55 protein-coding genes (1 of these 55 running past the window's edge) are annotated in these 55,260 nt (G+C 71.2%); 23 read left to right on the forward strand and 32 right to left on the reverse strand.

Going from position 1 to position 55,260, the window contains the following annotated elements; all coding sequences use genetic code 11:
* Window positions 1-244 precede the first annotated feature (244 nt).
* Window positions 245-517 carry a hypothetical protein gene (locus ACFU97_RS04135; RefSeq protein ID WP_384250574.1) on the forward strand — a complete coding sequence of 91 codons (273 nt, stop codon included), beginning with the start codon at window positions 245-247 and terminating at the stop codon, window positions 515-517.
* Between the two features lie 140 nt (window positions 518-657).
* Here ACFU97_RS04135 and ACFU97_RS04140 read toward each other — a convergent pair whose 3' ends face one another.
* Window positions 658-1,395, reverse strand: a complete 738-nt coding sequence (locus tag ACFU97_RS04140) for a ferritin-like fold-containing protein (RefSeq protein WP_384250577.1) — start codon at window positions 1,393-1,395, stop codon at window positions 658-660.
* A gap of 469 nt (window positions 1,396-1,864) precedes the next feature.
* Between ACFU97_RS04140 and ACFU97_RS04145 the strand changes: the two genes are divergently transcribed.
* Window positions 1,865-3,868 (forward strand): DEAD/DEAH box helicase, encoded by a 2,004-nt coding sequence (locus ACFU97_RS04145; RefSeq protein ID WP_384250579.1) that lies wholly within the window; start codon window positions 1,865-1,867, stop codon window positions 3,866-3,868.
* A gap of 124 nt (window positions 3,869-3,992) precedes the next feature.
* The gene (locus tag ACFU97_RS04150; RefSeq protein WP_384250581.1) at window positions 3,993-4,898 is read left to right on the forward strand and encodes an alpha/beta fold hydrolase; all 906 of its coding nucleotides are present in this window, start codon (window positions 3,993-3,995) and stop codon (window positions 4,896-4,898) included.
* Here the strand turns inward: ACFU97_RS04150 and ACFU97_RS04155 are convergent.
* Entirely contained in the window at window positions 4,895-5,788 is an 894-nt protein-coding gene (locus ACFU97_RS04155) for an NYN domain-containing protein (protein ID WP_384250583.1), read from the reverse strand. The two genes, ACFU97_RS04150 and ACFU97_RS04155, sit on opposite strands and share 4 nt — an antisense overlap.
* Window positions 5,789-5,960: 172 nt before the next feature.
* Here ACFU97_RS04155 and ACFU97_RS04160 point away from each other — a divergent pair, with 172 nt between their 5' ends.
* Window positions 5,961-6,113, forward strand: a complete 153-nt coding sequence (locus ACFU97_RS04160) for a hypothetical protein (RefSeq protein WP_384250585.1) — start codon at window positions 5,961-5,963, stop codon at window positions 6,111-6,113.
* A gap of 105 nt (window positions 6,114-6,218) precedes the next feature.
* On the opposite strand, the gene ACFU97_RS04165 is transcribed toward ACFU97_RS04160, so the two are convergent.
* The 3 genes from ACFU97_RS04165 to ACFU97_RS04175 all read right to left on the reverse strand — a co-directional run bounded on the left by ACFU97_RS04165 (window position 6,219) and on the right by ACFU97_RS04175 (window position 8,508).
* Window positions 6,219-6,824, reverse strand: coding sequence for a MarC family protein (locus ACFU97_RS04165; RefSeq protein ID WP_384250588.1), 606 nt, complete (start codon window positions 6,822-6,824; stop codon window positions 6,219-6,221).
* 58 nt (window positions 6,825-6,882) lie between these two features.
* Window positions 6,883-7,740, reverse strand: a complete 858-nt coding sequence (locus ACFU97_RS04170; protein WP_384251112.1) for a PHP domain-containing protein — start codon at window positions 7,738-7,740, stop codon at window positions 6,883-6,885.
* A 126-nt stretch (window positions 7,741-7,866) separates the two neighbouring features.
* Complete coding sequence (locus tag ACFU97_RS04175) at window positions 7,867-8,508, reverse strand: DUF6758 family protein (protein WP_384250589.1); 642 nt, start codon at window positions 8,506-8,508, stop codon at window positions 7,867-7,869.
* A gap of 171 nt (window positions 8,509-8,679) precedes the next feature.
* Here ACFU97_RS04175 and ACFU97_RS04180 point away from each other — a divergent pair, with 171 nt between their 5' ends.
* The gene (locus tag ACFU97_RS04180; protein ID WP_384250592.1) at window positions 8,680-9,906 is read left to right on the forward strand and encodes an MFS transporter; all 1,227 of its coding nucleotides are present in this window, start codon (window positions 8,680-8,682) and stop codon (window positions 9,904-9,906) included.
* 41 nt (window positions 9,907-9,947) lie between these two features.
* Here the strand turns inward: ACFU97_RS04180 and ACFU97_RS04185 are convergent, their stop codons facing one another.
* The gene (locus ACFU97_RS04185) at window positions 9,948-10,532 is read right to left on the reverse strand and encodes a suppressor of fused domain protein (RefSeq protein ID WP_384250594.1); all 585 of its coding nucleotides are present in this window, start codon (window positions 10,530-10,532) and stop codon (window positions 9,948-9,950) included.
* A 475-nt stretch (window positions 10,533-11,007) separates the two neighbouring features.
* Here ACFU97_RS04185 and ACFU97_RS04190 point away from each other — a divergent pair, with 475 nt between their 5' ends.
* Together ACFU97_RS04190 and ACFU97_RS04195 are read left to right on the forward strand one after the other, a co-directional pair.
* Window positions 11,008-12,126, forward strand: a complete 1,119-nt coding sequence (locus ACFU97_RS04190; protein WP_384250596.1) for a magnesium and cobalt transport protein CorA — start codon at window positions 11,008-11,010, stop codon at window positions 12,124-12,126.
* Window positions 12,127-12,149: 23 nt separating this feature from the next.
* A complete protein-coding gene (locus ACFU97_RS04195) occupies window positions 12,150-12,662 on the forward strand; it encodes a hypothetical protein (RefSeq protein ID WP_384250598.1) in 513 nt (170 codons plus the stop codon).
* 4 nt (window positions 12,663-12,666) lie between these two features.
* Here ACFU97_RS04195 and ACFU97_RS04200 read toward each other — a convergent pair whose 3' ends face one another.
* A complete protein-coding gene (locus ACFU97_RS04200) occupies window positions 12,667-13,410 on the reverse strand; it encodes a hypothetical protein (protein ID WP_384250600.1) in 744 nt (247 codons plus the stop codon).
* A gap of 216 nt (window positions 13,411-13,626) precedes the next feature.
* Here ACFU97_RS04200 and ACFU97_RS04205 point away from each other — a divergent pair, with 216 nt between their 5' ends.
* The 3 genes from ACFU97_RS04205 to ACFU97_RS04215 are packed head-to-tail and all read left to right on the forward strand — an operon-like array spanning window position 13,627 to window position 16,676.
* Window positions 13,627-14,916 carry a magnesium transporter MgtE N-terminal domain-containing protein gene (locus tag ACFU97_RS04205; RefSeq protein WP_384250602.1) on the forward strand — a complete coding sequence of 430 codons (1,290 nt, stop codon included), beginning with the start codon at window positions 13,627-13,629 and terminating at the stop codon, window positions 14,914-14,916.
* The gene (locus tag ACFU97_RS04210) at window positions 14,906-15,499 is read left to right on the forward strand and encodes a DUF1003 domain-containing protein (protein WP_384250604.1); all 594 of its coding nucleotides are present in this window, start codon (window positions 14,906-14,908) and stop codon (window positions 15,497-15,499) included. The genes ACFU97_RS04205 and ACFU97_RS04210 overlap by 11 nt, the downstream gene beginning before the upstream one ends.
* A gap of 43 nt (window positions 15,500-15,542) precedes the next feature.
* The gene (locus tag ACFU97_RS04215) at window positions 15,543-16,676 is read left to right on the forward strand and encodes an Mrp/NBP35 family ATP-binding protein (RefSeq protein ID WP_384250607.1); all 1,134 of its coding nucleotides are present in this window, start codon (window positions 15,543-15,545) and stop codon (window positions 16,674-16,676) included.
* Window positions 16,677-16,730: 54 nt separating this feature from the next.
* Here the strand turns inward: ACFU97_RS04215 and ACFU97_RS04220 are convergent, their stop codons facing one another.
* The 5 genes from ACFU97_RS04220 to sigE form a co-directional block, all read right to left on the reverse strand.
* The gene (locus ACFU97_RS04220) at window positions 16,731-17,402 is read right to left on the reverse strand and encodes a hypothetical protein (RefSeq protein WP_384250609.1); all 672 of its coding nucleotides are present in this window, start codon (window positions 17,400-17,402) and stop codon (window positions 16,731-16,733) included.
* A gap of 258 nt (window positions 17,403-17,660) precedes the next feature.
* Entirely contained in the window at window positions 17,661-18,101 is a 441-nt protein-coding gene (locus ACFU97_RS04225; RefSeq protein ID WP_384250611.1) for a sec-independent translocase, read from the reverse strand.
* 183 nt (window positions 18,102-18,284) lie between these two features.
* The gene (locus ACFU97_RS04230; protein ID WP_384251115.1) at window positions 18,285-20,168 is read right to left on the reverse strand and encodes a trypsin-like peptidase domain-containing protein; all 1,884 of its coding nucleotides are present in this window, start codon (window positions 20,166-20,168) and stop codon (window positions 18,285-18,287) included.
* A 138-nt stretch (window positions 20,169-20,306) separates the two neighbouring features.
* Window positions 20,307-21,296 carry an anti-sigma factor family protein gene (locus tag ACFU97_RS04235; RefSeq protein WP_384250613.1) on the reverse strand — a complete coding sequence of 330 codons (990 nt, stop codon included), beginning with the start codon at window positions 21,294-21,296 and terminating at the stop codon, window positions 20,307-20,309.
* Window positions 21,293-21,994 carry an RNA polymerase sigma factor SigE gene (gene sigE / locus ACFU97_RS04240; RefSeq protein ID WP_384250616.1) on the reverse strand — a complete coding sequence of 234 codons (702 nt, stop codon included), beginning with the start codon at window positions 21,992-21,994 and terminating at the stop codon, window positions 21,293-21,295. The genes ACFU97_RS04235 and sigE overlap by 4 nt, the downstream gene beginning before the upstream one ends.
* A gap of 301 nt (window positions 21,995-22,295) precedes the next feature.
* On the opposite strand from sigE, the gene ACFU97_RS04245 reads away from it, so the two are divergent.
* Window positions 22,296-22,943, forward strand: a complete 648-nt coding sequence (locus ACFU97_RS04245) for an O-methyltransferase (RefSeq protein ID WP_384251117.1) — start codon at window positions 22,296-22,298, stop codon at window positions 22,941-22,943.
* 93 nt (window positions 22,944-23,036) lie between these two features.
* Here ACFU97_RS04245 and ACFU97_RS04250 read toward each other — a convergent pair whose 3' ends face one another.
* Window positions 23,037-23,204, reverse strand: coding sequence for a DUF3117 domain-containing protein (locus ACFU97_RS04250; RefSeq protein ID WP_003966491.1), 168 nt, complete (start codon window positions 23,202-23,204; stop codon window positions 23,037-23,039).
* A 373-nt stretch (window positions 23,205-23,577) separates the two neighbouring features.
* On the opposite strand from ACFU97_RS04250, the gene ACFU97_RS04255 reads away from it, so the two are divergent.
* Window positions 23,578-24,381: an enoyl-CoA hydratase/isomerase family protein gene (locus ACFU97_RS04255; protein WP_384250618.1), complete on the forward strand. Its 804-nt coding sequence runs from the start codon at window positions 23,578-23,580 to the stop codon at window positions 24,379-24,381.
* A 15-nt stretch (window positions 24,382-24,396) separates the two neighbouring features.
* Here ACFU97_RS04255 and ACFU97_RS04260 read toward each other — a convergent pair whose 3' ends face one another.
* Window positions 24,397-24,978, reverse strand: a complete 582-nt coding sequence (locus ACFU97_RS04260; protein ID WP_384250621.1) for a DNA-3-methyladenine glycosylase I — start codon at window positions 24,976-24,978, stop codon at window positions 24,397-24,399.
* Window positions 24,975-25,331, reverse strand: coding sequence for a DivIVA domain-containing protein (locus tag ACFU97_RS04265; RefSeq protein ID WP_384251120.1), 357 nt, complete (start codon window positions 25,329-25,331; stop codon window positions 24,975-24,977). Before ACFU97_RS04265 ends, ACFU97_RS04260 begins: the two co-directional genes overlap by 4 nt.
* Window positions 25,332-25,473: 142 nt before the next feature.
* Between ACFU97_RS04265 and folP the strand changes: the two genes are divergently transcribed.
* A complete protein-coding gene (folP, locus tag ACFU97_RS04270; RefSeq protein WP_384250623.1) occupies window positions 25,474-26,334 on the forward strand; it encodes a dihydropteroate synthase in 861 nt (286 codons plus the stop codon).
* Window positions 26,335-26,341: 7 nt separating this feature from the next.
* Here folP and ACFU97_RS04275 read toward each other — a convergent pair whose 3' ends face one another.
* Both ACFU97_RS04275 and dapE read right to left on the reverse strand, forming a co-directional pair.
* On the reverse strand, window positions 26,342-27,100 hold the full coding sequence (locus tag ACFU97_RS04275) for a TIGR00730 family Rossman fold protein (RefSeq protein WP_384250625.1): 759 nt from the start codon (window positions 27,098-27,100) through the stop codon (window positions 26,342-26,344).
* Window positions 27,101-27,214: 114 nt separating this feature from the next.
* A complete protein-coding gene (gene dapE, locus ACFU97_RS04280; protein WP_384250627.1) occupies window positions 27,215-28,294 on the reverse strand; it encodes a succinyl-diaminopimelate desuccinylase in 1,080 nt (359 codons plus the stop codon).
* A gap of 85 nt (window positions 28,295-28,379) precedes the next feature.
* On the opposite strand from dapE, the gene ACFU97_RS04285 reads away from it, so the two are divergent.
* Together ACFU97_RS04285 and ACFU97_RS04290 are read left to right on the forward strand one after the other, a co-directional pair.
* The gene (locus tag ACFU97_RS04285) at window positions 28,380-29,348 is read left to right on the forward strand and encodes a heavy metal transporter (RefSeq protein ID WP_384250629.1); all 969 of its coding nucleotides are present in this window, start codon (window positions 28,380-28,382) and stop codon (window positions 29,346-29,348) included.
* Between the two features lie 279 nt (window positions 29,349-29,627).
* Window positions 29,628-30,092, forward strand: a complete 465-nt coding sequence (locus ACFU97_RS04290; protein WP_384250631.1) for an ATP-binding protein — start codon at window positions 29,628-29,630, stop codon at window positions 30,090-30,092.
* A gap of 78 nt (window positions 30,093-30,170) precedes the next feature.
* Here ACFU97_RS04290 and ACFU97_RS04295 read toward each other — a convergent pair whose 3' ends face one another.
* The gene (locus ACFU97_RS04295) at window positions 30,171-31,262 is read right to left on the reverse strand and encodes a bifunctional succinyldiaminopimelate transaminase/glutamate-prephenate aminotransferase (RefSeq protein ID WP_384250632.1); all 1,092 of its coding nucleotides are present in this window, start codon (window positions 31,260-31,262) and stop codon (window positions 30,171-30,173) included.
* 126 nt (window positions 31,263-31,388) lie between these two features.
* A complete protein-coding gene (gene fdxA, locus ACFU97_RS04300) occupies window positions 31,389-31,709 on the reverse strand; it encodes a ferredoxin (protein ID WP_030929316.1) in 321 nt (106 codons plus the stop codon).
* Window positions 31,710-31,849: 140 nt separating this feature from the next.
* Here fdxA and ACFU97_RS04305 point away from each other — a divergent pair, with 140 nt between their 5' ends.
* Together ACFU97_RS04305 and ACFU97_RS04310 are read left to right on the forward strand one after the other, a co-directional pair.
* A complete protein-coding gene (locus ACFU97_RS04305) occupies window positions 31,850-32,857 on the forward strand; it encodes a GNAT family N-acetyltransferase (RefSeq protein WP_384250634.1) in 1,008 nt (335 codons plus the stop codon).
* Window positions 32,858-32,889: 32 nt separating this feature from the next.
* Window positions 32,890-33,741 carry a transglutaminase-like domain-containing protein gene (locus ACFU97_RS04310; RefSeq protein ID WP_384250637.1) on the forward strand — a complete coding sequence of 284 codons (852 nt, stop codon included), beginning with the start codon at window positions 32,890-32,892 and terminating at the stop codon, window positions 33,739-33,741.
* A gap of 190 nt (window positions 33,742-33,931) precedes the next feature.
* Here the strand turns inward: ACFU97_RS04310 and ACFU97_RS04315 are convergent, their stop codons facing one another.
* The 8 genes from ACFU97_RS04315 to ACFU97_RS04350 form a co-directional block, all read right to left on the reverse strand.
* A complete protein-coding gene (locus ACFU97_RS04315) occupies window positions 33,932-34,546 on the reverse strand; it encodes a response regulator (protein ID WP_384250640.1) in 615 nt (204 codons plus the stop codon).
* Window positions 34,543-35,733: a sensor histidine kinase gene (locus ACFU97_RS04320; RefSeq protein WP_384251123.1), complete on the reverse strand. Its 1,191-nt coding sequence runs from the start codon at window positions 35,731-35,733 to the stop codon at window positions 34,543-34,545. Before ACFU97_RS04320 ends, ACFU97_RS04315 begins: the two co-directional genes overlap by 4 nt.
* Before the next feature lie 5 nt (window positions 35,734-35,738).
* Window positions 35,739-36,470: an ABC transporter permease gene (locus tag ACFU97_RS04325; protein WP_384250642.1), complete on the reverse strand. Its 732-nt coding sequence runs from the start codon at window positions 36,468-36,470 to the stop codon at window positions 35,739-35,741.
* A complete protein-coding gene (locus ACFU97_RS04330) occupies window positions 36,467-37,393 on the reverse strand; it encodes an ABC transporter ATP-binding protein (protein WP_384250644.1) in 927 nt (308 codons plus the stop codon). The genes ACFU97_RS04325 and ACFU97_RS04330 overlap by 4 nt, the downstream gene beginning before the upstream one ends.
* Before the next feature lie 151 nt (window positions 37,394-37,544).
* Window positions 37,545-39,719, reverse strand: a complete 2,175-nt coding sequence (locus ACFU97_RS04335) for a hypothetical protein (RefSeq protein ID WP_384250647.1) — start codon at window positions 39,717-39,719, stop codon at window positions 37,545-37,547.
* 154 nt (window positions 39,720-39,873) lie between these two features.
* Window positions 39,874-40,284: a DUF6113 family protein gene (locus ACFU97_RS04340; RefSeq protein WP_384250650.1), complete on the reverse strand. Its 411-nt coding sequence runs from the start codon at window positions 40,282-40,284 to the stop codon at window positions 39,874-39,876.
* Entirely contained in the window at window positions 40,281-41,156 is an 876-nt protein-coding gene (mshB, locus tag ACFU97_RS04345) for an N-acetyl-1-D-myo-inositol-2-amino-2-deoxy-alpha-D-glucopyranoside deacetylase (protein WP_384250652.1), read from the reverse strand. The genes ACFU97_RS04340 and mshB overlap by 4 nt, the downstream gene beginning before the upstream one ends.
* A gap of 64 nt (window positions 41,157-41,220) precedes the next feature.
* The gene (locus tag ACFU97_RS04350) at window positions 41,221-41,415 is read right to left on the reverse strand and encodes a hypothetical protein (protein WP_384250654.1); all 195 of its coding nucleotides are present in this window, start codon (window positions 41,413-41,415) and stop codon (window positions 41,221-41,223) included.
* 175 nt (window positions 41,416-41,590) lie between these two features.
* Between ACFU97_RS04350 and ACFU97_RS04355 the strand changes: the two genes are divergently transcribed.
* The gene (locus ACFU97_RS04355; RefSeq protein ID WP_384250656.1) at window positions 41,591-43,711 is read left to right on the forward strand and encodes a prolyl oligopeptidase family serine peptidase; all 2,121 of its coding nucleotides are present in this window, start codon (window positions 41,591-41,593) and stop codon (window positions 43,709-43,711) included.
* Between the two features lie 121 nt (window positions 43,712-43,832).
* Here the strand turns inward: ACFU97_RS04355 and ACFU97_RS04360 are convergent, their stop codons facing one another.
* From ACFU97_RS04360 to ACFU97_RS04380, 5 genes are read right to left on the reverse strand one after another with little or no spacing between them, the layout of a single operon-like run.
* Window positions 43,833-44,903, reverse strand: a complete 1,071-nt coding sequence (locus ACFU97_RS04360) for an ABC transporter ATP-binding protein (RefSeq protein WP_384250659.1) — start codon at window positions 44,901-44,903, stop codon at window positions 43,833-43,835.
* Window positions 44,896-45,870, reverse strand: coding sequence for an ABC transporter ATP-binding protein (locus ACFU97_RS04365; RefSeq protein WP_384251126.1), 975 nt, complete (start codon window positions 45,868-45,870; stop codon window positions 44,896-44,898). Before ACFU97_RS04365 ends, ACFU97_RS04360 begins: the two co-directional genes overlap by 8 nt.
* Before the next feature lie 5 nt (window positions 45,871-45,875).
* Window positions 45,876-46,853, reverse strand: a complete 978-nt coding sequence (locus tag ACFU97_RS04370; protein ID WP_384250661.1) for an ABC transporter permease — start codon at window positions 46,851-46,853, stop codon at window positions 45,876-45,878.
* Complete coding sequence (locus tag ACFU97_RS04375) at window positions 46,846-47,769, reverse strand: ABC transporter permease (protein ID WP_384250663.1); 924 nt, start codon at window positions 47,767-47,769, stop codon at window positions 46,846-46,848. The genes ACFU97_RS04370 and ACFU97_RS04375 overlap by 8 nt, the downstream gene beginning before the upstream one ends.
* A 6-nt stretch (window positions 47,770-47,775) precedes the next feature.
* Window positions 47,776-49,413 carry an ABC transporter substrate-binding protein gene (locus ACFU97_RS04380; protein ID WP_384250665.1) on the reverse strand — a complete coding sequence of 546 codons (1,638 nt, stop codon included), beginning with the start codon at window positions 49,411-49,413 and terminating at the stop codon, window positions 47,776-47,778.
* Between the two features lie 472 nt (window positions 49,414-49,885).
* Between ACFU97_RS04380 and ACFU97_RS04385 the strand changes: the two genes are divergently transcribed.
* From ACFU97_RS04385 to ACFU97_RS04405, 5 genes are all read left to right on the forward strand, one after another.
* Window positions 49,886-50,914 (forward strand): ABC transporter permease, encoded by a 1,029-nt coding sequence (locus ACFU97_RS04385; protein WP_384250667.1) that lies wholly within the window; start codon window positions 49,886-49,888, stop codon window positions 50,912-50,914.
* A 78-nt stretch (window positions 50,915-50,992) separates the two neighbouring features.
* On the forward strand, window positions 50,993-52,753 hold the full coding sequence (locus ACFU97_RS04390) for an ABC transporter substrate-binding protein (RefSeq protein ID WP_384250670.1): 1,761 nt from the start codon (window positions 50,993-50,995) through the stop codon (window positions 52,751-52,753).
* A gap of 102 nt (window positions 52,754-52,855) precedes the next feature.
* Window positions 52,856-53,836 (forward strand): ABC transporter permease, encoded by a 981-nt coding sequence (locus tag ACFU97_RS04395; protein ID WP_384250672.1) that lies wholly within the window; start codon window positions 52,856-52,858, stop codon window positions 53,834-53,836.
* 49 nt (window positions 53,837-53,885) lie between these two features.
* The gene (locus tag ACFU97_RS04400) at window positions 53,886-54,923 is read left to right on the forward strand and encodes an ABC transporter ATP-binding protein (RefSeq protein WP_384250675.1); all 1,038 of its coding nucleotides are present in this window, start codon (window positions 53,886-53,888) and stop codon (window positions 54,921-54,923) included.
* A 26-nt stretch (window positions 54,924-54,949) separates the two neighbouring features.
* On the forward strand, window positions 54,950-55,260 hold the start of the coding sequence (locus ACFU97_RS04405; RefSeq protein WP_384250677.1) for an ABC transporter ATP-binding protein. Its footprint extends 733 nt past the window's final position; the window shows 311 of its 1,044 coding nt (coding positions 1-311); its start codon is at window positions 54,950-54,952; the stop codon falls past the right edge of the window.

A 55,260-nucleotide genomic window follows, 5' to 3' on the forward strand; every position in this document is an offset into this window, starting at 1 on the left:
AGGCGCGCCCGGTAGATGGGGAGCGGGGAAAACCACCCCCGAGGAGGGGGGGTTGGGGGGGGTGGGAGGGATGGGACAGGGAGAAGGGCCCGGGGGTCAACACCCCCTGGGCCCTGCTCGTTCCGCGAAGATTCTTCTCTTCACATATGGAGCACAAGGGGCGCACAGAGGAGGATTGCATTCCGCAGGTCACGGGTATGACGGGCTACGACCGTGACGCGCAGTCTGGCCGTGGGAGGGCCCCATGTTGTTGATCGAAGCGCTCGGCTCCGCGCTGCTCGGTCTGGTGCTGGGGTGGGCTGCGAACCACCGGCTGGCCCACCGGCTGCCCGCCCGCTCCCTGGTGCTGGCCACGGGCGCCGCGGGAGGCCTGTTCGGCGCCTTCATCACGCACAGCGCCTTCGACCCCGGCAACGTCCTGCTGAATCTCCTCGGCGCGGCGATCGTGTCCGCCGCCTCGCTGTCCCTGCTGGTGCGCCCGGCAGGGAGACTCCGCCGGCGCTCCGCGCCGGCGTGATCCCGACGGGGACCGGCAGGACGGCCGGCCTGGTCACCACGACCGGCCGGATCGCGACGGCCGGCCCGATCATGACGATCGAACCGGCCGTGACGACCGCGGAAGTGACGGCCGCGGAAGTGACAGCTAGCCGTTAGCCGCTAGGCGGCGAGCCCGAGCGCCGCCATCCGCTTCGTGTGCGCCTCGGTGATCCGGGAGAACATCCGGCCGACCTCGGCGAGGTCGAACCCGTCCGCCACGCCGCCCACGAGCATCGTGGAGAGCGCGTCCCGGTCCGCGACCACCCGCTGCGACTGCGACAGCGCCTCGCCCATGAGACGCCGCGCCCACAGAGCGAGACGGCCGCCCACGCGGGGGTCGGCGTCGATCGCGGCGCGCACCTTCTCCACCGCGAAGCCGGCGTGCCCGGTGTCGTCGAGCACCGCGAGCACCAGCTCACGCGAGTCCGCGTCGAGCCGCGCGGCCACCTCGCGGTAGAAGTCGCTGGCGATAGAGTCGCCGACGTACGCCTTGACGAGCCCCTCCAGCCAGTCCGAGGGCGCCGTCTGCCGGTGGAAGCCGTCCAGCGCGGCGACGAAGGGCTCCATCGCGTGCGTGGGCTCCTCGCCGATCTCCGTGAGCCGGTCGCGCAGCCTCTCGAAATGGTGGAACTCCGCCGACGCCATCTTCGCCAGCTCCGCCTTGTCGGCCAGCGTCGGGGCCAGCTTGGCGTCCTCCGCGAGCCGCTCGAACGCCGCGAGCTCGCCGTACGCGAGCGCACCGAGGAGATCGACGACCGCGGCCCGGTACTGCGGGTCGGCGGAGGCCTTCGCCCAGTCCTGGGCGGCGACTCCGGTGTGCTCGGAGGGTGCGTCAGAGGTGTTGTCAGACGTCGTCATGAAGCGCACAATAGTCCGCTTGCCGGGCGGCGGAAGTCCCTGGTCAATCAGTGTGATGACGGCTACGTGACCAAATCGGCCATCGTGTGTGCGGGATTCCGGGGTATGGTGGTAATGCGCCTGCCGAGTAGTCGACGGGCCGCACGTATGAGGATGCCCGGTCGGTGGCCCGATCGGCTCCGACCCGACAGCCCTCCCAGGCCGTACGGCACATTGCGTACGACGGCCGGAGGGACACCTCAGCGGTACGAGCGCTAGAGCGTCGGCAGAGGTCCCGTGCCCTACGGCAACATCGTAAGGCAGCCGACGTCCCCGGCACGGTCCGTCTTCGACCCCCGCGCTCGCCTCGCACCGCGTACACAGAAGAGGCAGCACCCTGACTACCACGTTCAGAGATCTCGGCATCCTTCCCGAGACCGCCGAGGCCCTCGAGGCCGTCGGCATCATCACCCCCTTCCCCATCCAGGAGATGACCCTCCCCGTCGCCCTCTCGGGCACGGACGTCATCGGCCAGGCCAAGACCGGCACCGGCAAGACGCTGGGCTTCGGCCTCCCGCTCCTCGAGCGCGTCACCGTCCCCGCGGACGTGGAGGCGGGCCGCGCGAAGCCCGAGGACCTCACCGACACCCCGCAGGCGCTCGTCGTCGTCCCCACGCGCGAGCTGTGCCAGCAGGTCACCAACGACCTCCTGACCGCCGGCAAGGTGCGCAACGTCCGCGTCACCGCGATCTACGGCGGCCGTGCCTACGAGCCCCAGGTCGAGGCCCTGAAGAAGGGCGTCGACGTGGTCGTCGGCACCCCGGGCCGGCTCCTGGACCTCGCGGGCCAGAAGAAGCTCAACCTCAAGCACGTCAAGGCCCTCGTCCTGGACGAGGCCGACGAGATGCTCGACCTGGGCTTCCTGCCCGACGTCGAGAAGATCATCAACATGCTGCCGGTCCGGCGCCAGACGATGCTGTTCTCGGCGACCATGCCGGGCGCGGTCATCGGTCTCGCCCGCCGCTACATGTCGCAGCCCACGCACATCCGGGCCTCCGCGCCGGACGACCAGGGCGTGACGGTCGCGAACATCTCGCAGCACGTCTACCGCGCGCACAACATGGACAAGGCCGAGATGGTCGCGCGCATCCTGCAGGCCGAGGGCCGCGGGCTGGCGATGATCTTCTGCCGTACGAAGCGCACGGCGGCCGATCTCGCCGACCAGCTCAAGCAGCGCGGCTTCGCCTCCGGCGCGGTCCACGGCGACCTCGGCCAGGGCGCCCGTGAGCAGGCGCTGCGCGCGTTCCGCAACGGCAAGGTGGACGTCCTCGTCTGCACCGACGTCGCCGCGCGCGGCATCGACGTCGAGGGCGTGACGCACGTCATCAACTACCAGTCGCCCGAGGACGAGAAGACCTACCTGCACCGCATCGGCCGTACCGGCCGCGCGGGCAACAAGGGCATCGCGATCACGCTGGTCGACTGGGACGACATCCCGCGCTGGCAGCTGATCAACAAGGCGCTGGAGCTGACCTTCAACGACCCGCCGGAGACGTACTCCACCTCCCCGCACCTCTTCGAGGAGCTGAGGATCCCCGCGGGCACCAAGGGTGTCCTGCCGCGTGCCGAGCGCACGCGCGCGGGTCTCGACGCGGAGGAGCTGGAGGACCTCGGTGAGACCGGCGGCCGCGGTCGCGGCGGCCGGAACGGCCGTGGCGGGCGGGGCGACCGGTCCGAGTCCCGGCCCGCCGAGCGTGAGCGCCCGGAGCGTACGCCGCGCCGCCGTCGCCGCACCCGCGGCGGTACGCCGCTGGACGCGGCCGCCGCCCCCGAGGCCGTGGCGGAGACCGCCTCGTCCGAGGAGGGCGGTCCCCGCAGCCTGCGCCGCCGTCGCCGCACTCGCGGTGGTGCCGCGTCCGAGCCGGTGCCGGCCACGGCCACCGCGCCCGAGGCTGCGGAAGCCGCCGTCACGACGGCGGAGGGTCCCGCTCTGGACGCCCCTGAGGCTCCGGAGAAGCCGCGCCGTCGCCGCACCCGTAAGGCCGCGGAGGCCGCGCCGGCCGTGGAGACGGTCGCCGAGCAGGCTCCGGTGGTCGTGGAGACCCCCGCCGTCGCGGAGGCCCCGGAGGACGAGGCACCGGCCGCCAGGCCGCGCCGCCGCACCCGCAAGTCGGCGGCTGCCGCCGAGACGGCGGTCGACACCGCCGAGGCCGCGGAGGCCAAGCCCCGTACGCGGACCCGCAAGGCCGCCGCCCCGGCGGAGACCGCGGTCGACACGGCCGAGGCCGCCGAGGCCAAGCCGCGCCGCACCCGCAAGAAGGCTGTCGCCGCCGAGATCCCGGCCCAGGCGGCCGACGAGCCCGAGGCCAAGCCCCGTACGCGGACCCGCAAGGCCACGGCTGCCGCCGAGGTCGCCGCCGAAGCGGCCGAGGCGAAGCCCAGGACGCGCCGCCCGCGCAAGGCCACGGCCGCCGCGGAGCCCGCGGAGAGCTGATCGCTCACCCGACCGGCGGCCCGGCCCACCTCGTGTGGGCCGGGCCGTCGGCGTTCGGGCCCCTGGCCCGCGCCCGTCCCCGCCCGTTCGCCGGCCCGGCACCCACGCCGGTTAACCTCACTCCATGAGCAGGCCTCCGACCTTCACCCCGCCTCCGGGCGCCCGGGCGTACTCGCTGCGCACCGCGCGCGGGGAGTTCGCCGCCGTCGACTCGCCCGTGGCGGACGGTGCCGCGCCCCGGGGGACCGCGCTGCTGCTGCCGGGGTTCACCGGCAGCAAGGAGGACTTCAACCCGCTGCACGAGGTGCTCGGCGCACGCGGCTACCGGACCGTCGCCGTGGACGGGCGGGGGCAGTACGAGTCCCAGGGCCCCGAGCACGACGAATCGGCTTACGCCCAGGCCGAGTTGGCGCAGGACGTGCTCGCCCAGGCAGCTGCCCTAGGCACCCCCGTGCACCTCGTCGGGCACTCGCTCGGCGGGCAGATCGCGCGCGCCGCGGTCCTGCTCGACCACGCCCCCTTCCGGTCGCTCACGCTCATGGCCTCCGGACCGGCCCAGATCTCCGTCTCCCAGCAGCAGCGCGTGAAGCTGCTGCGGGACGCGCTCACCGTGATGGACATGGCCGAGGTGTGGGAGGCGATCCAGGCCCTGGAGCCGCCCGAGGAGACCGACACCGGCTCTCTCGACGCCGGGCTCGGCGACCGGGAGGACCTGCGCCGCCGCTGGATGGGCAACAAGCCGGCCCAACTCCTCGCCACGGGGCGCCAGTTGTGCACTGAACCGGACCGCGTGGCCGAGCTGGCCGCCCTGCCGCTGCCGTTCCACGTGCTGTCGGGCTCCAGCGACGACACCTGGCCGGTGCCCCTGCTCGACGACATGGCGCTACGGCTGCGCGCGCACCGCACGGTCGTCCAGGGCGCCGAGCACTCCCCCAACACGGACCAGCCCCTGGAGACGGCCCGCGCCTTCGCCGACTTCTGGGACCGCAGCGCCCCCGCCGAACAGCCCCCGCAGGCCGGCCGGCGCTAGTACTGCGCCTGCAGGTGCTCCCAGAACCCGTCCCGCAGCGCCCGCCGCAGATCGGCCTGTCCGCGCAGGGAGTACTGGAGCAGGCCCTCCGCCTCCACCAGCAGGTCCTGGTCGACCGAGCCCGGCAGATAGGGGTGGCCGGGCAGCAGCTCGACCAGCGACTCCCGGCCCCGGGCCGCCAGCCACTTCGCCGCGATCTGCGCGCCGACGAAGCGGACGTCCTCACGGGTGGGCCGGGAGGCGGTGGCCTCGTAGGCGGCCGCGGTGCGCCGGGCCACGTACGGCTTGAAGAAGTCGAGGTCGAGGGTGCGCTGGCTGTCGACCTCCCAGAGCAGGGGCTCCGCCTGGTTGCGGCCCTCGGGGGCCTCGATGCCCCACAGGTGCACCCGCGCGCCGTACCCCTGTGCCGCCTCCACCGCCGACACCAGGTCCTCGTCGCCGCCCAGCAGGGCCGCGTCGCTGATGGCGCGGTGCCGGGCCAGTGACTCCAGGTCCGTCCGGATCAGCGAGTCGACCCCCTTCTGCTGGTTGTTGGCGTTGAGATTGCCCAACCGGACCTTCACGTCCGGGAGTTCGGCGATCGACTGCTGCTCGGCGGTGTGGATACGGCGCCGCGCGCCGTCGTACCAGTAGACCCGCAGCAGCCGGCTGTCCGCGAAGATCGTGCGGGCCTTGTCGATGAGCGCCTCGATCAGCCCCTCCGCGTCGAGGTCGAACGCCCGGCGGTCCTCCGTGCCTGCGACGAGGCGCCCCGCGGCCGCGTAGAGGTATCCCGCGTCGACGAAGATCGCATGGGTCGAGGGCGTCTTCGCCACCTCGGCGAGCATGCGCTGCAGCAGCTCGTTCGTGCGGTCGATGCGGGCGTTGAGGGCCTCGAGGTCGTCGTTCATCGCCTCCATTGTCCCGGCGGTCACGCTGCGAACACAACCGGTCCCGGTCGGTCTCGTGACTTGTCGCTACCGGTCAGTAGTTAGACGTTCGAAAAATTTATTTAGCGTAGGGAATGTTTGTAACGCGGTAACCGTTGACTGAATCAGATGGCAGCGCGACGAAGGGAGAGGCATGCGCTTCGAAATCATGCGACTCGACGAGGTCAACGGCACGACCGTGGACAGCACCGTTGTGGACGCCGCCTCCGTCGACCGGATCGTCCAGCAGGCCGCCGCCATAGGACAGCGACTCTGGATCCGGCCCGCCGAGAGTGCGGCCGTATAACCACCTGACCGACGCGGATCACCGCGCACACTTCGAAACCCCCGCCCGGCACCGACGCCGCGCGGGGGTTTCGCGTCTCAGGGGGCGCCGGCGCCCCGGCGCCGCTCAGGCGCCGTTGATCACCTGGGTGACGCCGTTGATGATCTGCTGCACGGCGATCGCGGAGAGCATCATGCCCGCGAGCCGCGTCACCAGGACCACGCCGCCGTCCTTGATGACCCGGATGATCAGCAGCGAGTACCGCATCACCAGCCACAGCACGACATGGATGGCGAGGATCGCTGCCCACACCGACGCCTGCATGGCGAAGCTGTCGGCCTTCTGCACGGCGAGGATCACGGAGACGATCGCGCCGGGGCCCGCCAGCAGCGGCATGCCCAGCGGCACGAGCGCCACGTTGACGTCCTTGGTCTGCTTCGGCTCCTCGTTCTTGCCGGTCAGCAGGTCGAGCGCGATGAGCAGGAGCAGCAGCCCGCCCGCGATCATCAGGGCGGGCACGGAGACGTGCAGATAGTCGAGGATCTGGTGTCCGAGCAGCCCGAAGACGGTGATCACGCCGCCGGCGACGCAGACGGCCTGGAAGGCCATCCGCTTCTGCACCTTGCCGGGGCGTCCGGCGGTCAGCGCGAGGAAGATCGGGGTGATCCCGGGGGGATCCATGATGACGAACAGGGTCAGGAACAGGGAGCCGAAGACGGCGACGTCGAACATGGGTGAGCAACTGGCCTTGCGGTGAGGGGAAGAACGGACGTGAGGAGCGAGGGCGGACTCAGGCCCCGCCGGTCCCCGGCACGGGGAACGCCCCGGTCGCCCGCCGCACGATCTCGCCGTAGACCTCGGGATCCGTCGTGTACTCGCCGAGCACACACGTCTTGCGGCTGCCGTGGTAGTCGCTGGAGCCGGTGGTCAGCAGCCCCAGCTCCTTCGCCAGCCCGCGCAGCCGCGCCCGCGTCTCCTCGTCGTGGTCCATGTGGTCGACCTCGATGCCGTCGAGCCCCGCGGCGGCCATCTCGGCGATCGCGGACTCCGGCACCGTACGGCCGCGCTTGCTGGCGGCCGGGTGCGCGAAGACGGTGACCCCGCCCGCCGCCTTGACCAGCCGGATCGCCTCGAAGGGGTCCGTCTCGTGCTTCTCGACGAAGGCGCGGCCCCCGTCGGCGAGCCAGTCCTGGGTGAACGCGTCGCTCACGGTCGGCACGACGCCGAGTTCGACGAGCGCGGTCGCGACGTGCGGCCGCCCGACCGAGCCGTCCCCGGCGATCCGCCGCACCTGGTCCCAAGTGACCGGCACGCCCAGCGAGTTCAGCCTGGCGACCATGCCCTGGGCCCGCGGCACCCGGTCGTCCCGCACCAGCTCGCGCTCGGCGAGCAGCGCCGGCTCCTCGGGGTCGAAGAGATAGGCCAGCATGTGCATGGAGACGCCGTCGACACGGCAGGACAGCTCGGCGCCGGTGACGAGCGTGAGCCCCTCGGGCAGCGCGGCGATCGCCTCGGCGTACCCGCGCGTGGAGTCGTGATCGGTGAGCGCGACGACGTCCAGCCCGGCGGCCGCGGCGTTGCGCACCAGCTCGGCGGGCGTGTCCGTACCGTCGGAAGCGGTGGAGTGGGCGTGCAGATCGATACGCACCACGCGGACTCCAGGCGACGACGGGACGGATGAGGACGCTCAAGGATAACCGGATTTTCCCGGTCCCCTGTCACACCCGCACCGGACGAGCACCCCCTACAGCACCCCTCCGGGCAGGGGCAAGCGCTACGGCTCGAGCAAGCGCGGCGACAACGCCCCGCACGGCACGAGATCGACCTCCGCCCCCGCGTCCCGCAGATCCGTCAGCACCAGCTCGTCGTACATCAGCAGCCCCGACTGCTCGGGCCACACGACCGCCCACAGCCACAGCCCGCGCGCCTCGCCGGCGAAAACGGCGCGGTCGTCGGGGCTGTCGGTGACGTGCCAGAGCGGGGTGGGGCGGCCGCCGGCCAGCACCTTGGCCTGGGGCGGCTTCTCCACGTTCATGTACGGCCCCGGGTCGGGGCCGTCGATGCCCGCGTACCGCGCGCCGAGTCCGACGCCGAGCTCCTCGGCGACCAGGATCAGTTCCCCTATGCCGCCGAGCGGCCCCGGTCCGGAACACGCCACCGCGGTGGCCCGGCCGCCGTGCCGGTCGTCGCCGGCGCACGCCACTCCCGTGAAGAGCCAGCCCACCGGCAGGGGCCACGGCATCCACACCGGTACCTGCGTGCGGTGCACCACCACACTGAGGGCCTCGACGCTGGGCGGGATCACGGGCTGCAGCGGATGCACGGTGCCGTGCACATCGCACTGCCAGGAATCGGCGAAGAGTCCGGGAGCCCTGACCCGGCCACCACACTTCGGGCAACTGGGTTCGCCCCTCATAGGGCCCCACGGTCCTACCCGCGCCCCGTCACGTCAAGGACGATCACCCGTCCGGACGGAACCCTTCACCGGCCACCGCACCGCACAGAACTAGATGTAGCTTGCATTATTTAGCCGCTCTAACTTACTATGTGCATATACCAACTAATCCTGAACGGGAGTGGAGGAAGCATGGACGACCCCTTCGACGCGGGAGCGGGCGGCATCCTGCGGCAGCCGAAGGCCGTGTGGGCGACGGCCGGCGCGTCCGTCGTCGCCTTCATGGGCATCGGACTCGTCGACCCGATCCTGCCGTCCATCGCCAAGGGCCTGGACGCGACGGCCGGCCAGGTCTCCCTGCTCTTCACCTCGTACTTCCTGATCACCGCCGTCGCGATGCTGATCACCGGCTTCGTCTCCAGCCGCATCGGCGGCCGCAAGACCCTGCTGCTCGGGCTCGCCTTCGTGGTGGTCTTCGCGGGTCTCGCGGGCACCTCGGACTCGGTCGCCCAACTCGTCGGCTTCCGCGCGGGCTGGGGCCTCGGCAACGCGCTCTTCGTCTCGACCGCCCTCGCGGTCATCGTCGGCGCGGCGGCGGGCGGCAGCGCCGCCGCGATCCTGCTGTACGAGTCCGCCCTCGGCCTGGGCATGGCGTGCGGCCCGCTGCTGGGCGCGCTGCTCGGCAACCAGAGCTGGCGCTACCCCTTCTTCGGAACCGCCTTCCTGATGGCGGTCGGCTTCCTGTGCATCACGGCGTTCCTGAAGGAGCAGCCGAGGCCGGCCCGCAAGACCTCGCTGCTCGACCCGCTGAAGGCCCTCGGCCACGGCGGTCTCGCCTCGGCGGCGGTCTCCTCGTTCTTCTACAACTACACGTTCTTCACCGTGCTGGCCTTCACGCCGTTCGTGCTGAACATGACGCCGTACCGGTCGGGTGCCGTGTTCTTCGCCTGGGGCGTGCTGCTCGCCGTCTTCTCGGTGCTCGTGGCCCCGCGCCTGCAAAGGCGCTTCGGCTCGCTGCGGGTGCTCGGCGGCTCGCTGGTGCTGCTCGCGGCGGACGTCCTCGTCCTCGGCTACGGCAGCCACACCACGGCCGTCGTCTGCACGATCCTGTCGGGCGCCTTCATCGGCGTGAACAACACCGTCTACACGGAGCTGGCGCTCGGCGTCTCGGACGCACCGCGGCCGGTGGCGAGCGCCGGCTACAACTTCGTGCGCTGGTTCGCGGCGGCGGCCGCGCCGTACTTCGCCCCGAAGATCGAGGAGTGGACCGACCTCCACGTCCCGTTCGTGGTCGCGGCGGTCACCGCCGTCCTGGGCGCGGTCGTGGTGTTCGTACGGCGGAACGCGCTCACCCACGACGCCGAGGAGCTGGAGCCGCGGCACGCCGCCGAGGACAGCGTCACCGTCTTTGCCAACTGACGCCTTCCGGCCACCGGTTGGTGAGCTTGCTCACCCTGCCGTCAGTCCAGCGGGACGGATCTGCGGGACGGATCCCGCAGGTCCGTCCCGTTCGTCAGCCAGCGCTCCTGGAGGGCCTGGGCGCCGTGCACCCGCTTCCAGGCGGCCTCGTTCGACGTCATCGGGAGCAGCGGCAGGAAGCGCACCGGCTCGAGCGGCTCGTCGAGGGCGAGGTCCTCGACCAGGCCGCCCGGCTCGGCGACCAGCACGGAGCTGAACGGCGCGCCGGGCCACAGGGGTTCACCGGTGTCGAGCGAGGCGCCCGGCGCCACGACCACGCCCTCGACCTGCGGGGAAGCGGCGAGCACGGCGAGCGGGCGCAGCGCCTTGTCGGTGTCGGCGAGGCCGCCGCGCACCGACAGGACCAGCTCGGCGCGCGGGCCCTTGAGGGGGTCGGCGAGCACCGCCGTGGGGTCGCTCATCGGCTGCGCGGACATGCCGAGGGTGGCGTAGCGGACGATGTCGCCCTCCCGGAACCGGAGCACCTCGATGCGATCGGTGCCGAGGAACGTGACGGCCGCGCGGGCGTCCGGTTCGCCCAACGCGCTGCGCAACCGGGCCTCGACCAGAGGAAGAACATCAACCATGCCGCGAGCATAGAACTCGTCAGTACAGGGCAAAGCGGCGCCTTGACACAGAGGGCTGCTGATAGTCTTGCCCGCGTCGTTCGGGGCAGCACGCAGAAGCGTCGCATCAAGTCCCGACGCCTGTGAGACTCCCTTACGGGAATGGAACGTCCCTTACGAGGGACCGGCCGGAGGAGGTGGGGCTGTCATGGATCGAAGTCACCCGTGCAGTACCACTCGCTCTTCCCGCCGCTGATACAGCTGATCCGGCTCTGGCTGACCGCCGCCTTTCACGCTCACGTCTTCCCGCGGAAGAGCACTTCGTTTCGTTTTGCCTGATCTGTCTGATCTGAATCAGCAGCGAAGTCCGCCACCGCGACGGTGCGGTGCTCCCCGCTTTGTGGACGTGCCAAACACCTGACGCCAGGACGTCCCCATTCCGGGTAGTTCCAGCCGTCGTCGGCGCCCGTCGTCGCCTGACACGAAGGAGCCAGCCATGTCGATGATCCGCGACCTGCGCGCAGCGGTCCGGCCGTCCCGCGTCCCGGTGCGGGGGGACGCCGGCGCGTACGACACGACCCGCGACCCCTCCACCCCCTCCGCCGTCGTCGACTGTGCCGTCTACCGGGACGGTGCCCGCGTCGACACCGGCAGGTCCCTGTCCCCGCACGAGGCGATGCGCCTGGTGCGCCGCGACGGCGGCTTCGTCTGGATCGGCCTGCACGAGCCGACCGAGGCCGAATTCTCCGGGATCGCCGGTGAGTTCGGGCTGCACCCGCTGGCCGTGGAGGACGCCGTCCAGGCCCACCAGCGGCCCAAGCTGGAGCGCTACGACGACACCCTGTTCACCGTCTTCAAGACCATCCACTACGTCGAGCACGACCAGCTCACGGCGAACAGCGAGGTCGTGGAGACCGGTGAGGTCATGTGCTTCACCGGACAGGACTTCTTCATCACCGTCCGGCACGGCGGCCAGGGCTCGCTGCGCGCCCTGCGCCACCGGCTGCAGGACGACCCCGAGCTGCTCGCCAAGGGCCCCTCGGCGGTGCTGCACGCGATCGCCGACCACGTCGTCGACGGCTACATCGCGGTCGCCGACGCCGTCCAGGACGACATCGACGAGGTCGAGACCGAGGTGTTCTCGCCGGGCCGGCGCGGCGGTGTCTCGCGCGGTGTGGACTCGGCGCGGATCTACCAGCTCAAGCGCGAGGTGCTGGAGTTCAAGCGCGCCGTCTCGCCGCTGCTGCGCCCCATGCAGCTGCTGAGCGAGCGGCCGATGCGGCTGATCGACCCCGACATCCAGAAGTACTTCCGGGACGTCGCCGACCACCTCGTCCGCGTCCAGGAGCAGGTCGTCGGCTTCGACGAGCTGCTCAACTCGATCCTCCAGGCCAACCTCGCGCAGGCGTCCGTGGCGCAGAACGAGGACATGCGCAAGATCACGTCCTGGGCCGCCATCATCGCCGTACCGACCATGGTGTGCGGGGTCTACGGCATGAACTTCAAGTACATGCCGGAACTGCACGCGAAGTACGGCTACCCGGTGATCATGAGCATCACCGTCTGCATCTGCCTGGGCATCCACCGCACGCTGAAGCGCAACGGCTGGCTGTGAGCGTGCCTGGATAGGCTGGGCCCATGACAAGCGAGCTGCTCGACCAGGCCCTCGTCGAGGAGGCCACCAAGAAGTCCGGCCTCATCTGGGTGGCCGGTCCCGGTGTGCCGGCCCGGGCCCTGTGGCACGTGTGGCACGAGGGTGCCGCGTGCCTGGTCGGCGACGGGCCGGGCGAGCAGCCGCTGCCGGGGCTGACCGACGGGGGCGGGGCCGAGGTGACCGTCCGCAGCAAGGACAAGGGCGGCCGGCTGGTGACCTGGCCGGCGAAGGTGGTCGAGCTGACGCCCGGGTCCGAGGAGTGGTCGGCCGCGGTCGCCGAGCTGAAGGGCAAGCGGCTCAACGCCCCCGACGGCGAGGCGATGACCGAGCGCTGGTCCCGCGAATGCCGCGTCCTGCGCCTGGAACCCGCCGGGGCGACAACGGAGTTGCCCGACGGCGATCTGGCCGAGGCGCCGCTGCCGACGCCCGCCACCACGCGCCGGCCGATCCCCGCGGGGCTGCCGAGGCTGCTGCTGAGGAAGCGGAAACGGCGGTAGGACGTCAGGACGTCGGCAGCTGCTTGCCGTAGTCCACGGTCTCGGTCTTCTTCGGCTCGTTCAGGGCGAAGTCCTCGCCCCAGGACGAGAAGGAGATCGTGCCCGCGCCGCCCGCACGCTCCAGCCGGAGCGGATAGGGCTTGCCCTGGAGGGAGACGTCGAGGGTGCCGCCGGAGCCCTTGTCGCCGGTGATGCGGATGGTGCGGGTACCCGACTGCTCGTGATGCCCGTCCGTCGCCAGCGAGCCGTGCAGCGTGAGCAGACCCCCGAGGAGGACGTCCATGTCCGTGAAACCGCTGAACTTCTTGTACGCGGGATCGCGCTGCGGCACCTTCACGTACTTGCCGTCGAGCTTGCTGGCGGACGCCTTGCCCGTGTCGCCGTCCGCGTGGTTCCAGAAGCCGGAGCCGGCCTTCAGGTACAGCTGCTCGCCGATCCGCAGCAGCCCGAAGGCCAGCCCGTCGGAGGTGACCGAGCCGGTGGCGCCCTCCGACTTCAGGCGCATGTCGAGCTTGTACGTGTGGCCGTTGGTGACCACGTCGCCGGACAGGTGCACGGACTCGGCCGCCGCCGCGGCCGCCCGGGTCTTCGACTGGATCGTGGCGGCCGGCAGCTTGCCGACCCCGTTGGTGCCCGCGTCGGGGTCGTCGCTGCACCCCGCCAGCACGCCCGTCCCCGCCACGACCAGCGCGCAGATCGCTCCCAGCAGCGTGGTCCGGCGCCTACGGCCGAGGGCAATCGCAGTCACAGAAGGGGCTGCCTTTCGGTGGTGGGGCGTGAGCGGCGTACCGCAGCGTACCCGGGGTCCCGACGACCCCGCGGAAGCAGTCCGTCCGGACGTCCCACCAGGGCGGACCCGATCGGTACGGGCTAGCCTGAAGCCCACCTGAGCGGGCAATTCGGAAAGAAATCACCGCAGGAAACAAGCACTGCGAAACACCCCGCAAGCAAAGGAGCGCAGCCCATGGCAGCGGGCGCCCCCAGGATCTTCGTCTCGCACCTCGCCGGCGTCGCCGTCTTCGACCCCAACGGCGACCAGGTGGGCCGCGTGCGCGATCTGGTCGTCGTGCTGCGCGTCGGCCGGCGGCCGCCGCGCGTGCTCGGGCTGGTCGTCGAACTGCCCACCAGGCGCCGCATCTTCCTGCAGATGACCAGGGTGACCAGCATCGAGTCGGGCCAGGTCATCGCCACCGGCGTGCTCAACGTCCGGCGCTTCGAGCAGCGGCCCACCGAGCGTCTCGTCTTCGGCGAGCTGCTGGACCGCCGGGTCACGCTCGTCGAGACCGGCGAGGAGGTCACCGTCCTCGACGTGTCGGTGCAGCAGCTGCCGGCCCGCCGGGACTGGGAGGTCGACCGCGTCTTCGTCCGCAAGGGCCGGCGCGGCAGCGCCTTCCGGCGTGCCAAGGGCGAGCAGCTGACCGTCGAGTGGTCCGCCGTCACCGGCTTCTCCCTGGAGGAGCACGGACAGGGCGCCGAGAGCCTGCTCGCCACCTTCGAGCAGCTGCGCCCGGCGGACCTCGCCAACGTGCTGCACCACCTGTCGTCCAAGCGCCGCGCCGAGGTGGCCGCCGCCCTCGACGACGACCGGCTGGCCGACGTGCTGGAGGAGCTCCCGGAGGACGACCAGATCGAGATCCTCGGCAAGCTGAAGGAGGAGCGCGCCGCCGACGTCCTGGAGGCCATGGACCCGGACGACGCGGCCGACCTGCTCGCCGAGCTCCCCGAGGAGGACAAGGAGCGGCTGCTGAGCCTGATGCAGCCCTCCGACGCGGCGGACATGCGGCGCCTGATGGCCTACGAGGAGCACACCGCGGGCGGCCTCATGACGACCGAGCCGATCGTGCTGCGGCCGGACGCCACGGTCGCCGACGCGCTCGCCCGCGTCCGCAACCGCGACCTCTCCCCCGCCCTCGCCGCCCAGGTCTACGTCTGCCGCCCGCCCGACGAGACGCCGACCGGCAAGTACCTCGGCACGGTGCACTTCCAGCGCCTGCTGCGCGACCCGCCGTACACGCTGGTCAGCTCGATCATCGACGACGAACTGCAGACCCTCGACCCGGACGCCACGCTGCCCGTGGTCGCCGGGTACTTCGCCACGTACGACATGGTGGCGGCGCCGGTGGTCGACGAGGCCGGGGCGCTGCTGGGCGCGGTGACGGTGGACGACGTACTGGACCACATGCTGCCCGACGACTGGCGGGAGACGGAGTTCCATCTGGACGAGGGCGAGGGGGTGGGCGCTCATGACGCCTGAGCGGGAGAGCACACGCGAGCGCACGCCGTCCGGGGCGACGGCCGCCACCCGGCCGCGCGCCCGGCTGGACCAGCCGCGGGCGCCGCGCCGCCGGATCATCCCCGAGTGGGACCCGGAGGCCTTCGGGCGGCTGTCGGAGCGCATCGCGCGCTTCCTCGGCACGGGACGGTTCATCGTCTGGATGACCGTCGTCATCATCCTGTGGGTGGCGTGGAACGTCTTCGCGCCGAGCGCCCTGCGCTTCGACAACTACCCGTTCATCTTCCTGACCCTGATGCTGTCCCTGCAGGCCTCCTACGCGGCCCCGCTGATCCTGCTCGCGCAGAACCGGCAGGACGACCGCGACCGGGTCAACCTCGAACAGGACCGCAAGCAGAACGAGCGCTCCATCGCGGACACCGAGTACCTGACCCGCGAGATCGCCGCCCTGCGCATCGGGCTGGGCGAGGTCGCCACCCGCGACTGGATCCGCTCGGAGCTCCAGGACATGGTCAAGGAGCTGGAGGAGCGGCAGAACGGCCACCACGAGCACGCCGTATTCCCGGCAGAACGGTCGCGTGGACGTGACGTAGACGACCGGTGACAGGCATCCCGGGGCCCCTGTGCGGCGCCGTACCATCGTCCTTATGGCTAGCGAAGACGCGGTGCGCGAGGCACTGGCGACGGTGAACGACCCCGAGATCAACCGGCCCATCACCGAGCTCGGGATGGTGAAGTCGGTCCGGATCGGCGCGGACGGGACGGTCGCGGTCACCGTGTACCTGACGGTCTCCGGCTGCCCGATGCGCGAGACGATCACACAGCGCGTGACGGAGGCGGTCTCGCGGGTCGAGGGCGTCACCCGCGTCGACGTCACGCTGGACGTCATGAGCGACGAGCAGCGCAAGGAGCTGGCGAGCGCCCTGCGCGGCGGCACCGCCGAGCGCGAGGTCCCCTTCGCCAAGCCGGGCTCGCTCACGCGTGTCTACGCGGTCGCGTCCGGCAAGGGCGGCGTCGGCAAGTCCTCGGTGACGGTGAACCTGGCGGCGGCGATGGCGGCCGACGGGCTGAAGGTCGGTGTCGTGGACGCCGACATCTACGGCCACAGCGTGCCGCGCATGCTCGGCGCGGACGGCCGCCCCACCCAGGTCGAGAACATGATCATGCCGCCTTCGGCCAACGGCGTGAAGGTCATCTCCATCGGCATGTTCACCCCGGGCAACGCCCCGGTGGTCTGGCGCGGCCCGATGCTGCACCGCGCGCTCCAGCAGTTCCTGGCGGACGTGTACTGGGGCGACCTGGACGTCCTGCTGCTCGACCTGCCGCCCGGCACCGGCGACATCGCCATCTCCGTCGCCCAGCTGGTCCCGAACGCCGAGATCCTGGTCGTCACCACGCCCCAGCAGGCGGCGGCCGAGGTCGCCGAGCGGGCCGGCTCCATCGCCGTGCAGACGCACCAGAAGATCGTGGGCGTCGTCGAGAACATGTCCGGCCTGCCCTGCCCGCACTGCGGTGAGATGGTCGACGTCTTCGGCACGGGCGGCGGCCAGACGGTGGCGGACGGCCTCACGCGGACGACGGGTGCGACGGTCCCCGTCCTCGGCGCCATCCCGATCGACGTCCGCCTCCGCGAGGGCGGCGACGAGGGCAGGCCCGTGGTCCTGAGCGACCCGGACTCCCCGGCGGGCGCGGCCCTGCGGGGCATCGCGGGCAAGCTGGGCGGGCGTCAGCGCGGCCTGTCGGGCATGTCCCTGGGGATCACGCCGAAGAACAAGTTCTGAGCCGGGACACAGCACTGAAGCGAAGGGGCGCCGCATCCGCACGGCGCCCCTTCGTCATGCGTACGCCTTGATGTCCTTGATCACGGCGAAGGCGAGGCCGTACGCGCTCATGCCTCTTCCGTACGCCCCCAGGTGCACCCCTTCCGGCGTGGAGCCGGCCAGGACCCAGCCGAACTCGGACTCCCGGTAGTGGAACGGCGTGGGAACGCCGTCCACGGGCAGGGAGAGCGTCGACCACTCGGGGCCCGACAGGTCGTCGGCCAGCGCCCAGGCGGTCTCCGTCTGCTGCTCCAGCCAGTCGTCGCGCAGGGAGTGGTCCATCTGGCCGGGCCAGGTGAAGGACAGCAGCCCCACACCGGCCAGCCAGGCCGCCGAGGAGACCGACGTGGCCTCCAGCAGCCCCGTGCCGTCGGCGCTGCGCCGCACGGGGCTCGCCGCGACGGTCACCACCACCGCGAACTTCTCCCGCGGCTCGTCGCCGGAGCCGACCGCGAACTCGTTCTTCACGGAGGGCTCGTCGCCGTGCCCGATCGAACCGTGCTCGACGGCGCCGTCGGCCGCCGTCCCCACCTGCATCAGCCAGCGCGGCCCCGTGAAGGCCTCATCGAGGCCGTACCACGGGAAGGGCGCCAGCAGGTAGCCGTCGACCGTGCGCCGGGCCACGGGGAACGGTTGTCCGCCCTCCGTCCCCGGCGCCTGCGCGACTGCCTGACTCGTCGTCTCCATGTGCCCGGACGCCTCCTCGTTCTCGTCGGACCGGAGCGGCCCGCCCCCCTTCGGGCGGCTTTACTCCTCGAAGTACGGTCCGCACAACAACTCGGCAGCATAGCCACCCCACTCCGGACAGCACGGAAATCGCCCGGCGCGTGGGTCGCACCGAGGGGTGGGTTCAGGCCGTGCGCAGGCTCCGCGGGGTATGAAACGCATCACGTACGGCGCGCGTGAGCAGCACGAGGGCGCAGCTCGGCGCCGTGCGGGCCCGGCTCAGGTGGCGTCCGCGTCGAACGGCGGGCGCTCGTCCTCGTCGGGCTTCTTCGCCATGTCGACGCGACCGCCGGAGGACGAGGAGCCGCCGGCGGACGGGGAGGAGGGCGCGTCGGTCTCGCGGCTGTGCACCGCGTCCGTGACCTCGGCCATCTCCTTCTTCAGGTCGAAGCCGTTGCGGATCTCCTTGAGCCCCAGGTCGTCGTTGTCCATCTGCTTGCGGATGAACGTCTTGGGGTTGAGGTCCTCGAACTCGAAGTCCTTGAACTCCGGGCCGAGCTCCGACCGGATGTCCTGCTTGGCGCTCTCCGAGAACTCCCGGATCTTCCGGATCGTCCGCGTCACGTCCTGGATGACCTTCGGGAGCTTGTCCGGACCGAAGACGAGCACGGCAAGGACAACGAGCGTCACCAGCTCGAGCGGTCCTATGTCATTGAACACCTGAAGCTCCTTGCGAGTCCCTCGGTCCTCGGCCCTCGGTGGTCTGTGCGGGTCTTCCGTGGTCCGGGCCGGATCCACGGTACCCGGCGTTCCCGTACGACCGGTACTGTCCCGGGGGTTCCGAGTGCGGTCGCGTGGGCGGTTTGGGGCGTTGTTTGCCTTGTGAGGGCCCGGGTGGGGCCCTCACCTGCCCTCGGAGGAACCAAGGACCAGCGAGATCTTCCTCTCCTTGCCGTCGCGCCGCACGGTCAGCACCAGGCGGTCGCCGGGACGGTGCGCGCGGGTCTTGACGATCAGTTCCTCGCCGGAGTGCACGCGCTGGCCGTCCACCGCCGTGATGACGTCGCCCGCCTTGATGCCGGCCGTGTCGCCCGGGCCGCCGCGCGTGACGGCGGGACCGCCGCTCTCGGCCTTCGCCCCGACCCGGGCGCCGTCGCCGGTGTAGTCCATGTCGAGGGTGACGCCGATGACCGGGTGGGTCGCCTTGCCGGTGTTGATCAGCTCCTCGGCGACGCGCTTGGCCTGGTTGACCGGGATGGCGAAGCCGAGCCCGATGGACCCGGCCTGCCCGCCGCCCGAGTCCGAGCCGTCGTCGGCGGAGCGGATGGCGGAGTTGATGCCGATGACCCGGGCCCGGGTGTCGAGCAGGGGCCCGCCGGAGTTGCCGGGGTTGATCGGCGCGTCGGTCTGGAGCGCGTCGACGTACGACACGTCGCTGCCGTCGGAGCTGTTGCCGCCCGCCGTGATCGGCCGCTCCTTGGCGCTGATGATGCCGGAGGTGACGGTGCCCTCCAGGTCGAAGGGGGCGCCGATGGCGACGACGGGGTCGCCGACCTGGACGTTGTCGGAGTTGCCGAGCGGCATGGGCTTGAGCCCCCGCACGTTGCTGACCTTGACGACGGCGAGGTCGTAGCCGCTGTCCCGGCCGACGACGGTCGCCTTCGCCGTGTCCCCGCTGTTGAAGGTCACCGATATCTGGCCCGAGGAGCCGGCGGCCGGTTCGACGACGTGGTTGTTGGTGAGGATGTGGCCCTGGGCGTCGAGCACGAAGCCGGTCCCGGTGCCGGACTCCGCGGCGCCGGACACATGCAGGGTGACCACGCTGGGCAGCGCCCGCGCGGCGATCCCGGCGACGCTGTCCGGAGCCCGGCCCGCGGGCTCCTTGCCCGCCTGCGGCAGCTCCACGGCCCCTACGCCGCCGTTGCGCTCCAGGTAGGCCCCGAGGACACCGCCGACGCCTCCGGACACCAGCGCGAGGGCGACGGCGCCGGTGACGAGGGCCCGCCGGACCCGCCTGCGCCGCGTGTCCTTGTCCTCCACGGCCGCGCCGTGCAGCTGGAGGGGGGTGGACGACCAGGGGTCGTAGGTGTGCCAGGGGGTGGCGGGGTGGGCGGCGGCCGGGCTCGCGGGGGCGGGGGCCTCGGGGGCGGGCAGCGTGTGGGTCTGCGGGGGCACGGGAGCGGGTGCCGGGATGGGAGCCGGAGCCGGGGCCGGGGCGCCATGGGACTGCGGCGGTACGGGTACGGGCGTCGGGAGCACGGAGGCCGGTGGTGGCGCCGGTGTCGCGGTGCCCTGCGCGGGTGTGCCCGCCGCCGGGTGCTGCACGGGCGGAGCGGGCGCCCAGGGGCCCGGCTCGCCGTACGGCGGGGTGCTGTAGGGGTCCGGGTCGTGCAGGGGGCCGGGGCGCTCGACGGCGGGCGCCGTCACGGGGGCTTCGCTCACGTCCGCCACGTCCGTCACGTCGGCCGCGTCCGTCGCCTCGGCCGCGTCCTCGGGGCGCCTCAGCTCGAAGTCACCGTCGGGCAGGGCCGCGACGGCCGCACCGCCGGACGGGGCTTCGCCGGCCGGCACTGCTTCGGCGCCGGACACGGCTTCGCCGCCCGCACCCGCCGGACGGGCCAGTTCGAAGTCGCCGTCGGGCAGGGGAACACGCCCGCTGCCGGCTGCCTCCGGCCCGCTCAGCTCGTAGTCACCGCCGGCGGACGGGACCCCCTCCGCCTCCCCCACGGAGTCCTGCCGGCGCGGCAGGCTCCACCACTTCGGCTTCGCGGGCTTCCCCTCGTTCATGTTCTCCCCACAGCCGGCCACGGCACGGCACGGCTCGTCGGCCATGGCCTCGGTTGTCGACTCCGCGCGCGGCTTGCTGCCGCGGACGCGGTCCACCCTGGATTCAACCAGGTTCGCAGGCCGTGACGCAGAGACCGGTCAGTGTGAGGTGCGGGGGGAGGAAGAAGCGGAAGTCGAGTCGGGGACGGGTGCGGCGAGCAGGCCGGGGGACGCGACCTCGGGGGTCTTGGACCACGAGGTCAGGGTGAAGGGCGGGTTCGCCTCGAGCGGCCGTATCAGCGGGGACATCACGGCGGCGCCGGCCATCACGGGCGTGGTCAGCGTGTGCACGGTCTGCTGCCGTGCCTGCACCGCGTCCGTCTGGTTCGCGGCGCCCGGCAGCAGCGGTGCGGAGACCGCGGTCGGGGCCACCGGCACGTCGTTCAGCGACTGCCGGCCCTGTGCGAGCAGCGGGGTGGTGCCGCGGCGGCGCTGGTTCTCGGGGGCCGTCGCGGCACCCGTGCCCTGTGTGCGCGCCGGGGTGACGTTGCTGCCCGCGCCGGTGCCGCGGGCGTCCGCGGTGTCGGTGGGCGTGCCCGCCGTGACACCGCCGAGCGCGATCGCGGCGAGCGAGACGGCGCCCGCGGCGACGAACGCGAACCGCATCCCGCGCGAGGCGGAGCGCTCGGACTCGTGCCGGCTGACGTCGTGGATACGGAAGCCGCGGTCCGCGGACGGCGGCAGTACCGGGGCGTGCGCGGGCGAGGCGGGGACGTAGCCGAACTCGAAGCGCTCGCTCCGCTTCATGCCGAAGACCCCGGTGACGCCAGGCCGTCCGGGGAGTCCGCCGGGGATTCCTCCCCCGCCGAACGGCGAGCCACCGCCGTCCGGGTCACCTCCCCCGGGGAGCCCCTGGAGGCGGGCCAGGAAACTCTCGGAGGGCGGCGGCGGGGCCGCCTCGGCGAAGACGTTCTTCAGCTGCCGCTGCGCCTCCGCCTCCGCCTTGCACCTGCCGCAGGTGGCCAGGTGGGCCAGGACGCGCTCACGCGTCTCATGACCGAGCTCTCCGTCCACCAGGGCGGAGAGTCGGTCTCCCAGATGCTGTTCGGCCAGCCGCCTCTCGGCGGGGCTTGGTCGTGATTCGCTCACGCGGTCGCGCCCCCTCCTCCCAGTGCGGGCACACGGGCGAAGGAGCGCCGCTCCTTGGTCCGGGCCTGGGGCGCACGGTGCGCGAGGGCCTTGCGCAGCTGCGAACGGCCGCGGTGGATACGGGAGCGGACCGTGCCGAGCTTGACGCCGAGGGTCGCGGCGATCTCCTCGTACGACAGTCCTTCGATGTCGCAGAGCACGACCGCGGCGCGGAACTCGGGCGCGAGGGTGTCGAGGGCCTGCTGGACGTCCGCGTCGAAGTGCGCGTCGTTGAAGACCTGCTGCGGCGACGGCTCGCGGCTGGGCAGCCGCTCCGCGGCGTCCTCGCCCAGCGCGTCGAAGCGGATGCGCTGCTTGCGGCGGACCATGTCCAGGAAGAGGTTGGTGGTGATGCGGTGCAGCCAGCCCTCGAAGGTGCCCGGCGTGTACGTCGACAGGGAGCGGAAGACACGGACGAAGACCTCCTGCGTGAGGTCCTCGGCGTCGTGCTGGTTACCGGTCAGGCGGTAGGCCAGCCGGTAGACGCGGCCGCTGTGGGTGCTGACGATCTCCTCCCAGGTGGGCGGAGTCCACGCCTGCCCGTCCGCGTCGGTGGAGAAAGTCGCGGTCTGGGCCTGGTCAGCGGCGTGGCTGTGGTCAGCAGCGGTGTCGTTCACGGATTTCGGCCTGCCTGCTGATCCGAGGAAGCGCCGCAGCACCCCTGCCCGGTCCCCAGGCGCGGCCGCACCTCCCCTGTCGGCTCTGGTGGTGTCCAGTGGAGCCCCTACCATAGCCACCTCGCCCGTTAGCTCCGGATAAGCGGTTTTACGAGAATTTGATAGGGGTCGCCACCCCTCGGACCCCTGCGTCTGCAGTTGCTCCGGGGCCTGCCCCTCATCGTGATCCAACTGTGTCCCCCCGGCGTCGTCCGTACCCCTATTAACGCCCGGTCCCATCTGCGGGTTCCCGGGCCCAACGGATACAGTCACGCCGAGGCAACCACGGGGACAGGAGAGGGTCATTACCGGCAACCGGCAGACGAGCTGGGCGTTCGCCGACGCCTACGTCGCCGAGGACGAGGTGCTGCTCTGGGCCCGCGACCGGGCCCGTGAGGCAGGGCTGCGCTCGGTGGCGCCCGGCACGGGCTTCGCGCTGCGGTTGCTGGCGGCCTCCGTCGACGCCAAGGCGGTCGCCGAGATCGGCACCGGCACCGGCGTCTCCGGCATCCATCTGCTGCACGGCATGCGCCCGGACGGGGTACTGACCACGGTGGACCCCGAGCCCGAGCACCAGCAGTTCGCCCGCCAGGCCTTCCGCGCCTCCGGTTTCGCCAGCAACCGCGCCCGTTTCATCCCGGGGCGCGCCCTGGACGTCCTGCCCCGGCTGGCGGACGCCGGCTACGACCTCGTCTTCTGCGACGGCGACCGGCAGGAGGTCATGGACTACCTCGCTGAATCGTTGCGCCTGCTGCGCCCGGGGGGCCTCGTCGTCTTCGAGGGGGTCTTCGCGAACGGCCGCACGGTGGACTCCGGACCGCAGCCGTCCGAGGTGCTGCGGCTGCGGGAACTGCTGCGCGCGGTGCGCGAGAGTCAGGAGCTGCTGCCGTCGCTGCTGCCGGTGGGCGACGGGCTGCTGTGCGCGGTCAAGCGGCCGGTGCAGGACCACTGAGCCGCCCGGCGACCGGGCGCAAGGCCCGGTGAAACAGCGGCCCCGGCACCATGTGGGTGCCGGGGCGGCTGAAGGGGTATGGTCGCTTCCGCGTCAGCCGACGACCTTCTTGAGGGCGTCGCCGAGCGCGTCGGCCTCGTCAGGGGTCAGCTCGACGACGAGCCGACCGCCGCCTTCGAGCGGAACGCGCATGACGATGCCCCGCCCCTCCTTGGTCACCTCGAGCGGGCCATCGCCCGTCCGCGGCTTCATGGCCGCCATGCTCGTTCCCCTTCCTGAAACCAGCTCATCGTCAAAGCCGACGGCCCGGGAGGGCACGCGCGGGCCACAGCGTGGGACTGGGACACGCGACACCGGCATCGAACACATTGCTTCCAAGCCATTATCCCGCATCTCAGGACCCGATGACCAACATCAGTCGGCATCGCTTGGGCAACGCGCGCGAGCAAAACCACTCAATTCGGCGATGTGACTGCGATACTGCGCCACCCCGTCGACGTTGGCCGACCGGAAATCGTCGATAATTCTTTGACGCAGGTCACACGTCCGCTCCGGTGTCTCTCCGCCATGCTGTCCTACGGACAGGGGCGTACCGGCCGGTACGCCTGAACCGCGACAGCGGAGGGGACACACCATGGCCGACACCGTGCTCTACGAGGTGAGCGACGGGCTCGCGACGATCACGCTCAACCGCCCCGAGGCGATGAACGCGCTGAACATCGCGACCAAGGTCGCCCTGCGGGAGGCGGTCGGCGCCGCGGCCGGGGACGACGCGGTGCGCGCGGTGCTGCTGACCGCCGCCGGCGACCGGGCGTTCTGCGTCGGCCAGGACCTCAAGGAGCACATCGGGCTGCTGGTGCAGGACCGGGAGACGGGCTCCGGGCAGACGATGAGCACGGTGAAGGAGCACTACAACCCGATCGTGCGGGCGATCGCCGGGATGCCGAAGCCCGTGGTGGCCGGGGTGAACGGGGTCGCGGCGGGCGCCGGCTTCGGCTTCGCGCTGGCCGCGGACTACCGGGTCGTGGCGGACACCGCCGCCTTCAACACGTCGTTCGCCGGGGTGGCCCTGACGGCCGACTCGGGCATCTCGTGGACGCTGCCGCGGGTGGTGGGCCCCGGCCGCGCCGCCGACCTGCTGCTCTTCCCGCGCAGCATCAAGGCCCAGGAGGCGTACGAACTCGGCGTGGCGAACCGGCTGGTGCCGGCCGCCGAGCTGCGGGCCGAGGCGGAGAAGGTGGCGCGGGCGCTCGCCGAGGGGCCGACGGTCGCCTACGGGGCGATCAAGGAGGCGGTGGCCTACGGGCTGTCGCACTCCCTGTCCGAGACGCTGGACAAGGAGGACGAGCTGCAGACGCGCGCGGGGTCGTCGGAGGACCACGCGATCGCGGTGCAGGCCTTCGTCAACAAGGAGAAGCCGAAGTATCTGGGGCGCTGACCCGCACCGCCCCGCTCACGGCCGGCGTGCGACGCAGCTTTCCAGGTGGTCGTTCACCAGTCCGCACGCCTGCATGAGGGCGTAAGCGGTCGTCGGCCCCACGAACCGCAGGCCCTTCTTCTTCAGGGCCTTGGACAGGGCCGTCGACTCGGGGGTGACCGCGGGGACGTCGGCGAGGGTCTTGGGGGCGGGGCGGCCGGGCGCCGGGGCGTGGGACCAGATCAGCTCGTCCAGCTCGCCCGGCGCCCAGCCGGCGAGCGCGCGGGCGTTGGCGAGCGTCGCGTCGATCTTGGCGCGGTTGCGGATGATGCCCGCGTCCGCGAGCAGGCGCTCGCGGTCCTCGTCCGTGAAGGTGGCGACCTTCTCGATCCTGAACTCGGCGAAGGCGGCGCGGAAGCCGGGCCGGCGGCGCAGGATCGTGATCCAGGACAGGCCGGACTGGAAGGCCTCCAGGCTCAGGCGCTCGTAGAGGGCGTCGTCGCCGTGGACCGGGCGGCCCCACTCCTCGTCGTGGTACGCCACGTAGTCCTCGGTGGACAGGGCCCAGGGGCAGCGCAGGGCGCCGTCCGGTCCGGCGATCGCGGTGCCGTCGCTCACTGCTGCTCCCCCTGGCCGGGGGCCGGCTTGTGCATGGAGACATGGTGGGCGGCGGCCCGGGCGCCCGCCAGCGCGGACTCCAGGTCGGAGATGCGGGCGTCGCGCTCGGCGAGCTCGGCGCCGAGGCGGCTGAGGGCGTCGTCGACGTCCGACATGCGGTAGCCGCGGGCGGCGAGCGGGAAGCGCAGCGCGTCGACGTCGGCGCGCCCGACCGGTCGGTCCGGCGGCAGCGGGTCCTGCAGCCGCTCGGGGGCCACCTCGGGCAGCGGGCCCTGGCCTTCGCCGCCACCCACCACCGCGAGGGTCACCGCGGCGACCACGACGGCGAGAGCGACGACCAGGAACAAGAACATAACCATCGCTGTGGTCCCCACGCTCGATGCTCGGAAAGCGGAAAGTGTCAGGGTCCGATCGTGCCATGCGCCTGCGACAGTTAGGGTCGCAGGCGGCCGAAAGGCCACAGGACCCAGGACGTTCTAGGAGAGGTCACAGGGGATGCTCAGGCTGGGCAGGCGTGAATTCGGGCCCCACGAGCCGGTGATCATGGCGATCGTGAACCGGACCCCGGACTCCTTCTACGACCAGGGGGCGACCTTCCGCGACGAACCCGCCCTCGCGCGCGTGGAGCAGGCGGTGGCCGAGGGCGCCGCCATCATCGACATCGGCGGGGTCAAGGCCGGCCCGGGCGAGGAGGTGACCGCCGAGGAGGAGGCGCGGCGGACGGTGGGCTTCGTCGCCGAGGTGCGCAGGCGCTTCCCCGACGTCGTCATCAGCGTGGACACCTGGCGGGCCGAGGTCGGCGAGGCCGTGTGCGAGGCCGGCGCGGATCTGCTCAACGACGCGTGGGGCGGCGTCGACCCCGGGCTGGCGGAGGTCGCCGCGCGGTACGAGGCGGGGCTGGTGTGCACGCACGCGGGCCGCGCCGAGCCGCGGACCAGACCGCACCGGGTGACGTACGACGACGTCGTGGCGGACATCCTGGAGGTGACGCTGGGGCTGGCCGAGCGGGCCGTGGCGCTGGGCGTGCCCCGGGAGTCCGTGCTGATCGACCCCGGGCACGACTTCGGGAAGAACACGCGGCACAGCCTGGAGGCGACGAGGCGGCTGGGCGAGATGGTCGCGACGGGCTGGCCGGTGCTGGTGTCCCTGTCCAACAAGGACTTCGTGGGCGAGACCCTGGACAAGCCCGTCAAGGAGCGGGTGGTGGGGACGCTCGCGACCACCGCCGTCTCGGCGTGGCTCGGGGCGCAGGTCTACCGCGTGCACGAGGTGGCGGAGACCCGGCAGGTGCTGGACATGGTGGCGGCGATCGCGGGCCACCGGCCCCCGGCGGTCGCCCGCCGGGGACTCGCGTAGGACGGGGTCAGCGAGCGGCTTCCTTGGAGACCAGGGCGACCGCCTCGTCCACGTCGTCCGTGACGTGGAACAGCAGCAGGTCCTTCTCCGCCGCCTTGCCCTGTGCGACCAGGGTGTTCTTCAGCCACTCGACCAGTCCGCCCCAGTACGCGCTGCCGAACAGGACGATCGGGAAGCGGGTGACCTTCTGCGTCTGGACCAGGGTCAGCGCCTCGAAGAGCTCGTCGAGGGTGCCGAGGCCGCCGGGCAGGACCACGAAGCCCTGCGCGTACTTGACGAACATCATCTTGCGGACGAAGAAGTAGCGGAAGTTCAGGCCGATGTCGACGTACGGGTTGAGCCCCTGCTCGAAGGGGAGCTCGATGCCGAGGCCGACCGAGATGCCCTTCGCCTCGCAGGCGCCCCGGTTGGCCGCCTCCATGGCGCCGGGCCCGCCGCCGGTGATCACCGCCCAGCCGGCCTCCACCAGGCCGCGTCCCAGGCGTACGCCCGCCTCGTACTCCGGCGAGTCCGGCTTGGTGCGCGCCGAGCCGAAGACGCTGATCGCGGGCGGCAGTTCGGCCAGCGTGCCGAAGCCCTCGATGAACTCCGACTGGATGCGCAGGACGCGCCAGGGGTCGGTGTGCACCCAGTCCGAGGGGCCGCCGGCGTCGAGCAGCCGCTGGTCGGTCGTGCTCGCCGTGACCTGTCCCCGCCTGCGGAGGACCGGACCCAGGCGCTGCTCGTCCGGCGGCACCTTCTTGCCTTCTGGGTTCCCGGTGGCCATGTGCGCTCCCTCCGCTTGCGGGGTGTTTCCACCTCAGCGTAGATCTACGCGGGTTACGGACGGGGGACGTGCGCATGTCCGCGGTGCAGCGGCCCCGGCACGGCGGTCACCGGGTCAGGCGGTCAGCCACGCCCGCAGGCGCTCCTCACCGGCCAGGATCTTCGCCGTTTCGACCCGTTCGTCCCGCTTGTGCGCCAAGTGCGGATTGCCGGGGCCGTAGTTGACCGCGGGGATGCCGAGGGAGGAGAAGCGCGACACGTCCGTCCAGCCGTACTTGGGCTGCGGAGTGCCGCCCACCGCCTCGATGAAGGCCGCCGCGGCCGGGTGGCCGAGGCCCGGCAGGGCCGCGCCGCTGTGGTCGTCCACCACGAACTCCGTCACGCCGCAGTCCGCGAAGACCTCGCGGACGTGGGCGATCGCCTCCTCCTCCGTACGGTCGGGCGCGTAGCGGAAGTTGACCGTGACCACGCACTCGTCGGGGATGACGTTGCCGGCCACGCCGCCCGAGATGCCCACCGCGTTCAGGCCCTCCCGGTACTCCAGGCCGTCGATCACCGGGTAGCGCGGTTCGTACGACGCGAGGCGGGCCAGGATCGGCGCGGCCGCGTGGATCGCGTTGGAGCCCATCCAGCTGCGCGCCGAGTGCGCCCGCTCCCCCGTGGTCTTCAGCAGCACCCGCAGGGTGCCCTGGCAGCCGCCCTCGACCTCGCCGTCCGACGGCTCCAGCAGCACCGCGAAGTCTCCCTGGAGCCAGTCCGGCCGGGCCTCGGCGACGTGCTTGAGGCCGTTGAGCTCCGCCGCCACCTCCTCGTTGTCGTAGAAGACGAAGGTCAGGTCGCGGTTGGGGGCCGGCACCGTCGCCGCGATGCGCAACTGCACCGCCACGCCCGACTTCATGTCGCACGTGCCGCAGCCCCACAGGACGCCGTCCGCGTCCAGCCGCGAGGGGACGTTGCCGGCGATCGGCACCGTGTCGATGTGCCCGGCCAGGACGACCCGCTCCGGGCGGCCGAGGTCCGTGCGCGCGACGACGTTGTTGCCGTACCGCTCGACCGTCAGGTGCGGAAGGGCACGCAGGGCGCCCTCGATCGCGTCGGCGAGCGGCTTCTCCGTGCCGCTCTCGGAGGGGAGGTCGACGAGCTGCGCGGTGAGCTCGGCAGCGTCCAGGGTGAGGTCAAGTGCGGTGTCGGCCATGCCGTCGACCCTAACCCGCCACCGCGCGGCCCCACCGCCCCCATCGGGCGCATGGGTCACGACGGCCTCCGCTACCTTGTACGGCGTGCCAGAGCCGTCTCCCTCCCCCAAACGCCGTGGCCGCTTCCTCCGGTTCGGAGCGGCCCTCGTGGTCCTCCTCGCGCTCGCGGGCTACCTCGCGGTGCAGTACGTCACCGGCGGCAGAGGCGCGCCGGGCTGCCGGGTCGTCTCGGACGGGGACGGCAAGGCGGCCTACGACTTCACCCCGGAGCAGGCGGTGAACGCGGCGACCATCGCCGCCGTGGGCACCGGGCGCGGCATGCCGGAGCGGGCGGTGACCATCGCGCTGGCCACGGCGCTGCAGGAGTCGGGCCTGCGCAACATCGAGCACGGCGACCGCGATTCGCTCGGCCTGTTCCAGCAGCGGCCCTCGCAGGGCTGGGGCACCGAGAAGCAGATCCTGGACCCGACGTACGCGGCGGGCGCCTTCTACCAGCACCTGGCCAAGGTGCCCGACTACACCAAGCTGCCGCTCACGGTGGCCGCGCAGCGCGTGCAGCGCAGCGGCTTCCCGGAGGCGTACGCCAAGCACGAGCCGGACGCCGAGCTGCTCTCCGCCGCCCTCACCGGCAACGCGGCCGCCACGCTGACCTGCGACGGCCGCCCGGCCGCGACGCAGGCGACGGGCCCGGACGGCGTACGGGCCGCACTGGTGCGGGACTTCGGGCGGGACGCGCTGCAGCCCGCCGCGGTCGAGGTGGGCGCCGCCTCCACGCCGGCGCCCGCCTCCACCCCGAGCGCGCGGACCGTCACGCTCCCCGTCGACACGGACACGAGCCCGGCCAAGGGCCGCGGTGTGCGGCAGCGCGGCTGGCAGCTCGCGCACTGGGCCGTGGCCAACGCCTCGGCGCTGCACATCGAGCGGGTGCAGTACGGCGGCCGCGAGTGGGTCGCCGGGAACACCGACAGCCGGTGGCGCCCGCTCGCCGCGGGGAGCGGCGCCGGCGGGGCCCAGCGGACCGCGGGCGCGGTACGCATCGTCACTGCGCAGTAGTACGGTCCGTCACCCGCACGGGTTAGGTGTGGCATACCCGGCCCCTGATGTGGGCAGGTTTTCGCGCCCTCACCCCAGCAACCGTAAAAGCCCTTGAAAACAAAGGGGCGTAAGGATTCCGCAGACTTTCGGACCGTGCGCATTTTGCCCGTTTTTATCCGCAGCCGATTATGCGACGCATTGCCAACTCTTTACGTTGGGGCGCCGCAACCTTCGAGCCCTTCGAGCGGTAACTACTGCGTCCGAGACCGGACGATCAACCTCCATCGAAGGAGCACCATGTCCCTCCCCCTGACCCGTCGGATCGCCCGTGCCGCGCTGCTCGTCGCAGCGGGAGCGGCTGCCGGGGTCGGCGCGGCCGGCGCGGCGAGCGCGGCAAGCGCTGCCCCCCAGCTCCCCGCCACCCCGAACGTCGGTGGCCTGACCGCGCTGGACGGGGCAAGCGTCGGCAACACCGTCGACGGCGCGGCGCAGAACGTCACCGGGATCGCGGGCGACGCCGGCGCCAACGCCGTGAAGAAGGCGGTGCCGAACGCGGGCAAGACCGGTGGCAGCGTGGCCAAGAAGGCGGCCCCGGCCGCGCAGAAGGCGGCGGGCAGCGCGGCCGGCTCCGTCGGCGAGATCGTCGGTGTCACCACCCAGTCGGCGACCAAGGACGGCGGCCTGCCGACCGACTCGCTGACCAAGGGCGGCCTGCCGGCTCCCGCCACCCTGCCGGTGAAGGGCCTGCCGATCGGCGGCTGACATCCTGTACGGCGAAGGGGCCCGGGATCTCTCCCGGGCCCCTTCGGCGTGTCCACGGCCGCAGCGGGCCGCGCGGCGTCACAGACGCGCGGCCGCCGCCCGCACCCGCTCGTCCGTCGCGGTCAGCGCCACCCGGACGAACCGCTCGCCCGCCGGGCCGTAGAAGTCGCCCGGCGCGACCAGGATGCCGAGCTCGGCCAGGTGGGCCACGGTGTCCCAGCAGGACTCGTCGCGCGTCGCCCACAGGTAGAGGCTGGCCTCGCTGTGCTCGATGCGGAAGCCGTGCCCCTCCAGCGCCGCGCGCAGCGCCGTGCGCCGCGCCGCGTACCGCTCCCGCTGCTCGCGGACGTGGCTGTCGTCGCCCAGGGCCGCCACCACGGCCGCCTGCGTGGGCGCCGGCGTCATCATGCCGCCGTGCTTGCGGATCTCCAGCAGCGGGCCGAGGACCGCCGGGTCGCCGGCCAGGAAGGCCGCGCGGTATCCGGCGAGGTTGGACCGCTTGGAGAGGGAGTGGACGGCCACGATGCCCTCGAGGGAACCGCCGTTGACGTCCGGGTGCAGCACCGAGACCGGGTCGGCCTCCCAGCCGAGCTCCAGGTAGCACTCGTCGGAGAAGACCAGGACGCGGTGCTCGCGGGCCCAGGCGACGATCCGGGTCAGCTCCTCCTTCGGCAGGACCCTGCCGGTGGGATTGGAGGGCGAGTTGAGCCAGAGGAGCTTCAGCCCCTCGGGGTCGAGCGTGGTCGGGTCGTCGTAGACCTCGTACTCCGCGCGGGCCAGACGCGCGCCGACCTCGTACGTCGGGTACGCCAGCCGCGGGTACGCCACCCGGTCGCCGGGGCCGAGGCCCAGCTGCGTCGGGAGCCAGGCGACGAGCTCCTTGGAGCCGACGATCGGCAGCACGTGCCGGTGGGTGACCCCGCGGGCGCCGAGCCGGCGCTCGACCCAGCCGGTGATCGCGTCGCGCAGCGCCGGGGTGCCCCACACCGTCGGATAGCCCGGGGAGTCCGCCGCGTCGATCAGGGCCTTCTGGACCAGGTCGGGAACGGGGTCGACCGGGGTGCCGACGGAGAGGTCGACGATGCCGTCCGGATGCGCGGCGGCCGTCTTCTTGTACGGCTCCAGCTTGTCCCAGGGGAAGGTGGGCAGGCGTTCGGAGACTGCGGACACGGGATCTGGCTCACTTTCTGGTACGGCAACGGGCCCTCGCACGGCAAACGCCTCGGCCCCGTACGGCGATCGAGGCGATGCGGCCGTACGGGACCGAGGCGGCGCGGTGTGCGGGCCGCCTGCTGATTACTCGGCCTGCGGCGGCAGCGCGGCGATGAAGGGGTGGTCCCGCTCGATCAGGCCCAGCTTGCTGGCGCCGCCGGGGGAGCCGAGCTCGTCGAAGAACTCGACGTTCGCCTTGTAGTAGTCCTTCCACTCCTCCGGAGTGTCGTCCTCGTAGAAGATCGCCTCGACCGGGCAGACCGGTTCACAGGCACCGCAGTCGACGCATTCGTCCGGGTGGATGTACAAGGACCGCTGGCCCTCGTAGATGCAGTCGACCGGGCACTCCTCGATGCACGCCTTGTCCTTGACGTCGACACAAGGCTGCGCGATGACGTAGGTCACGCTGTCGTTCCTCCTCGATTGGGCGCCGGCGGGCCTCCGTAGGCTCCGCCGCCTGGCGCGCGGGAGCGCGGCGTCGTCGATGCCCGCCCCTAGTATCTCCGTTCTTGGGCATGATCCGAACAGGAGGGGTGAACTGACCTGTGGAAATCTCGGCCAAAGGACGTCTCGAGGTCCGAATCACCGCTGCTGACGTGGGGAAACGGGTCTCCGTCCGGTGCTTGATCGAATCACCGGTCCCGGAGGAGAAGTTCACCGACACGGTGGGTGTTCTCACATCATGGGACGACGGTGTGCTGCTGATCACACGGAAGGACGGCGAAAGCGTCCGCATCGCGGAATCCGCGCTGGTCGCGGGGAAGGTCGTGCCCGCGGCCCCGGCGCGGCGCCGCGGACCCGCCGCCTCCTACGAGGAGCTCGCCCGGGTCTCCTCGCGCGCGTGGCGGCCGGTGGAGAGCGAACGGCTCGGCGAGTGGGAGCTGCGGGCCGCGTCCGGGTTCACCCGGCGCGCCAATTCCGTACTGCCGCTGGGCGACCCGGGACTGCCGCTCGACGAGGCGCTGAGCGCCGTACGGCGCTGGTACGGCGAGCGCGGGCTGCCCGCCTACGTCCAGACCGCGACCGGCGCCGAGGGCACGCAGGAGCTGCTGTGCGCGGAGCTGGAGCGGCGCGGGTGGGTGCGCGAGGTGAGCGCGGGGCTGTGGACCGGGGCGCTCGCGCCGGTCGCCGACCGGGCCGGCGGCCCGGAGGTCGCGCTGTCCCGGGCCGCCGACGAGGCGTGGCTCGCGCGCTATCAGCGCAAGGGCGTGAGCGAGGTGGCGCTGCGGGTGCTGGGCAGCGGTCCGTCGGTGTGGTTCGCGACGGTTCCCGGTGACGGCGCGCCCGCGGCGATCGGGCGGTGCGTGGTGGACGGGCGGTGGGCGTCCTTCGCCGCCGTCGAGGTGGATCCCGCGTTCCGGCGCCGCGGCCTCGCCACCACCGTGATGGCGGCGCTGGCCGGGCGGGCGCTGGACGAGGGCGCCTCGGCCGCCTGGCTCCAGGTCGAGACGGACAACGCGGGGGCGCAGGCGCTGTACGCCGGGATGGGCTTCGCCGCGCACCACGCGTACCACCACTACCGGGAACCGGCGGCTCCCGGCAGCGGCCAGTAGTACCGATCGCCGTGAGAGGGCACGAGCCTGCTATGCGTCCCCCATACCCCCCTTCGCCCGAGCGGTCCGCCGAGCTGCGGCGGCGGTTCGCCGAGGAGGCGCGGTCCGAGCGGCCGGATCTGTCGCAGCTGTGCCTGCTGGTGGGCGCGGAGGCGGACGGGGCCCTGGACGAGGCGGGCATCGACGCCGCGCAGATGGAGCTGGACCGGCTGGCGGGGCAGCTGCCGTTCCGGCCCGGCGGGCCGATGTCGTGGGCGACGGCGCTGCACCATCTGCTCGGCGCGCGGGAGGGGTTCTGCGGCTCCCCGGCCGACTACCAGCGCCTGGAGTCCTCGCTGCTGCACGAGGTGCTGCGGCGGCGGCGCGGGCTGCCGATCCTGCTGTCGGTGGTGTGGGTTGAGGTCGCGCGGCGGGCCGGGGCGCCGGTCTACGGGGTCGCCCTGCCGGGGCACTTCGTGGTCGGCTTCGGCCCCGAGGACGCGCAGGTGCTGGTCGATCCCTTCGACGGGGGGCGGGTGCTCACCGGGGGCGACGCGGAGGTGCTGGTGGCCGGGGCGACGGGGGCGCCGCTGGACCGGTCGATGCTGGTGCCGGCGGCGCCTCTGGAGGTGGTGTCGCGCATCCTGAACAACATCCGCGCGTGGGCGGCGGCCCGGCCCGAGCGGTCGGACGTGGCGTTGTGGGCGGTGGAGTTGTCGCTGCTGCTGCCGTCGCATCCGGCGCGGCTGCGCTACGAGCGGGCGCATCTGCTCGTGCAGCGGGGGGATTTTCTGCGGGGGGCCGCCGAGCTGGAGGCGTACGCGGACGTGGTCGCCGCGGCGGACGAGGCGGCGGCGGAGCGGGTGCGGGGGCAGGCGCGGGTCGCTCGCGCGATGCTCAACTGAGTGCACGCGCTCGCCATGGGGGTTCGCGTGGTGCGGCCGGTGCGGGTGTGTTGTGGCCGGTCGCGCAGTTCCCCGCGCCCCTGAGGGAGTTGCAGTCGGCCCGAGTCCGCTTCGCCATGGGGGTTCGCGTGGTGGGGTCGGTGCGGGTGTGTTGTGGCCGGTCGCGCAGTTCGCCGCGCCGCTGAGGGGGCTACAGCCAGCCCTTTTCGCGGGCTGTGCGGACTGCTTCTGCTCGGTTTCTGACTGCCAGTTTCTGGATCGCCGTGGAGAGGTAGTTGCGGACCGTGCCCTGGGAGAGGTGCAGGGTCGCGGCGAGTTCGGCGTTGGTGGAGCCGTCGGCCGCCGCGCGGAGGATCTCGCGTTCGCGGTCGGTGAGGGGGTTGGCGCCCTCCGCGAGGGCCGCCGCCGCCAGCGTGGGGTCGATGACCCGCTCCCCCGCCAGCACCTTGCGTACCGCTTCGGCGAGTTGGGCGGCCGGGGCGTCCTTGACCAGGAACGCGTCGGCGCCCGCCTCCATGGCACTGCGGAGGTAGCCGGGCCGCCCGAAGGTGGTGAGCACGACCAGCTTCACCGCGGGCAGCGCCCGGCGGACCTGGGCCGCCGCCTCGATGCCGGTGCAGCCCGGCATCTCGATGTCCAGCAGGGCCACGTCCACGCCGTGCTCGCGCACGGCCGCCAGTACCGCGTCGCCGCGCGCCACTTGGGCCACGACCTCGATGTCGTCCTCGAGTCCGAGGAGGGCTGCCAGGGCCTCGCGGACCATCGACTGGTCCTCGGCGAGCAGAACCTTGATCGTAGGACTCATGCACCGGATCCTACGGCCGGCGGGTCGCCCGCGGGCACGCGGGCGACCAGCCGGAACCCGCTTCTGGTCCGGCCCGCCTCCAGCGTGCCGCCCGCCTTCTCCAGGCGCTCGGTCAGACCCGTCAGGCCGTTTCCGGGGCCCTTGCCCGAACCGCCGGATCCGTTGTCCTCGACGGAGAGTTCGAGCATGTACCCGTCCAGCGTCTGCCGCCTGAGCACCTCCACGGCGCAGCGCCCGGCACCGCTGTGCCGTACGACATTGGTGACCGCCTCGCGCAGCGCCCAGGCCAGTGCCGCCTCGCTCTCCTCGGGGACGCCGGCGAGGTCCGGTTCGTCGGGCACCTCGGCGACGATGCCGGCCGCCGTGAGAGCGACCTGGGTGCCGGCGATCTCCGCGGCCAGCCGCGGGCGGCGGTAGCCGGTGACGGCCTCGCGGACGTCCACCAGGGCCTGGCGGCTGACCTGTTCGATGTCGGCGACCTGCTGGGCCGCCTTGTCCGGATGGTCGGGGAGCATCCGGCCCGCGAGCTCGCTCTTCAGCGTGATCAGCGACAGCGAGTGGCCGAGCAGGTCGTGCAGGTCCCGGGCGAGGCGCAACCGCTCCTCGTTGGCGGCCAGTTGGGCGACGGTGGCACGCGCCTTGCGCAACTCGACGGTCGTACGCACCAGTTGCTTGACGCCGGTCATGGCGAAGCCCAGGAGGACGACCACCAGGACCAGGCTCCAGTCGAACTTGGACTCGGTCAGGCCCACCAGGACCATCGCGAGCGAGTTCAGCCCGATCGCCCAGTACGCCGCCCGGATCGGGAGGGTGGCGCCGCAGGCGACGGAGACGTAGACGAACAGGCCGATCCAGGCGTAGCCGAGGGTGAGGCCCAGGACGACGGCGAGCGTGCCGAGGAACACCACCAGGACGGCGACGCTCCGGCCGGAGAACGGCCGGCCCATGTTCCGGAAGACCAGCGTCAGGTAGACGCCGGTGAAGGACACCAGGGCCAGCCAGCCGGCCGACGTCACCGCGGCCGAGTGCTCGCCCGAGGTCAGGTCCTGCACGGGCGCCCCGAGGAAGATCAGCCAGGGCAGGATCCAGACCAGTTTGCGCAGGGCCTCGCCCCGGTCGCGGGGCGGCTGGCCCACCCTGATCGAATTCTCGGCCCGGCATTCCTCGGGCAGCTCGTCATCCGTCATCGTGCTCACGCCTTCAGCGTGTCCTTCCGGTACAGCCAGGCCGCGCCGCCCGCGAAGAGCAGGAAGAAGACGACGAGGATGGCGACGTCCTTGGTGTGCGGGGCCTGGCTCTGCTCGATGGCCTGCCCGAGGGCAGCGTACGCGTGCGTGGGCAGCCACTTCGCGATGTCCTGGAGCCACTGGGGGAACGAGGTGGAGGGGAACCACAGGCCGCCGAGGATCGACAGGCCGAAGTAGGTGATCATCGTGATCGGGCGGACCGCGTCGCCGGAGGCGATGTAGCCGATGGCGACACCGAGGGCGGCGAAGACCAGGCTGCCGGCCCAGATCGCGCCGGTGAGGGCGAGCCACTGCCAGGCGTCCAGGCGTACGTCCTTGACGGCGGCGGCGACCAGGAAGACGACCACGATGGAGGGCAGGCTGACCACGGCGGCGCTGGCGGTCTTGGCGAGGACGTAGCCGCGTCCGGGCAGCGTGGTCAGCCGCAGCTGCCGTACCCAGCCGCTCTCGCGCTCCTTGGCGATGCGCTCGCTGTTGCCCATGAGGACCGCGGTCAGGGCGCCGAAGGAGGCCATGGAGACCATGACGTACTTGGCGACGCTCAGGCCGGTGCCCTGGACGTTGCCCGACTGGTTGGCGACGAGCAGGAAGATCACCGACGGGTAGATGACCGAGAAGAACAGGAACTTGCGGTTGCGCAGGGCCCGGGTGAGCTCCAGCTTGATCAGGCTGTTCATGACGTCTTGGACTCCTCGGCGGTGGTGATGGCGACGAAGGCCTGCTCCAGACCGAGGCCGGCGACTTCGAGGTTGCGGGGGTAGACGCCGAGTCCGTAGAGCGCGTGCACGGTCGCGTCGGCGTCGGTGGACTGCATCCGGACGGTCTGCCCGGAGATGTCGACCGAGGTCAGGAACGGGAGGCCGCGCAGCGGCGCCTCGTCGATCGGCCCCTCCAGGTCGAAGGCCACCCTGCGGGCGCCGGCCTTCGCCTTGATCTCGGCGGCGGTGCCGTCGGCGAGCAGCCGTCCCCGGTGCAGGACGAGCACCCGGTCGGCGATGGCGTCGGCCTCTTCGAGGTAGTGGGTCGCGAACAGCACGGTGCGGCCCTGGTCGGCCTGCTCGCGCATGGTGGCCCAGAACGCCTGGCGGGCGGAGACGTCCATGCCGGTGGTGGGCTCGTCCAGGACGATCAGGTCGCTGTCGCCGGCGGTGGCGAGGGCGAAGCGGACGCGCTGGGCCTGGCCGCCGGAGAGCTTGTTGACCTTGCGGTCGGCGATCTGGGTGATACCGGCGCGGGCGAGGACGTCGGCGGCCTTGTAGGGCTTCGGGTGCAGGTCGCAGGCGAGCTTGACCAGCTCGGCGACGGTGACCTCGTCCATCAGCCCGCCGCTCTGCAGCATGGCGCCCACGCGCCCGGCCACGATGGCCTCGCGGGGGCTGGTGCCGAAGACGCTGACCGTGCCGCTGTCGGCGTGCTTCAGCCCGAGCAGCAGATCGAGCGTGGTCGACTTGCCGGCCCCGTTGGGCCCGAGCAGCGCCACGGTCTCCCCCGGGTGCAGCGTGAGCGTCAGCCCGTCCACGGCGCGGACGCTCCCGTACACCTTGCTCACCTGCTCGAACCCGACCACGGGCGCGGTGGTCGCTGTCACTGTCGTCGTCATGTGATCCATGGTGTCCGCGGGCGACGGAGCGCGGCAGTGTCGGCCGTCCGCAGTGCCGGATGACAGATGTCATGCGCCGGGCATGACCGACGGCGAGAGGGCACCCGGCGTGTGCCGGGTGCCCTCTCGTCGTGCCGTGGTGTGCCGTGCGTCAGCTGGGGTTGGTCTTGATGATCCCGACCCGGTTCGACGTGCTCAGCAGGGCCTGGCGCAGGGCGCCGTAGACGTCCTGGGGCGTGACGGCCGTCTTCTTGCCGGTGCCCCGGGTGATCAGGACGCCGTCGAACTGGCCGCCGTAGAGCTCCTTGAGCGCGGCGAGGTCCGGCTTGTCGACGAGCTTGCCGTTGACGGCCTGGACCCGGAGGAACTTCCACAGGGACTTCTGCGGGCTCATCGGCAGCGAGATGCCCGTGTCCGTCTTGACCGTGACGAGCCCCGACATCGCGGGCTCGGCGAAGGCCTTCATCTCCCGGTCGACCTCGGCGTTGGAGACCGTCGGCTGCTGGGTCGTCGTCGCGACCTGGACCGCGGGGGCGGAGCCGGTCTCCACCTGGGTGCGGTAGGCCGCCGTCACGGCGTCCGTGGACCGGGTGACGTCGATGCCCTTGCCCGCCTTGCCGTATATCGGCACGGCCTTGCCGGACTTGAACTGGATCGAGCCCTCGACCATCGAGCCGGAGCCGCCCGAGGTGGCCGTCAGGGCGGCGGCCAGCTTCTCCTCGTCGACGGGCATGACCGGGTCGACGACGCGGTGGTTGCCGAACAGGGAGCCGATGACGGAGACCGGGTTGTAGTCGCTCTCCGCGGCCGCGGCGACCGTGGCCTGCTCGTCCAGCTGGAGCCCGGCCTGGTCGGGCTTGAGCGCGACCGTCTTGCCGCCGACCGACAGCTTCAGCGGCTTGTTCACGTTGCCGCCGAAGGCCTCGTCGAGCTTCTTGACGGCGTCGTCCCGGGTGCCGCCGCCGATGTCCACGCCGAGCACGGTGGTGCCCTTCGGCACGTCGGAGTGGTTCATCAGCAGCCCGGCGCCGTAGGCGAGACCGGCGACGACGACCACACCGGTGCCGACCAGCACCAGCTTGCTGCGCCCCTTCTTCTGCTTCTTGGGGGCGGAGGCGGACGGCACGTTCTGGGCCACCGGCTCGGGGAGCTTGGGGGGCGTGTGCGGCAGCGGGCCCTCGCTCGGGGCGCCGGGTCCGAACGGCGAGTTCGAGCCCGGCGGCACGACCGGGATGCCGCTGGTGACGGTCTGTCCGGAGACGTTGTCGGGCGCCGGGTAGCCCTGCGCACCCGGTTCGGGGGCCGGCTTCTGCGGGGTGAGGATCGCGGTGTCGTCGCTCAGGCCGCCGCCGGGGCCGAGGCCGGCGCCGTGCGGGGCGCCCATGCCGCCGGGGGGCGGGGCCAGGTGGCCGTCGCCGGTGACCGGTCCGCCGGTCGGGCCCGCGGGGCCCTGTCCGCCGTCCGGGCCGCCGGGGCCGTTCGGGCCGTTGAAGCCGCTCGCGCCGCCGGCCGCGCCGTAGGGGTCCTGGCCGTTCGGCCCGCCCTGGGCGCCGCGCTCGCCGTCCGCGAAGTACGGCAGGTCGTCCCGGCGCGGCTCGCCGCCGGGACGCGCGCCGAGCGGTCCCGCGGCCAGCGCCTCGGTGACGTCGAAGGAACCGGTGCCGCCGCCGTGGCCGGGGGCCACCGGCCCGCCGGTCGCTCCGGGCAGGCCCGCGCCGTTCGTGCCGCCGGGGCGCGAGGCACCCGGCACGCTCATGGAGCCGACCACGCCGCCGGGACGGCCGGTGCCCGGACGCGGGGCGCCGGGAACGGCACCGGCGCCGGGAGCCCCGGCACCCGCGGCCGGTGTGCCCGGTGCGGTGGGTGCGGCCGGTGCGCCCGAACCGCCCGGAAGACCGGCCCCGTTGGTCCCGCCGCCGCCCTGACCGCCCTTGGGGGCCCCGGACTTGCGGGGGGCGAACCAGTCGCTGGTCTTCTCCTCGGCGGGCGGTGCGGGCTCGGCCGGAGGCTCGACGGCGCCCATGGGCCGGGTCGCCTGCGGCGGCGGCGGAAGCTCGGTCTCCCCGGTCTCCTCCGGGGAGGCGGTGTCCGTGACAGGGGTACGCACGACGACCGGCGGAATGGGCCGCGATCCGGGGATGTTGATCCGGATCCGGGTCGTCAGCGTGGTCTCGGTCTTGCGCTCCTCCGGCTGCGCGGCCGGTCGGCCCGCGTCCGCACCGGCGTCGGAAGCCGTGGGCGTCCCGTACGGCGGCGTGCCCGACGGGTATGCGGCTCCGCCGCGCCCGTTGGGCCCGGAGGACGGAGTGTCAGTTTCACGACTCAAGGCAGGTTCTCCCGGTTGGCTCCGCCGCCCGACACAACCTCACGGGCGGCTCGGCGGCGCGCACCACCATACTGGCCACTTCTGACGCGTATCCCATGACCGCCGGGGAAACCCACACGGGACTCGCACGCTCGGTTAATGGCGAAGTGGTACGTCACTTGCCAAGTCGGACGTCACGGCCCCCTGGTTGCCACCCCTGACCAAGGGTGGCGCAGATCACAGCCACAGCCATACCGCCGAGCAGGAAGAGGTACGAGCCGCCTCCCGCGCCGAACAGGAAGTCACCCTCGGGCCGGCTGGCGGTGAGCAGGATGACGGCGATCAGCCAGCCGGCGGCGGGCGCGATCGAGCCGCCCCGGCCCCGCGTGGCCAGCCCGCCGCCGAGGCACAGGCCCGCCTCGCCCGCGAGCGCGAGCAGCAGCCCGCCCGGGAACCAGGCGCCCTGCAGCAGCGATCCGGCCACGCCGACGGCGAGGCCGAGCACGAAGAGGCCCAGGTACAGCAGGACCCGCCCGGCGGACGGCGGCTGCAGTGGCTGGGTGAGCAGTGAGCCTCGCTGGTTCATGACGCCTCCCGCGCGCCGGCGCCGGCCTCGAGCCCGGCGAAGAGGTCGCTCTCCCGCGCCGCGCCGGCCTCGCCGCGCACCAACTCGTAGTACTCGGTGGTGAACAGGGGCTGGGCCAGCTCGTTGGAGAGCGCGAACCAGTCGCCCGCGACCTCGATCTGGGTGGCGTGCGCGCGCATCGCGGCGGCCTTGGCGGCGGCGTGCGCACCGCCGGCGATCTCGGCGGTGACGCGGCCGTCGGGCACGACGCCCGGCACGTCGCCGACGACGGCGGCCGCGGAGAAGGGCAGAGCGGGCAGTTCCTCCGCAAGCCGGGCGAAGGCCTCCTTCGCCACGGACTCGGGCACCCGGTTCCAGTACACCTTGGGGATGTCCCAGCCCGCCGCGGCGGCCAGTTCGGCGGCGCGCATGGCGACGCGGTGGGCCTGGATGTGGTCGGGGTGGCCGTAGCCGCCGTTGTCGTCGTAGGTGACGAGGACCTGGGGGCGCACCTCCAGGATCACCTCGACGAGGTGTCCGGCCGCCTCGTCGAGGTCCGCCTGCCAGAAGCAGTCCGGGTCGTCGTTGTCGGCCAGGCCCATCATCCCGGAGTCGCCGTAGCGGCCCGGGCCGCCGAGCTGACGGAAGTCCTCGACGCCGAGCGCCGCCATGGCCTCGGTGAGCTCGCGCAGCCGGTGCTCGCCCAGTGCCGCGCCGGTGAGGTGCCGCAGCTCGGGCGGGATGACCTCGCCGCGCTCGCCGAGGGTGCAGGTGACCAGGGTGACGCGGGCGCCCGCGGCCGCGTAGGCGGCCATGGTCGCGCCGTTGTTGATCGACTCGTCGTCCGGGTGCGCGTGCACCAGAAGCAGACGCCGGGTGGGCTGTTCCGTCATGGAGCCCACCCTACGAGGCCGGGGGCCAGCGCCCCCGCTCACCCGCCCTGTCGCGGGACGTCCGTCAGAACTTGATGCTGCCGATCATTCCGGCGATGTTCGTCGTCAGCTCGTTGATGGTGGGCGCGATGGTCGAGGACGCGAGATAGAACCCGAGCAGCATGCAGACGATGGCATGCCCCGCCTTCAGTCCTGACTTCTTGATGAGCAGGAAGACGACGATCGCCAGCAGCACCACCGCCGAAATCGAGAGTGCCACGGCGGTTCACCTCCAAAGGTCCCAGCAGTGGGGGATCGGACTGTGGGGGCAGATAAATCCACGCAACAACCAGCAGGTTCATACCCACCATGCGCCAGTGATCATAACTATCCGGACGCGCGCATCGATCGGCGCACGGCCGCACAAGGGGGCGCATGGCCAATATGGTCGGAGCATGACGACGAGGTCCGACTCCTTCCCCCGCAGGCACGCACGCACCCAGCGGTTCACGCTCGGTGCGCCGCGTGCTTTCACCGTGGCGCCCGACGGCGCGCGTGTCGTGTTCCTGCGCTCCACCTCCGGTACGGACAGGGCGAGTTCCCTGTGGGTGCTCGACCCGGCGCAGGGTCAGGAGCGCGTGGCGGCCGACCCGCGCGCCCTGCTGGGCGGCGCCGACGAGGACCTGCCGCCCGAGGAGCGGGCGCGCCGCGAGCGCAGCCGCGAGGGCGGCGCCGGGATCGTCGGCTACGCCACCGACGCGACCGTCGAGTTGGCGTCTTTCGCCTTGTCAGGGCGGCTTTTCGCGGCCGAGCTGCGGGCCGGCACGGCACGCGAACTCCCTGCCGCCGGGCCGGTGATCGACCCGCGCCCCTCGCCCGACGGCCGGCACGTGGCGTACGTGGCGCACCGGGCGCTGCGGGTGGTCAGCGCCGAGGGCAAGGACGAGCGGGCGCTCGCGGAGCCGGAGTCGGCGGAGGTCACCTACGGGCTGGCCGAGTTCATCGCGGCCGAGGAGATGGGCCGCTCACGAGGTTTTTGGTGGTCGCCCGACTCGGAGCGGCTGCTGGTCGCGCGGGTGGACGAGGCGCCGGTTCAGCGCTGGTGGATCTCCGACCCGGCGCGGCCCGAACGTGATCCACAGCACGTGCCCTACCCGGCGGCGGGCACCGACAACGCGGACGTACGGCTGTTCGTGATCGGCCTGGACGGGGAGCGCACCGAGGTCGTCTGGGACCGGGCGCGTTATCCGTATCTGGCCCATGTGCACTGGTCGGACGCGGGTGCGCCGCTGCTGCTCGTCCAGGCGCGCGACCAGCGCAGCCAGCTCTTCCTGGCCGTGTCGCCGGAGACGGGCGAGACCCGGCTGGTGCACGCGGACGAAGATCGAGTTTGGCTTGATCTTTTCCCCGGGGTGCCCTGCTGGAGCCCGTCGGGGAACCTCGTGCGGATCGCCGACGAGGGCGGCGCACGCGTCCTCGCGGTGGGTGAACGCCCGCTGACCGGACCGCAGTTGCACGTCCGTGCGGTGCTGGACGTGGGGCCGCACGACGTGCTGGTCTCGGCGTCGGCGGGCGCCGAGGCCGACGCCCCGGAGATCGGCGAGGTGCACGTGTATCGGGTCAACGAGCTCGGGCTGGAGCGCGTCTCGCAGGAGCCCGGTGTGCACGCGGCCGTGCGCGCCGGGGGCGTGACCGTGCTGGTGTCCGCCTCGGTCGACCGGCCGGGCAGCCGGGTCCGGGTGCTGTGCGACGGCAACCAGACGGCGACCATCACCTCGTACGCCGAAGATCCCGGTATGTCCCCGCGCGTGACCCTCACCGAGGGGGGCGCACGGCGCATCCCGTGCGCCGTGTTGCTCCCCCGTGACCACGACGGCCGGACCCCGCTGCCCGTCCTCATGGATCCCTACGGCGGCCCGCACGGACAGCGGGTGGTCGCCGCGCACAATCCGCACCTGACCTCGCAGTGGTTCGCCGACCAGGGCTTCGCGGTCGTCGTCGCCGACGGCCGCGGCACCCCGGGCCGCTCCCCGGCCTGGGAGAAGGCGGTCCGCGACGACCTCGCGGCGGTCGTCCTGGAGGACCAGGTGGACGCGCTGCGGGCGCTCGCCGGCGACTTCCCCCTGGACCTGGACCGGGTCGCCATCCGCGGCTGGTCCTTCGGCGGCTATCTGGCGGCGCTCGGGGCGCTGCGCCGCCCGGACGTCTTCCACGCGGCGGTGGTGGGCGCCCCGGTCACCGACCTGCGCCTGTACGACACCCACTACCAGGAGCGCTACCTCGGCCACCCGGGCGAGCAGCCGGAGGTCTACCGGCGCAACTCGCTGATCGACGACGCCGGTCTGGTGGACGCCGCCGAGCCGCACCGACCGATGATGGTCATCCACGGCTTCGCCGACGACAACGTGGTGGTCGCCCACTCCCTGCGGCTGTCCTCGGCCCTGCTCGCGGCCGGCCGGCCGCACGAGGTGCTGCCGCTGTCCGGCGTCACGCACATGACCCCGCAGGAGTCGGTCGCCGAGAACCTGCTGCTGCTGCAACTGGACTTCCTGCGGCGGTCGTTGGGCCTGGCGTAGCACGGCAGCGGGCCGGGGCGACATGGCGCGCCCCGGCCCGCTTACGGCACCCGCACGGCCGTACGCTCCAAAGACTGGCGCGTCCGTATATCGGAGGCGGGTCGGCGAAGTTGCCTGCGTGTTACTCCTCCTGCGGCTCCTGTTCCTCCAGTTGCTCCCCCTGCTCCTCCGGCGGTACGACCTGCTTCTCCTCCGCGAAGTGGCAGGCCGAGTCGTGGGCGGTGGGGCCGGTCTCGTACCGGAACACGGCGGGCACCGCGAGCTCCGGCACCTCCATCTCGCAGCGCTCCTGCGCCTTCCAGCAGCGGGTGCGGAAGCGGCAGCCGGAGGGGACGTTCGTCGGGGAGGGCACGTCGCCCGCCAGGATGATCCGCTCCCGGTGCTCGCGCGCCTCCGGGTCGGGCACCGGCACGGCGGACAGCAGCGCCTGGGTGTACGGGTGTGTCGGGTGGTCGTAGATCTCGCTGTCGCGGCCGGTCTCCACGATCCGGCCGAGGTACATCACCCCGACCCGGTCCGAGATGTGCCGGACGATCGACAGGTCGTGCGCGATGAAGACGTAGCTCAGCTCGAACTCGCTCTGCAGCCGGTCCAGGAGGTTGATCACCTGGGCCTGGACGGAGACGTCGAGCGCGGAGACCGGCTCGTCGGCGACGATGATCTCCGGGCGCAGGGCCAGCCCGCGCGCGATGCCGATGCGCTGGCGCTGGCCGCCGGAGAACTGGTGCGGATAGCGGTTGATGTACTCGGGGTTGAGCCCCACGACGTCCAGCAGCTCCTGGACCCTCGCACGCCGGTCGCCCTTCGGGGCCACCTCGGGATGGATCTCGTACGGCTCCCCGATGATGTCGCCCACCGTCATACGGGGGTTGAGCGAGGTGTACGGGTCCTGGAAGACCATCTGGATGTTGCGGCGGACCGAGCGCAGGGCCTTGCCGGAGAGCTTGGCGATGTCCTCGCCCTTGTACCGGATCCGGCCGGCCGTCGGCTTCTCCAGGTTGACCAGCATCTTGGCGACCGTCGACTTGCCGCAGCCGGACTCGCCGACGATGCCGAGGGTTTCGCCCCGGCCGAGTTCGAAGTCCACGCCGTCGACGGCCTTCACGGCGCCGACCTGCTTCTTGAAGAGGATGCCCTGGGTGAGCGGATAGTGCTTGACCAGCCCGCTGACCTCCAGAATCGCCTCAGCCATGCAGGCACTCCCTCCAGAAGTGGCAGGCGCTGCGCCGGTCCTCGTCCACCTCGGCGAGAGGCGGTTCGTCGGTGCGGCACACGTCCTGGGCCATCGGGCAGCGGGGGTTGAAGGCGCAGCCGGGCGGGATGTTCATGAGGTTGGGCGGCAGGCCCTTGATGGCGTAGAGCTCCTCGCCCTTCTGGTCCAGGCGCGGGATCGACTCCAGCAGGCCCTTGGTGTACGGGTGCGCGGGGGCCTTGTAGATGTCGTGCACGGGCGCCGACTCCACGATCCGCCCGGCATACATCACGGCGATCTTGTCGGCGACGTCGGCGACCACGCCCAGGTCGTGCGTGATGAGGATGAGCCCCATGTTGTACTCGCGCTGCAACTCGGCGAGCAGGTCCATGACCTGGGCCTGGACGGTGACGTCCAGGGCGGTGGTGGGCTCGTCGGCGATGATGAGGGCGGGTTCCAGGGCGAGGGCCATCGCGATCATGATGCGCTGGCGCATGCCGCCGCTGAACTGGTGCGGGTAGTCCTTGACGCGCTCCTTGGCCGCCGGGATGCGCACCCGCTCCATCAGCTCCACGGCCTTGGCCCGCGCGTCCTTCTTCGACGCCCCCCGGTGCACGACGAACATCTCGCCGAGCTGGTCGCCCACGGGGAGCACGGGGTTGAGGGAGGAGAGCGCGTCCTGGAAGATCATGGCCATCTCGGCCCCGCGCACCTTGCGCCGCTCGTCCTCCTTCAGCTTCAGCAGGTCCCGGCCCTGGAAGAGGATCTCGCCCCCGGTGATCCTCCCGGGCGGGATGTCGAGGATGCCCATGACCGCCTGCGCGGTGACCGACTTCCCCGACCCGGACTCGCCGAGCACCGCGAGGGTCTCCCCCGCGTCCACGCTGTAGTCCACTCCGTTGACGGCCTTGGCCACCCCGTCCCGGGTCCGGAACTCCACGTGCAGGTCCCGCACTTCGAGCAGCAAGGCCATCACCTCAGCTTCGGGTCGAGGGCGTCCCGCACCGCGTCGCCCAGCATGATGAAGGCGAGGACCGTGATGGCGAGGGCGCCGGCCGGCCACAGCAGCATGTGGGGGGCGTTGCGGATGTAGGGGGAGGCGGCGGAGATGTCGATGCCCCAGCTGACGGTGGGGGGTTTGAGGCCGACGCCGAGGTAGGACAGGGTCGCCTCCAGCGCGATGTACGTGCCGAGCGCGATGGTCGCCACCACGATCACCGGGGCGACCGCGTTGGGCGCGATGTGCCGCAGCAGGATGCGGGAGTTGGAGGCGCCGAGGGCCCGGGCGGCCTGGACGTAGTCGTTCTGCTTGGCGGTGATGACCGAGCCGCGGGCGATGCGGTAGACCTGCGTCCAGCCGAGCAGCACGATGAACCCGATGACGGGCCAGATCGTGTTGCTGGTCACCACCGAGAGCAGGACGAGACCGCCGAGCACGACCGGGATCGCGAAGAAGATGTCGGTGATCCGGGACATCAGCGAGTCCCAGCCCCGGCCGTAGTACCCGGCGAGCCCGCCCAGCACCGAACCGAGGATCGCGACACCGATCGTGGACAGGACGCCGACGCTGATGGAGATGCGGGTGCCGTAGACCGTGCGCGTGTAGACGTCGCAGCCCTGGCCGTCGTAGCCGAAGGGGTGGCCGGGCTGCGAGCCCTCCTGGGCCTTGGAGAGGTCGCACTTGAGGGGGTTGCCGGAGGCGATCAGCGACGGCCAGATGGAGATGACGACCAGGAAGAGGATCACGAGTCCCGAGATGATGAAGACGGGATTGCGGCGCAGGTCCCGCCAGGCGTCGGACCACAGGGAGCGCGGCTTGCCGGCGGGGCCCGTGCCCTCCGGTCCCCCGGGCGTGCGCTCCAGCGTCTCCGCCTCGGTCACCGCGAGGTCCATCGCGCCACCCGTGCCCGCGGAGGAGATGACGCCCTCGGACTCGTACTGCTCAGGCATAGCGGATCCTCGGGTCGAGTACGGCGTACAGGAGGTCGACGAGCAGGTTGGCCACCAGGAAGACGAGGACGAGGACGGTCACGAAGCCGACGACGGTCTGCGTGTTCTGCCGCAGGATGCCCTGGTAGAGCTGGTAGCCGACGCCGTGGATGTTGAAGATCCGCTCGGTGACGATCGCGCCGCCCATCAGCGCCCCGATGTCCGTGCCGATGAAGGTGACCACGGGGATCAGCGAGTTGCGCAGCAGATGCCGGACGATCACCCGCTGCCGCGGCAGCCCCTTGGCGACGGCCGTGCGGACGTAGTCGGAGCGCCGGTTCTCCGCGATGGAGGTGCGGGTCAGCCGGGTCACGTAGGCGAGCGAGACCGAGGCCAGCACCAGGCCCGGCACGATCAGCTCGCCGAACGTCGCGTCCGTGGAGACCGACGGTTTGATCCAGCCCCACTCGACGCCGAGCAGCAGTTGCAGCAGCAGGCCGGTGACGAAGGTGGGCACGGAGATGACGACGAGGGTCAGCAGCAGCACCGAGGTGTCCACGGGGTGCCCGCGCTTGAGCCCCGTCACGACACCGAGCGTGATCCCGATGACGATCTCGAAGAGGATCGCGACGATGGTGAGCCGGATGGTCACGGGGAACGCCGTCGCCATCAGCTCGGTGACCTTCTGCCCGTTGAACGCGGTGCCGAAGTCGCCGGTGAAGACGTTCCCCATGTACGTCAGGTATTGCTGCCAGACCGGCTTGTCGAGGCCGAACTCCTTCTTCAGCTGGGCGGCCGTGGCCGGGTCGCACTGCCGCTCGCCGCACAGGCCCGCGATGGGGTCGCCCATCACGTTGACCATCAGGAAGATCAGCAGGGTGGCCCCGATGAACACCGGGATCATCTGGATCAGACGCCGGACCACGTACCTGCCCATGCCGGGTCAGCCGACCTTGATCTCGTTGTAGACCGGGACGCTGAAGGGGTTGAGGGCGACGTTGGAGAGCCGGTCGGACCAGCCGGCGCTGCCGTTCTGGTACCAGAGCGGGATGGCCGCCATGTTGTCCCGGACGACCTTCTCGGCGCTCTGGAAGATCGAGATCGCCTTGGCGGTGTCGGTCTCGCTGTTCGCCTGGTTCACGAGCTTGTCGAAGTCCTTGTTGGACCAGTGGCCGTCGTTGGAGGAGGCGTTGGTGTAGTAGAGCGGCTGCAGGAAGTTCTGGATCAGCGGGTAGTCCATCTGCCACCCGGCCCGGAACGGACCCGTCATCTTCTTCTGGGTGATCTGGGTGCGGAAGTCGGCGAAGGTGCCGACCGGGTTGCCGACGCAGGCCTTGTCGTTGCCGAGCGCGTTGTTGATGGAGTTGCAGACGGCGTCCACCCACTCCTTGTGCGAGCCGGTGTCCGCGTTGTAGCTGATCTTGACCTGGCCGCCGGGCAGCCCGCCGCCCTCCTGGACCAGCTTCTTGGCCTCGGAGGGGTTGTACTCGCAGGAGCTGCCGCACAGCCCGTCCTGGAAGCCGCCCTTGGTGCCGAGGACCGGCGAGGTCCAGTCGGTGGCCGGGGTGCGGGTCTTCTGGAAGATGGTGTTGGTGATCTGCTCGCGGTTGATCGCCATCGACAGGCCCTTTCGGACCTTCAGCGCGCCGCTCGTGTTCCAGTTCTTGTCGTAGAAGGGGAAGGCGAGCGTCTGGATGATGCCGGCGGGGGTGTTCAGATAGCGGTCGCCCAGGTCGCTCTTGACGTTCTTGAGCTGGGCGGCCGGGACGTCGTCCACCAGGTCGAGGTTGCCGGCCAGCAGGTCGGTGTAGGCGGTGTTGTTGTCGGTGTAGACCTTCAGGTCCACGCCGCCGTTCTCCGCCTTGTCCGAGCCCGGGTAGGCGTCCCACTTCCGCAGGGACATCTTCGAGCCCTTGGTGTACGACTGGATCTCGTACGGCCCGTTGCCGACCGGCTTCGCGATCCACGCCGAGTGGTCCGAGAAGAAGGCCTTGGGCAGCGGCGCGAACGCCGGGTAGCCCAGGGTGTCCGGGAAGGTGGAGAACTTCTGGGAGAGCTTGATCGTGAAGGTCTGGCCACCGGTGACCTTCAGCCCGGAGAGCGTGTCGGCGGTCTGCTTGCCGGTGTCCGGGTGGACCTTGTCGTAACCCTCGATGTAGCCGAAGAAGTACGCGTTCTTCTGGTTGTTCTTCAGGCTGGCGCCGTAGTTCCAGGCGTCCACGAAGGACTGGGCGGTGACCGGCTCCCCGTTGCTGAACTTCCAGCCGCTCTTGACGGTGACGGTGAAGTTCGTGGAGTCCGTGGTGTCGATCTTCTCGGCGAGCATGTCCTCGGCAGCGCCGGTCTTCGGGTTGTACCGCTTGAGCCCGCGGAAGATCATGTCGAGGACCTTGCCGCCCTGCACCTCGTTGGTGTTGGCCGGCTCCAGCGGGTTCTGCGGGTCTCCCCAGGAGGAGCTGAGCACGGCACCGCTGTCACCACTGCCCCCGCCGTTGTCGCTGCCGCCGCCCCCGCAGGCCGTCGCGGCGAGTGCGACCGCCGCGGCGCCTGCGGCCCATTTGGCGTGCGTGGCTCCACGCATGGTGTGCCTCCTCATGACTGCCGGTCCATTACCGGCAATATCAACTCAAAAGGAACGCACCGCACACGCACCGGGCCCATTGGGGGATCTTCGGCCGCCCATACCATCCGGATGGGCCCGCACGACCTCCGCCCGCGCAATGGATCTTCCCCGGACAGCGCAATGGATCTTCGTCATCCGATGCCGAAACGTTGGATTGTTACGAGGAGATGTACGGATTTCGATACTGAGGCGTCCGCATATCGAACTCCTTGCCCGTTTCGCGCAGTTGGCCCGAATCTGGACACGGATCGATTACGGCGTGCTACACGCGTAGCTACAGATTGGTCAAGACAAGGCAAAGAAAGCAAAGCTAAGCCCAAGTCGAGTGAGAATTTATTGACCTTGAACGAATTGCGTTGAAAAAGTCCGGCGTAGCCCGTAGGGGAGTGCCCTGCGGAGTCACTCAGACCTCCTTTGGGCCAGGAGCACCATGACCCCCCCAACTCCATCGGCGGCTGCACCGCTCGAGGTGACCGACGCAAGCGTCGAGACGTCACCTTCGCCCTCCACCCCTAAGGGCAGCGAGAGCCGTTCACCCGGGCGTCTGGCCTGGACTCGCTTCAAGCGCGACAAGACGGGTGTTATATCCGCCTACATCGTGATCTTCTTCGTGGTGATCTCGGTGGCCGCGCCGCTGATCGCCAAGCTGTACGGCAAGGACCCGTACACGACGTACGCCAGCCAGGACCCGAACCTGCTGAACGCGTTCTCGTACCCGGCCGGCCCCAACGGCGGCATGAGCGGGGACTTCTGGTTCGGCATCGAGCCCCAGCTCGGCAGGGACGTCTTCACCTTCCTGCTCTACGCGATCCGCAACTCGCTGGGCATCGCCGCGGCCGCCGCCGTGCTCACCACGGTCCTCGGCGTCCTCATCGGCGTCACGGCCGGCTATCTGGGGGGCAAGGTCGACTACTTCGTCGGCCGGATCATCGACATCCTGCTGTCGTTCCCCTCGACGCTGTTCTTCATCGCCTTCATGCCCGTCGTCTTCGGCTTCTTCGTCGCCCCGGACGACAACATCCCCACCTCTTTGCGGGCCTTCGCGCTCATCATCGTCCTGTCCTTCTTCGGCTGGTCGAGCATCGCCCGACTGCTGCGCGGCCAGGTACTCGGCCTGCGTGAACGGGAGTTCATCGAGGCGGCCAAGATCACGGGCGCGTCCCCGATGCGCATCGTGTTCAAGGAGCTGCTGCCCAACCTGTGGACGCCGATCATCATCCAGTTCACGCTGCTCCTCCCCCTCTACGTGACCTCGGAGGCGGGTCTCTCCTTCCTCGGCGTCGGCATGATCGACCCGACCCCGGACTGGGGCGTCATGATCGCTCGCGGCGCCCAGTTCTACACCGAGGACTTCACCTTCATGCTCTTCCCGGGCCTGTCGATGGTGATCTTCGTCCTCGCCTTCAACCTGCTCGGTGACTCGGTGCGCGACGCGCTCGACCCGAAGTCCAGGCGGTAACCCCAAGCTCCCCGTCCCGGCCGGTTCGCCGCCCGGCCGGTCCCGTTCGTCACGACTCACACAAGAGGCAGGCTCAGCATGTCCTTTTCCCGCAGAAACTTCCTGATAGCCACCGGTGTGGCCGCGGCCGGCACCACCGTGCTGAGCGCCTGCGGCGGCAGTGGGGGCGGCAGCTCCTCGAACAACAAGGTCCCCTCGGTCTCCGGCGCCAAGACCATGAACATCCCGGTCGGCACCAAGGCCGACTCCACCGGCCCCGCGCCGGAGGTCCCGGGTGCGGTCAAGGGCGGCACGATCTACTCGCTCGACCAGTTCGACATGGACCACCTGGACCCGGCCCAGATCTACGTCTCGACCGAGGGCGCCATCACCCGTCCGATCCTGCGCGGCCTCACCGGCTACAAGATCGACGACAAGGGCGGCTGCACGCTGGTCGGCGACGTCGCCACCGACGCCGGCACCATGAAGGACGGCGGCAAGACCTGGTCGTTCACCATCAAGGACGGCATCAAGTGGGAGGACGGCGCCGACCTCTCCATGGACGACGTCCGCCACACGTTCGAGCGCCTCTTCGCCTCCTTCGTCACCGAGGGCCCCCGCTACGTCCAGCAGTGGCTGGTCGGCGGCGACAAGTACAAGGGCCCCTACAGCGGCAAGAGCCTCGACTCCATCGAGATCGACGGCAAGACCATCACGTTCCACCTCACCGAGGCCCGCGCCGACTTCAACTACACGCTCGCCATGCCGGGCTACAGCCTGGTGACGAAGAAGCACGACACCAAGGAGCAGTACGACAAGCGTCCGTACGCCCTCGGTCCGTACAAGATCGGCGACCGCAAGATCGGCAAGTCGCTGACCTACGTGCGCAACGAGCACTGGGACCCGAAGACGGACTCGATCCGCAACGCCTACCCGGACAAGTACCTCTTCCAGTTCGGCTTCGAGCTCGTCGCCTCCACCGACCGCTACATCGCGGACAAGGGCAACGACCAGTACACGATGTCGATCTTCAACGAGGTCGCTCCGGAGCGCACCCAGCAGGTGCTCACCAACGCCGCGCTGAAGAAGCGGGTCCTCACCCAGGTCGACACGGTCACCTACTACTGGCCGATCAACACCACCCGGATCAAGGACGTCAAGGTCCGTCAGGCCATCAACTGGGCCTGGCCGCACCAGCAGCTGCAGACCATCCGTGGCGGCAAGGCCACCAGCGAGCTGGCCAGCACCATCCTCAGCCCGGTCACGCCCGGCTACGAGCACTTCGACCTCTACGGCGTCGAGTCGAAGCCCGGTGGCGACCCGGCCAAGGCCAAGGCCCTGCTGAAGGAGGCCGGCAAGCTCGGCCAGAAGCTGGTCATCGCCTACCAGCAGTCGGACAACGCGGTGAAGCAGGCCGTCGCGATCAAGAACGCCCTGGAGGCCGCCGGCTTCAAGGTCGTCAACAAGCAGGTCGACAAGACGACCTTCTACACCCAGATCGGCAAGGTCGACAACGGCTTCGACCTGTTCGCCGCCGGCTGGAGCCCGGACTGGCCGAACGGCTACTCCGTGTTCTACCCCTGCTGGAGCGGCAAGAACATCGGCGACGGCCGCAGCAACTACGCCCAGCTCAACGACCCGACCGTGAACAAGGCCATCGACCAGGCCTCCACGATCGCGGACACCAAGGCCGCCAACAAGGCCTGGGGCGCCATCGACAAGCAGATCATGGAGCTCGCGCCGGTCGTCCCGGACTACCACTCCATCCGCAACTGGATGTACGGATCCAAGGTCGGCAACGTGGTGTACGACGCCGGCAACACCTGCGTCGCGCTCTGCAAGCTCTACGCCAAGAAGTAAGCCAGCCGGGGGCGGGCGTCGCGACGGCCGCCCCCGTGGCCGCCCACCCCCCTCCTTTTCAACTCCCCGGCGACGGCGCCCCGTCCGGAAAGTCACGCCCTCATGCCCCGCTTCCTTGTCCGTCGAGTTCTCGGCGCGCTGGTCATCCTGCTGATCATCAGCGCCGTCACCTTCTGGCTCTTCTACGCCGTTCCGCGTGACCCGGCCACCATGTCCTGCGGCAAGAACTGCACACCCGACATGCTGGCGCAGATCCGGCACAACCTGGGCATCGACCACCCGATCCCGGTCCAGTACTGGGAATGGCTCAAGGGCATCTTCGTCGGACGCGAGTACTCGGGCTTCGGGCACTGCAACGCCCCGTGCCTCGGCTACTCGTTCGCCAACCGCCAGCCCGTGCTCGGCACCATCCTGGACCGGCTGCCGCTGACGCTCTCGCTCGCCTTCGGCTCCGCCGTCGTCTTCCTGATCTTCGGCATCGGCACCGGCATGATGGCCGCCGTCAAGCAGGGCAAGTGGCAGGACAAGGTGGCCAGTTCGGCCTCCCTGGTCGCCTCGTCGATGCAGATCTACTTCGTCGGCTACCTCGCGATGTACCTGCTCGTCGCCAAGCTCAACATCCTGGACAACCCGTCGTACACGCCGCTGACGGACAACCCGGTCTCCTGGGCCTCCGGTCTGATGCTGCCGTGGCTGGTGCTGTCCCTGATCTGGACCGCCAACTACACGCGTATGACGCGCTCCCAGCTGGTCGAGACGCTCAGCGAGGACTACGTCCGCACCGCGCGGGCCAAGGGCATGTCGCGCCGCAACGTGTTCTTCCGGTTCGCCTGGCGCGGCGCGATGGGCCCCATCGTCACCATCTTCGGCATCGACCTCGCCACCCTCATCGGTGGCGCGATCATCACCGAGTCCGTCTTCAGCCTCCAGGGTGTCGGCCGGCTGGCGCTCTCGTCCGTGGACAAGAGCGACCTGCCCATGCTGCTCGGCGTCACCGTGCTGTCGGCCGGCGCGATCGTGTTCTTCAACATCATCGTCGACGCCGTCTACGCCCTCATCGACCCGCGGATCCGGCTCGCCTGACCTCCGCCGCCCTGCCCCCTACCCCCCGCATCACCCCTGGAGCGTCCCAGTGACGAGCACCGACCAGCAGATCTTCCTCTCCGTCAGGGACCTGAAGGTCCACTTCTCCACCGAGGACGGCACCGTCAAGGCCGTCGACGGCCTCTCCTTCGACCTGGCCAAGGGCAAGACGCTCGGCATCGTGGGCGAGTCGGGTTCCGGCAAGTCCGTCACCAACCTGACGATCCTCGGCCTGCACGACCCCGCCCACACGACGATCGACGGCGAGATCCTGCTCGACGGCAAGGACCTGCTCACGGCCTCCGAGCGCGAGCTCGAGCGGCTGCGCGGCAACAAGATGTCGATGATCTTCCAGGACGCGCTGGCCTCGCTGTCGCCGTACCACACCATCGGCACCCAGATCGGCGAGACGTACCGCAAGCACACCGGCGCCTCCAAGAAGGAGGCCCGGGCGCGGGCGATCGAGATGCTGCGGCGGGTCGGGATTCCCCAGCCGGACGTCCGGGTGGACGACTACCCGCACCAGTTCTCCGGCGGTATGCGCCAGCGCGCCATGATCGCCATGGCGCTGGTCTGCGACCCCGAGCTGCTGATCGCCGACGAGCCGACGACCGCTCTCGACGTGACCGTCCAGGCCCAGATCATGGACCTGCTCAAGGACCTTCAGCAGGAGTTCGGCACCGCGATCATCTTCATCACCCACGACCTCGGCGTCATCGCCGACGTCGCGGACGACGTGCTGGTCATGTACGGCGGCCGGTGCGTGGAGCGCGGTACCAAGAGTGAGGTGCTGCGCACCCCGCAGCACCCGTACACGCTGGGCCTGCTGAGCTCGATGCCGAGCCTGGAGGGCCCGGTCGACGTGCCGCTGAACCCGATCCCGGGTTCGCCGCCCTCACTGCTCAACCCCCCGTCCGGCTGCCGCTTCCACCCGCGCTGCGCTTTCACCGAGAAGGTCGCGGACGGGCTGTGCTCCACCGAGCGGCCGCTGCTCGACGTGCTCGACGGCCGGGGTTCGGCCTGCCACCTCACGCTCGAGCAGCGCGGGGAGTTCTTCGCCGAATTCGCCGCGTCGCGGCAGAACTGACGGACACGAGACGGGATTTCACCATCATGAGCAACACCACCCCCCTCCTGGACGTCTCCGGGCTGACCAAACACTTCCCGATCCGCGGCGGCTTCCCCTTCCCCCGCACGGTCGGCGCCGTGCAGGCGGTCGACGGCCTGGACTTCCAGGTCGCCACGGGCGAGAGCCTGGGCCTGGTCGGCGAGTCCGGCTGCGGCAAGTCGACGACCGGCCGGCTGATCACGCGGCTGCTGGAGCCGACCGCGGGCAGGATCTCCTACCGCGGGCAGGAGATCACCCACGCGAACCGCAAGCAGCTGGCGCCGATCCGCTCCGAGATCCAGATGATCTTCCAGGA

The organism is Streptomyces sp. NPDC057616 (assembly GCF_042800575.1).
Taxonomy (GTDB): domain Bacteria; phylum Actinomycetota; class Actinomycetes; order Streptomycetales; family Streptomycetaceae; genus Streptomyces.

Bases quoted from the DNA above. Each gene is read 5' to 3' on its own strand.
- ACFU97_RS04320 (WP_384251123.1), bottom strand. From the start codon at position 35,733: ATGACGGATGACGAGCTGCCCGAGGAATGCCGGGCCGAGAATTCGATC.
- ACFU97_RS04370 (WP_384250661.1), bottom strand. From the start codon at position 46,853: ATGCCTGAGCAGTACGAGTCCGAGGGCGTCATCTCCTCCGCGGGCACG.
- ACFU97_RS04175 (WP_384250589.1), bottom strand. From the start codon at position 8,508: ATGAGGGGCGAACCCAGTTGCCCGAAGTGTGGTGGCCGGGTCAGGGCT.
- ACFU97_RS04360 (WP_384250659.1), bottom strand. From the start codon at position 44,903: ATGGCTGAGGCGATTCTGGAGGTCAGCGGGCTGGTCAAGCACTATCCG.
- mshB (WP_384250652.1), bottom strand. From the start codon at position 41,156: ATGACGGAACAGCCCACCCGGCGTCTGCTTCTGGTGCACGCGCACCCG.
- dapE (WP_384250627.1), bottom strand. From the start codon at position 28,294: ATGGCCGACACCGCACTTGACCTCACCCTGGACGCTGCCGAGCTCACC.
- ACFU97_RS04250 (WP_003966491.1), bottom strand. From the start codon at position 23,204: ATGGCGGCCATGAAGCCGCGGACGGGCGATGGCCCGCTCGAGGTGACC.
- ACFU97_RS04340 (WP_384250650.1), bottom strand. From the start codon at position 40,284: ATGAACCAGCGAGGCTCACTGCTCACCCAGCCACTGCAGCCGCCGTCC.
- ACFU97_RS04230 (WP_384251115.1), bottom strand. From the start codon at position 20,168: ATGAACGAGGGGAAGCCCGCGAAGCCGAAGTGGTGGAGCCTGCCGCGC.
- ACFU97_RS04385 (WP_384250667.1), top strand. From the start codon at position 49,886: ATGACCCCCCCAACTCCATCGGCGGCTGCACCGCTCGAGGTGACCGAC.
- ACFU97_RS04375 (WP_384250663.1), bottom strand. From the start codon at position 47,769: ATGGGCAGGTACGTGGTCCGGCGTCTGATCCAGATGATCCCGGTGTTC.
- ACFU97_RS04180 (WP_384250592.1), top strand. From the start codon at position 8,680: ATGGACGACCCCTTCGACGCGGGAGCGGGCGGCATCCTGCGGCAGCCG.
- ACFU97_RS04135 (WP_384250574.1), top strand. From the start codon at position 245: ATGTTGTTGATCGAAGCGCTCGGCTCCGCGCTGCTCGGTCTGGTGCTG.
- ACFU97_RS04185 (WP_384250594.1), bottom strand. From the start codon at position 10,532: ATGGTTGATGTTCTTCCTCTGGTCGAGGCCCGGTTGCGCAGCGCGTTG.
- ACFU97_RS04155 (WP_384250583.1), bottom strand. From the start codon at position 5,788: ATGAACGACGACCTCGAGGCCCTCAACGCCCGCATCGACCGCACGAAC.
- ACFU97_RS04330 (WP_384250644.1), bottom strand. From the start codon at position 37,393: ATGACGACGACAGTGACAGCGACCACCGCGCCCGTGGTCGGGTTCGAG.
- ACFU97_RS04220 (WP_384250609.1), bottom strand. From the start codon at position 17,402: ATGGAGACGACGAGTCAGGCAGTCGCGCAGGCGCCGGGGACGGAGGGC.
- ACFU97_RS04380 (WP_384250665.1), bottom strand. From the start codon at position 49,413: ATGCGTGGAGCCACGCACGCCAAATGGGCCGCAGGCGCCGCGGCGGTC.
- ACFU97_RS04150 (WP_384250581.1), top strand. From the start codon at position 3,993: ATGAGCAGGCCTCCGACCTTCACCCCGCCTCCGGGCGCCCGGGCGTAC.
- ACFU97_RS04390 (WP_384250670.1), top strand. From the start codon at position 50,993: ATGTCCTTTTCCCGCAGAAACTTCCTGATAGCCACCGGTGTGGCCGCG.
- ACFU97_RS04140 (WP_384250577.1), bottom strand. From the start codon at position 1,395: ATGACGACGTCTGACAACACCTCTGACGCACCCTCCGAGCACACCGGA.
- ACFU97_RS04355 (WP_384250656.1), top strand. From the start codon at position 41,591: ATGACGACGAGGTCCGACTCCTTCCCCCGCAGGCACGCACGCACCCAG.
- ACFU97_RS04160 (WP_384250585.1), top strand. From the start codon at position 5,961: ATGCGCTTCGAAATCATGCGACTCGACGAGGTCAACGGCACGACCGTG.
- ACFU97_RS04205 (WP_384250602.1), top strand. From the start codon at position 13,627: ATGGCAGCGGGCGCCCCCAGGATCTTCGTCTCGCACCTCGCCGGCGTC.
- folP (WP_384250623.1), top strand. From the start codon at position 25,474: ATGCTCAGGCTGGGCAGGCGTGAATTCGGGCCCCACGAGCCGGTGATC.
- ACFU97_RS04310 (WP_384250637.1), top strand. From the start codon at position 32,890: ATGCGTCCCCCATACCCCCCTTCGCCCGAGCGGTCCGCCGAGCTGCGG.
- ACFU97_RS04395 (WP_384250672.1), top strand. From the start codon at position 52,856: ATGCCCCGCTTCCTTGTCCGTCGAGTTCTCGGCGCGCTGGTCATCCTG.
- ACFU97_RS04215 (WP_384250607.1), top strand. From the start codon at position 15,543: ATGGCTAGCGAAGACGCGGTGCGCGAGGCACTGGCGACGGTGAACGAC.
- ACFU97_RS04315 (WP_384250640.1), bottom strand. From the start codon at position 34,546: ATGAGTCCTACGATCAAGGTTCTGCTCGCCGAGGACCAGTCGATGGTC.
- ACFU97_RS04325 (WP_384250642.1), bottom strand. From the start codon at position 36,470: ATGAACAGCCTGATCAAGCTGGAGCTCACCCGGGCCCTGCGCAACCGC.
- ACFU97_RS04165 (WP_384250588.1), bottom strand. From the start codon at position 6,824: ATGTTCGACGTCGCCGTCTTCGGCTCCCTGTTCCTGACCCTGTTCGTC.
- ACFU97_RS04290 (WP_384250631.1), top strand. From the start codon at position 29,628: ATGTCCCTCCCCCTGACCCGTCGGATCGCCCGTGCCGCGCTGCTCGTC.
- ACFU97_RS04265 (WP_384251120.1), bottom strand. From the start codon at position 25,331: ATGTTCTTGTTCCTGGTCGTCGCTCTCGCCGTCGTGGTCGCCGCGGTG.
- ACFU97_RS04210 (WP_384250604.1), top strand. From the start codon at position 14,906: ATGACGCCTGAGCGGGAGAGCACACGCGAGCGCACGCCGTCCGGGGCG.
- ACFU97_RS04190 (WP_384250596.1), top strand. From the start codon at position 11,008: ATGTCGATGATCCGCGACCTGCGCGCAGCGGTCCGGCCGTCCCGCGTC.
- ACFU97_RS04145 (WP_384250579.1), top strand. From the start codon at position 1,865: ATGACCCTCCCCGTCGCCCTCTCGGGCACGGACGTCATCGGCCAGGCC.
- ACFU97_RS04195 (WP_384250598.1), top strand. From the start codon at position 12,150: ATGACAAGCGAGCTGCTCGACCAGGCCCTCGTCGAGGAGGCCACCAAG.
- ACFU97_RS04255 (WP_384250618.1), top strand. From the start codon at position 23,578: ATGGCCGACACCGTGCTCTACGAGGTGAGCGACGGGCTCGCGACGATC.
- ACFU97_RS04275 (WP_384250625.1), bottom strand. From the start codon at position 27,100: ATGGCCACCGGGAACCCAGAAGGCAAGAAGGTGCCGCCGGACGAGCAG.